The sequence below is a fragment of the Enterobacter sp. 04-C-12-SI-ECC genome (assembly GCF_047530715.1).
Classification (GTDB): Bacteria; Pseudomonadota; Gammaproteobacteria; order Enterobacterales; family Enterobacteriaceae; genus Enterobacter; species Enterobacter bugandensis.
The window spans coordinates 55,591-112,176 of sequence record NZ_JBLKDI010000014.1; the positions used below are offsets into that span (position 1 = coordinate 55,591).

General features: G+C 55.9%; 54 protein-coding genes and 1 other annotated feature (2 of these 55 cut by a window edge). Of the genes, 15 read left to right on the forward strand and 39 right to left on the reverse strand.

The genetic code is table 11. The annotated features are described in order from the left end of the window. On the reverse strand, positions 1 to 783 hold the 5' portion of the coding sequence (gene dsdC / locus ACMWL8_RS17105) for a DNA-binding transcriptional regulator DsdC (RefSeq protein WP_039024536.1). Its footprint begins 144 nt before the window's first position; the window shows 783 of its 927 coding nt (coding positions 1–783); it begins with the start codon at positions 781 to 783; the stop codon falls past the left edge of the window. A gap of 204 nt (positions 784 to 987) precedes the next feature. Here dsdC and dsdX point away from each other — a divergent pair, with 204 nt between their 5' ends. Both dsdX and dsdA read left to right on the forward strand, forming a co-directional pair. Continuing rightward, positions 988 to 2,325 carry a D-serine transporter DsdX gene (gene dsdX, locus ACMWL8_RS17110; RefSeq protein ID WP_045260838.1) on the forward strand — a complete coding sequence of 446 codons (1,338 nt, stop codon included), beginning with the start codon at positions 988 to 990 and terminating at the stop codon, positions 2,323 to 2,325. Positions 2,326 to 2,342: 17 nt separating this feature from the next. Continuing rightward, complete coding sequence (dsdA, locus tag ACMWL8_RS17115) at positions 2,343 to 3,629, forward strand: D-serine ammonia-lyase (protein ID WP_045260839.1); 1,287 nt, start codon at positions 2,343 to 2,345, stop codon at positions 3,627 to 3,629. Between the two features lie 17 nt (positions 3,630 to 3,646). On the opposite strand, the gene ACMWL8_RS17120 is transcribed toward dsdA, so the two are convergent. From ACMWL8_RS17120 to ACMWL8_RS17135, 4 genes are all read right to left on the reverse strand, one after another. Further along, positions 3,647 to 3,994, reverse strand: coding sequence for a DUF202 domain-containing protein (locus tag ACMWL8_RS17120; protein ID WP_023309822.1), 348 nt, complete (start codon positions 3,992 to 3,994; stop codon positions 3,647 to 3,649). Further along, positions 3,984 to 4,331: a YidH family protein gene (locus ACMWL8_RS17125; protein ID WP_028014948.1), complete on the reverse strand. Its 348-nt coding sequence runs from the start codon at positions 4,329 to 4,331 to the stop codon at positions 3,984 to 3,986. The genes ACMWL8_RS17120 and ACMWL8_RS17125 overlap by 11 nt, the downstream gene beginning before the upstream one ends. A 92-nt stretch (positions 4,332 to 4,423) precedes the next feature. Next, entirely contained in the window at positions 4,424 to 5,746 is a 1,323-nt protein-coding gene (locus ACMWL8_RS17130; RefSeq protein WP_045260840.1) for a 6-phospho-alpha-glucosidase, read from the reverse strand. Beyond that, entirely contained in the window at positions 5,743 to 7,365 is a 1,623-nt protein-coding gene (locus ACMWL8_RS17135) for an alpha-glucoside-specific PTS transporter subunit IIBC (protein ID WP_045260841.1), read from the reverse strand. The genes ACMWL8_RS17130 and ACMWL8_RS17135 overlap by 4 nt, the downstream gene beginning before the upstream one ends. A 221-nt stretch (positions 7,366 to 7,586) precedes the next feature. Here ACMWL8_RS17135 and ACMWL8_RS17140 point away from each other — a divergent pair, with 221 nt between their 5' ends. Continuing rightward, positions 7,587 to 8,333, forward strand: a complete 747-nt coding sequence (locus ACMWL8_RS17140; RefSeq protein WP_028014945.1) for a GntR family transcriptional regulator — start codon at positions 7,587 to 7,589, stop codon at positions 8,331 to 8,333. On the opposite strand, the gene ACMWL8_RS17145 is transcribed toward ACMWL8_RS17140, so the two are convergent. The 3 genes from ACMWL8_RS17145 to ibpA all read right to left on the reverse strand — a co-directional run bounded on the left by ACMWL8_RS17145 (position 8,301) and on the right by ibpA (position 11,069). Further along, a complete protein-coding gene (locus ACMWL8_RS17145; RefSeq protein WP_045260842.1) occupies positions 8,301 to 9,962 on the reverse strand; it encodes a putative transporter in 1,662 nt (553 codons plus the stop codon). The genes ACMWL8_RS17140 and ACMWL8_RS17145 overlap by 33 nt on opposite strands. 129 nt (positions 9,963 to 10,091) lie before the next feature. Beyond that, positions 10,092 to 10,520, reverse strand: coding sequence for a small heat shock chaperone IbpB (gene ibpB / locus ACMWL8_RS17150; RefSeq protein WP_028014943.1), 429 nt, complete (start codon positions 10,518 to 10,520; stop codon positions 10,092 to 10,094). Positions 10,521 to 10,658: 138 nt separating this feature from the next. Continuing rightward, the gene (gene ibpA, locus ACMWL8_RS17155) at positions 10,659 to 11,069 is read right to left on the reverse strand and encodes a small heat shock chaperone IbpA (protein WP_008500162.1); all 411 of its coding nucleotides are present in this window, start codon (positions 11,067 to 11,069) and stop codon (positions 10,659 to 10,661) included. Next, positions 11,063 to 11,134 (reverse strand) — a sequence feature (ROSE (Repression Of Heat Shock gene Expression) occurs in the 5'-region of heat shock genes and acts as an RNA thermometer to modulate expression.). It overlaps the preceding gene by 7 nt. Before the next feature lie 250 nt (positions 11,135 to 11,384). Here ibpA and ACMWL8_RS17160 point away from each other — a divergent pair. Further along, positions 11,385 to 11,717: a YceK/YidQ family lipoprotein gene (locus tag ACMWL8_RS17160; RefSeq protein ID WP_014881914.1), complete on the forward strand. Its 333-nt coding sequence runs from the start codon at positions 11,385 to 11,387 to the stop codon at positions 11,715 to 11,717. On the opposite strand, the gene ACMWL8_RS17165 is transcribed toward ACMWL8_RS17160, so the two are convergent. From ACMWL8_RS17165 to ACMWL8_RS17200, 8 genes are all read right to left on the reverse strand, one after another. After that, positions 11,714 to 12,943, reverse strand: coding sequence for a DUF3748 domain-containing protein (locus tag ACMWL8_RS17165; protein ID WP_182034536.1), 1,230 nt, complete (start codon positions 12,941 to 12,943; stop codon positions 11,714 to 11,716). The two genes, ACMWL8_RS17160 and ACMWL8_RS17165, sit on opposite strands and share 4 nt — an antisense overlap. Before the next feature lie 51 nt (positions 12,944 to 12,994). Then, positions 12,995 to 14,332, reverse strand: coding sequence for an MFS transporter (locus ACMWL8_RS17170; RefSeq protein ID WP_080351061.1), 1,338 nt, complete (start codon positions 14,330 to 14,332; stop codon positions 12,995 to 12,997). A gap of 78 nt (positions 14,333 to 14,410) precedes the next feature. Beyond that, a complete protein-coding gene (gene dgoD / locus ACMWL8_RS17175) occupies positions 14,411 to 15,559 on the reverse strand; it encodes a galactonate dehydratase (RefSeq protein ID WP_028014940.1) in 1,149 nt (382 codons plus the stop codon). Beyond that, positions 15,556 to 16,173 (reverse strand): 2-dehydro-3-deoxy-6-phosphogalactonate aldolase, encoded by a 618-nt coding sequence (locus tag ACMWL8_RS17180; RefSeq protein WP_045260844.1) that lies wholly within the window; start codon positions 16,171 to 16,173, stop codon positions 15,556 to 15,558. The genes dgoD and ACMWL8_RS17180 overlap by 4 nt, the downstream gene beginning before the upstream one ends. Then, positions 16,157 to 17,035, reverse strand: a complete 879-nt coding sequence (locus ACMWL8_RS17185; protein WP_045260845.1) for a 2-dehydro-3-deoxygalactonokinase — start codon at positions 17,033 to 17,035, stop codon at positions 16,157 to 16,159. Before ACMWL8_RS17185 ends, ACMWL8_RS17180 begins: the two co-directional genes overlap by 17 nt. Further along, positions 17,032 to 17,721, reverse strand: coding sequence for a D-galactonate utilization transcriptional regulator DgoR (gene dgoR, locus ACMWL8_RS17190; protein ID WP_003861109.1), 690 nt, complete (start codon positions 17,719 to 17,721; stop codon positions 17,032 to 17,034). Before dgoR ends, ACMWL8_RS17185 begins: the two co-directional genes overlap by 4 nt. 226 nt (positions 17,722 to 17,947) lie before the next feature. Continuing rightward, on the reverse strand, positions 17,948 to 18,760 hold the full coding sequence (gene yidA / locus ACMWL8_RS17195; protein ID WP_045260846.1) for a sugar-phosphatase: 813 nt from the start codon (positions 18,758 to 18,760) through the stop codon (positions 17,948 to 17,950). 115 nt (positions 18,761 to 18,875) lie between these two features. After that, entirely contained in the window at positions 18,876 to 19,901 is a 1,026-nt protein-coding gene (locus ACMWL8_RS17200) for a zinc-dependent alcohol dehydrogenase family protein (protein ID WP_045260847.1), read from the reverse strand. A 109-nt stretch (positions 19,902 to 20,010) separates the two neighbouring features. On the opposite strand from ACMWL8_RS17200, the gene ACMWL8_RS17205 reads away from it, so the two are divergent. After that, a complete protein-coding gene (locus tag ACMWL8_RS17205) occupies positions 20,011 to 20,946 on the forward strand; it encodes a LysR family transcriptional regulator (protein WP_045260848.1) in 936 nt (311 codons plus the stop codon). Positions 20,947 to 20,980: 34 nt separating this feature from the next. Here the strand turns inward: ACMWL8_RS17205 and gyrB are convergent, their stop codons facing one another. Genes gyrB through dnaA form a run of 4 tightly spaced genes read right to left on the reverse strand, consistent with a single transcriptional unit; the run spans position 20,981 to position 26,993 of the window. After that, complete coding sequence (gene gyrB / locus ACMWL8_RS17210; RefSeq protein ID WP_045260849.1) at positions 20,981 to 23,392, reverse strand: DNA topoisomerase (ATP-hydrolyzing) subunit B; 2,412 nt, start codon at positions 23,390 to 23,392, stop codon at positions 20,981 to 20,983. 28 nt (positions 23,393 to 23,420) lie between these two features. After that, positions 23,421 to 24,494: a DNA replication/repair protein RecF gene (gene recF / locus ACMWL8_RS17215; protein ID WP_045260850.1), complete on the reverse strand. Its 1,074-nt coding sequence runs from the start codon at positions 24,492 to 24,494 to the stop codon at positions 23,421 to 23,423. Then, on the reverse strand, positions 24,494 to 25,594 hold the full coding sequence (gene dnaN, locus ACMWL8_RS17220) for a DNA polymerase III subunit beta (protein ID WP_008500170.1): 1,101 nt from the start codon (positions 25,592 to 25,594) through the stop codon (positions 24,494 to 24,496). The genes recF and dnaN overlap by 1 nt, the downstream gene beginning before the upstream one ends. A gap of 4 nt (positions 25,595 to 25,598) precedes the next feature. Continuing rightward, positions 25,599 to 26,993, reverse strand: coding sequence for a chromosomal replication initiator protein DnaA (gene dnaA / locus ACMWL8_RS17225; protein WP_032644944.1), 1,395 nt, complete (start codon positions 26,991 to 26,993; stop codon positions 25,599 to 25,601). A gap of 599 nt (positions 26,994 to 27,592) precedes the next feature. Here dnaA and rpmH point away from each other — a divergent pair. The 9 genes from rpmH to ACMWL8_RS17270 all read left to right on the forward strand — a co-directional run bounded on the left by rpmH (position 27,593) and on the right by ACMWL8_RS17270 (position 35,112). Then, a complete protein-coding gene (gene rpmH / locus ACMWL8_RS17230) occupies positions 27,593 to 27,733 on the forward strand; it encodes a 50S ribosomal protein L34 (RefSeq protein WP_000831330.1) in 141 nt (46 codons plus the stop codon). A gap of 16 nt (positions 27,734 to 27,749) precedes the next feature. Then, complete coding sequence (rnpA, locus tag ACMWL8_RS17235; RefSeq protein ID WP_014072458.1) at positions 27,750 to 28,109, forward strand: ribonuclease P protein component; 360 nt, start codon at positions 27,750 to 27,752, stop codon at positions 28,107 to 28,109. Then, positions 28,073 to 28,330: a membrane protein insertion efficiency factor YidD gene (yidD, locus tag ACMWL8_RS17240; protein ID WP_001307474.1), complete on the forward strand. Its 258-nt coding sequence runs from the start codon at positions 28,073 to 28,075 to the stop codon at positions 28,328 to 28,330. Before rnpA ends, yidD begins: the two co-directional genes overlap by 37 nt. A 2-nt stretch (positions 28,331 to 28,332) precedes the next feature. Next, a complete protein-coding gene (yidC, locus tag ACMWL8_RS17245; RefSeq protein ID WP_028014931.1) occupies positions 28,333 to 29,976 on the forward strand; it encodes a membrane protein insertase YidC in 1,644 nt (547 codons plus the stop codon). A 72-nt stretch (positions 29,977 to 30,048) separates the two neighbouring features. Next, positions 30,049 to 31,413, forward strand: a complete 1,365-nt coding sequence (mnmE, locus tag ACMWL8_RS17250) for a tRNA uridine-5-carboxymethylaminomethyl(34) synthesis GTPase MnmE (protein WP_028014930.1) — start codon at positions 30,049 to 30,051, stop codon at positions 31,411 to 31,413. A gap of 111 nt (positions 31,414 to 31,524) precedes the next feature. Then, a complete protein-coding gene (locus ACMWL8_RS17255) occupies positions 31,525 to 32,700 on the forward strand; it encodes an MFS transporter (RefSeq protein ID WP_045260851.1) in 1,176 nt (391 codons plus the stop codon). Next, entirely contained in the window at positions 32,669 to 33,640 is a 972-nt protein-coding gene (gene yidZ, locus ACMWL8_RS17260; RefSeq protein WP_045260852.1) for an HTH-type transcriptional regulator YidZ, read from the forward strand. Before ACMWL8_RS17255 ends, yidZ begins: the two co-directional genes overlap by 32 nt. 122 nt (positions 33,641 to 33,762) lie before the next feature. Continuing rightward, positions 33,763 to 34,509 (forward strand): 4'-phosphopantetheinyl transferase family protein, encoded by a 747-nt coding sequence (locus tag ACMWL8_RS17265; RefSeq protein WP_045260853.1) that lies wholly within the window; start codon positions 33,763 to 33,765, stop codon positions 34,507 to 34,509. A 36-nt stretch (positions 34,510 to 34,545) separates the two neighbouring features. Further along, entirely contained in the window at positions 34,546 to 35,112 is a 567-nt protein-coding gene (locus ACMWL8_RS17270) for an NADPH-dependent FMN reductase (RefSeq protein ID WP_003861147.1), read from the forward strand. Between the two features lie 91 nt (positions 35,113 to 35,203). On the opposite strand, the gene adeP is transcribed toward ACMWL8_RS17270, so the two are convergent. Next, entirely contained in the window at positions 35,204 to 36,541 is a 1,338-nt protein-coding gene (gene adeP / locus ACMWL8_RS17275) for an adenine permease AdeP (protein ID WP_028014926.1), read from the reverse strand. 165 nt (positions 36,542 to 36,706) lie between these two features. Here adeP and yieH point away from each other — a divergent pair, with 165 nt between their 5' ends. Next, positions 36,707 to 37,372 (forward strand): 6-phosphogluconate phosphatase, encoded by a 666-nt coding sequence (gene yieH, locus ACMWL8_RS17280; RefSeq protein WP_045260854.1) that lies wholly within the window; start codon positions 36,707 to 36,709, stop codon positions 37,370 to 37,372. Between the two features lie 44 nt (positions 37,373 to 37,416). On the opposite strand, the gene phoU is transcribed toward yieH, so the two are convergent. From phoU to atpE, 18 genes are all read right to left on the reverse strand, one after another. Then, positions 37,417 to 38,142: a phosphate signaling complex protein PhoU gene (phoU, locus tag ACMWL8_RS17285; protein WP_003861153.1), complete on the reverse strand. Its 726-nt coding sequence runs from the start codon at positions 38,140 to 38,142 to the stop codon at positions 37,417 to 37,419. Positions 38,143 to 38,168: 26 nt separating this feature from the next. Continuing rightward, on the reverse strand, positions 38,169 to 38,942 hold the full coding sequence (gene pstB / locus ACMWL8_RS17290; RefSeq protein WP_010426574.1) for a phosphate ABC transporter ATP-binding protein PstB: 774 nt from the start codon (positions 38,940 to 38,942) through the stop codon (positions 38,169 to 38,171). A gap of 47 nt (positions 38,943 to 38,989) precedes the next feature. Then, positions 38,990 to 39,880 (reverse strand): phosphate ABC transporter permease PstA, encoded by an 891-nt coding sequence (gene pstA, locus ACMWL8_RS17295; protein WP_014881893.1) that lies wholly within the window; start codon positions 39,878 to 39,880, stop codon positions 38,990 to 38,992. Further along, complete coding sequence (gene pstC / locus ACMWL8_RS17300; RefSeq protein ID WP_028014924.1) at positions 39,880 to 40,839, reverse strand: phosphate ABC transporter permease PstC; 960 nt, start codon at positions 40,837 to 40,839, stop codon at positions 39,880 to 39,882. Before pstC ends, pstA begins: the two co-directional genes overlap by 1 nt. An 81-nt stretch (positions 40,840 to 40,920) precedes the next feature. Continuing rightward, positions 40,921 to 41,961: a phosphate ABC transporter substrate-binding protein PstS gene (gene pstS, locus ACMWL8_RS17305; protein ID WP_028014923.1), complete on the reverse strand. Its 1,041-nt coding sequence runs from the start codon at positions 41,959 to 41,961 to the stop codon at positions 40,921 to 40,923. A 245-nt stretch (positions 41,962 to 42,206) separates the two neighbouring features. Beyond that, on the reverse strand, positions 42,207 to 43,280 hold the full coding sequence (gene stgD, locus ACMWL8_RS17310) for a fimbrial protein StgD (RefSeq protein WP_052683012.1): 1,074 nt from the start codon (positions 43,278 to 43,280) through the stop codon (positions 42,207 to 42,209). Positions 43,281 to 43,289: 9 nt separating this feature from the next. Further along, positions 43,290 to 45,812, reverse strand: a complete 2,523-nt coding sequence (locus ACMWL8_RS17315; protein WP_045261182.1) for a fimbria/pilus outer membrane usher protein — start codon at positions 45,810 to 45,812, stop codon at positions 43,290 to 43,292. A gap of 17 nt (positions 45,813 to 45,829) precedes the next feature. Next, positions 45,830 to 46,516, reverse strand: coding sequence for a fimbrial chaperone (locus tag ACMWL8_RS17320; protein ID WP_045261180.1), 687 nt, complete (start codon positions 46,514 to 46,516; stop codon positions 45,830 to 45,832). A gap of 69 nt (positions 46,517 to 46,585) precedes the next feature. Next, entirely contained in the window at positions 46,586 to 47,167 is a 582-nt protein-coding gene (locus ACMWL8_RS17325) for a chaperone-usher fimbrial major subunit (protein WP_045261179.1), read from the reverse strand. Positions 47,168 to 47,610: 443 nt separating this feature from the next. Beyond that, positions 47,611 to 49,440 (reverse strand): glutamine--fructose-6-phosphate transaminase (isomerizing), encoded by a 1,830-nt coding sequence (gene glmS, locus ACMWL8_RS17330; RefSeq protein ID WP_028014918.1) that lies wholly within the window; start codon positions 49,438 to 49,440, stop codon positions 47,611 to 47,613. Positions 49,441 to 49,664: 224 nt separating this feature from the next. Further along, complete coding sequence (glmU, locus tag ACMWL8_RS17335; protein ID WP_045261178.1) at positions 49,665 to 51,035, reverse strand: bifunctional UDP-N-acetylglucosamine diphosphorylase/glucosamine-1-phosphate N-acetyltransferase GlmU; 1,371 nt, start codon at positions 51,033 to 51,035, stop codon at positions 49,665 to 49,667. Positions 51,036 to 51,173: 138 nt separating this feature from the next. Next, on the reverse strand, positions 51,174 to 51,593 hold the full coding sequence (locus ACMWL8_RS17340; protein ID WP_003862360.1) for a F0F1 ATP synthase subunit epsilon: 420 nt from the start codon (positions 51,591 to 51,593) through the stop codon (positions 51,174 to 51,176). 20 nt (positions 51,594 to 51,613) lie between these two features. Beyond that, positions 51,614 to 52,996 carry a F0F1 ATP synthase subunit beta gene (gene atpD, locus ACMWL8_RS17345; protein ID WP_003862362.1) on the reverse strand — a complete coding sequence of 461 codons (1,383 nt, stop codon included), beginning with the start codon at positions 52,994 to 52,996 and terminating at the stop codon, positions 51,614 to 51,616. Positions 52,997 to 53,027: 31 nt separating this feature from the next. Next, positions 53,028 to 53,891: a F0F1 ATP synthase subunit gamma gene (atpG, locus tag ACMWL8_RS17350; RefSeq protein ID WP_003862364.1), complete on the reverse strand. Its 864-nt coding sequence runs from the start codon at positions 53,889 to 53,891 to the stop codon at positions 53,028 to 53,030. A 51-nt stretch (positions 53,892 to 53,942) separates the two neighbouring features. Next, positions 53,943 to 55,484: a F0F1 ATP synthase subunit alpha gene (atpA, locus tag ACMWL8_RS17355; protein ID WP_003862367.1), complete on the reverse strand. Its 1,542-nt coding sequence runs from the start codon at positions 55,482 to 55,484 to the stop codon at positions 53,943 to 53,945. A gap of 12 nt (positions 55,485 to 55,496) precedes the next feature. Continuing rightward, entirely contained in the window at positions 55,497 to 56,030 is a 534-nt protein-coding gene (gene atpH / locus ACMWL8_RS17360; RefSeq protein ID WP_003862369.1) for a F0F1 ATP synthase subunit delta, read from the reverse strand. 14 nt (positions 56,031 to 56,044) lie between these two features. Continuing rightward, on the reverse strand, positions 56,045 to 56,515 hold the full coding sequence (gene atpF, locus ACMWL8_RS17365; RefSeq protein WP_003862370.1) for a F0F1 ATP synthase subunit B: 471 nt from the start codon (positions 56,513 to 56,515) through the stop codon (positions 56,045 to 56,047). 48 nt (positions 56,516 to 56,563) lie between these two features. Further along, positions 56,564 to 56,586, reverse strand: the 3' end of a protein-coding gene (atpE, locus tag ACMWL8_RS17370) for a F0F1 ATP synthase subunit C (RefSeq protein ID WP_000429386.1). 217 nt of this gene lie beyond the right edge of the window; only the last 23 of its 240 coding nucleotides appear in the window; its start codon lies off the right edge, out of view; its stop codon occupies positions 56,564 to 56,566.

Here is a 56,586-nt window from a genome sequence, read left to right on the forward strand (position 1 = left end):
TTTTTGCACCAGCCGCTTTCTCCCCATCGCGACGCCGACGTGGTTGATGGCCGCAATAATCGCTAAGTCGGAACGATCGAAACCAATACCCGACGATGGCGGCATATTCACCGCAAAGTGCTGCGCCCAGCTCAGCCACTCATCCGTACCGGAATCATTGCTCCAGGCCTGACGGTCGTGCAGCAGCGTGCAGTGGCTAAGGTTATCGGGGTTTTTCAACAGCTCATGCTCGCGGGCATACTGCGGCGAGCAGACGGGCAAAATCTCTTCGTCCATCAGGAAGTGATGAGACAGATGGTTTGGCGGCGTATCGTCGAAATAGAGCGCCAGATCGACCCCCGTTCGCTGCATATTGATGTAATCATTGCCGGTCAGGACGGTGAGCGAAATCGACGGATAGCGGCGGGTAAAGTCGCCCAGCATGGGTACCAGCCAGCACTGAGCGATCGACGGCCGGGAGTAGACCGTCAGCGTGCCGGACAGCGCCTGGTTTTTGATGTCCAGGATCTCCTGATTCAGGGTGTCGAGGGACGATTTTAGCGTCCAGTAAACGCGCTTTCCCTCCTGCGTCAGCTCGACTTTACGGTGCGAACGGACAAACAGCTGAATACCGAGCTCTTCTTCGAGCAGGTTGATGCGGTGGCTCACCGCGCTGGGGCTGAGCGACAGCTCCTCCGCCGCCAGCGCGAAGGATTCATGTCGAGCCGCCACTTCAAAGGTGTACATTTTCGACAGCTGCCAGCCGTTGAGCAGCCGGTTTCTGGCTTCATTTGCATCGGTCATCACAATTCTCACGCGTGGTTTCTGCGCTCAGCATACTGTTTAAGGGTGAATATATGTGAACCTAATGCGGTTTAAGTGCGTTTTTTAGAGCGCAGTCACTCAGTTGATTCAATCTGGCTCACCTGAACGCCAATTTATATCGTTTGTCAGCCCACGCCGCTTTTTCGTCCAATACCCCCAGATGACATAAGGGTGAGGTGAGATATGGGATCTCAGGTCTGGGTTGTGGCAACGCTGCTGGTCAGCATTGTGTTGATTGTTTTAACCATCGTTAAGCTAAAGTTTCACCCGTTCCTCGCGCTGCTGCTGGCGAGCTTTTTCGTCGGCGCAATGATGGGAATGAGCCCGCTGGATATGGTAAACGCCATTGAGAGTGGGATTGGCGGCACGCTGGGCTTCCTGGCGACCGTGATTGGTCTTGGGACCATTCTCGGCAAGATGATGGAGGTTTCCGGCGCGGCAGAGCGCATCGGGATTACGTTGCAGCGCTGCCGCTGGCTGTCAGCAGACGTGATTATGGTGCTGGTGGGCCTGATCTGCGGCATTACGCTGTTCGTGGAAGTGGGCGTGGTCCTGCTGATACCGCTGGCGTTTTCCATCGCCAAAAAGACCCACACGTCGCTGCTCAAGCTGGCCATTCCGCTCTGTACCGCGCTGATGGCGGTGCACTGCGTGGTGCCGCCGCATCCGGCCGCGCTGTTTGTGACCAATAAATTAGGGGCGGACGTTGGAACGGTCATTGTCTACGGTTTGATGGTCGGCCTGATGGCCTCTCTGGTCGGCGGCCCGCTGTTCCTGAAGCTGCTCGGCAATCGTCTGCCGTTTAAACCGGTTCCGGCGGAATTTTCAGACCTGAAGGTGCGGGAGGAGCATACCCTGCCGTCGCTGGGCGCCACGCTGTTTACGGTGCTGCTGCCGATTGCCCTGATGCTGGTGAAGACCATCGCTGAACTGAATATGGCAAAAGACGGCACGCTGTATACGCTGCTGGAGTTTATCGGCAACCCGATCACCGCCATGTTTATCGCCGTGTTTGTCGCCTACTACCTGCTGGGCATCCGCCAGCACATGGGCATGGGCGCGATGCTGACGCACACCGAGCACGGCTTTGGCTCTATCGCCAACATTTTGCTGATTATCGGCGCGGGCGGCGCGTTCAACGCCATCCTGAAAACCAGCGGACTGGCGGACTCGCTGGCGCAAATTCTCTCGAACCTGCACATGCACCCTATCCTGCTCGCCTGGCTGGTGGCGCTGGTGCTGCATGCCGCCGTAGGCTCCGCCACGGTCGCGATGATGGGCGCCACGGCCATCGTCGCGCCGATGCTACCGCTCTACCCGAACGTCAGCCCGGAGATCATCACCATTGCCATCGGTTCCGGCGCCATTGGCTGCACGATCGTGACCGATTCTCTCTTCTGGCTGGTGAAGCAATACTGCGGCGCGACCCTGAATGAGACCTTCAAATACTATACGACGGCGACGTTTATCGCCTCGGTGCTTGCACTTGGCGGCACATTCCTGCTTTCTTTCATTATCTGAGCGCGAAGAGACATATTATGGAAAACGCAACTATCACCACTTTAACCGCACAGTTTCCTCTGGTTGAGGATCTGATTGCCCTGAAAGAAACCACCTGGCTTAACCCGCGCACCACCACGCTGGCGGAAGGGTTATCCTATGTCGGGCTGACCAAAGCCGACGTGGACGACGCCCACGCGCGCCTCAACCGCTTCGCGCCGTATCTGGCGAAAGCCTTCCCGGAGACGGCGGCAACGGGCGGGATTATTGAATCTGAACTGGTCGCCATTCCGGCAATGCAGGCGCGGCTGGAGAAAGAATCTGGCAAATCCCTTCCCGGCACGCTGCTGCTGAAAAAAGACAGCCACCTGCCCATCTCCGGCTCGATTAAAGCGCGCGGCGGAATCTATGAAGTGCTGGCCCATGCGGAAAAACTGGCGCTGGAAGCCGGGTTGCTGACCACCGAAGACGACTACAGCATTCTGCTGGAGCCACGCTTTAAGGCCTTCTTCAGCCAGTACAGCATTGCCGTGGGCTCTACCGGCAACCTGGGGTTATCCATTGGCATAATGAGCGCACGCATCGGCTTTAAGGTGACGGTGCATATGTCCGCCGACGCCCGCGAGTGGAAGAAAGCCAGGCTGCGCAGCCACGGCGTCATCGTCGTGGAATATGAGCAGGATTACGGCGTGGCGGTGGAGCAAGGGCGCAAAGCGGCGGAAAGCGATCCGAACTGCTTCTTCATTGACGATGAGAATTCCCGCACCCTGTTCCTGGGCTATGCGGTGGCGGGCGAGCGCCTGAAAGCGCAGTTCACCGAACAGGGCCGCGTGGTGGATGCGGATCATCCCCTGTACGTCTATCTGCCGTGCGGCGTAGGCGGCGGGCCTGGCGGCGTGGCATTTGGCCTGAAGCTGGCCTTTGGTGACAACGTCCACTGCTTCTTCGCAGAGCCAACGCACTCGCCATGCATGCTGCTGGGCGTTTACACTGGCCTGCATGATGCGATTGCAGTGCAGGATCTGGGCATTGATAACGTGACGGCGGCGGACGGTCTGGCGGTTGGGCGCGCGTCCGGCTTCGTAGGCCGCGCGATGGAGCGCCTGCTCGACGGGTTCTATACGCTTTCCGATCGGAGCATGTACGACATGCTCGGCTGGCTGGCGCAGGAGGAAGGGATCCGCCTTGAGCCTTCAGCGCTGGCGGGGATGGCCGGGCCGGTGCGCGTTCATTCTCATACCAACGTTACCCACCTGGTGTGGGCAACCGGCGGCGGCATGGTGCCGGAAGACGAGATGGCGAAGTATCTGGCTAAAGGGAAGTAATTAAGCCGCCACCGGGCTTACAGGCTCAAAATTTGCTGAATATGGGTCACCGCAAACAGCAGCGACAGCGAGAGAACAGCCAGCGCAATCAGGAATTTATCCCGCACCGCTTTCGGCTGTACAAAATCGTTCTGCGCCACGTCCATCAGATTACGGCTGCGGGTATAGCGCCATAAAATGATGGCCACCAGCGCCAGCACAATAATAGAGATCCAGAATGGCACCCCGGTTCGGTGCCAGTTGTGCTTAATCGCCAGGGCAATCAGCGCGCCATACCCCAGCAGCGTGCGCAGCCAGGCCAACGACGTCCGCTCCGGCTGCAGGCCGGGGTCCGCTTCGCGCCGCGCTTTGCGGCTATCCGCCATAGAACACCAGCCCCATCACCACGCCCGCCACCGCCAGCAGAATTACGCTGATGATGAGTAACCCGCGCGTATAGGGCAGATCCTGCTTCAGGCGCATCGCCTTCTCATTGCGCAGCCATCGCAGGTAGCCGTAAATCGCCAGCACGCCCGCGAACAGGCACAGCAGCAGCGCCAGCACTTCACGAATCAGCGGCGTGGCAAAATCGGGGGCGAGCTGGTCAAGGCCGACACCTGCGGCCAGAAAGCCCAATGCGGTGCGGATCCACGCTAAAAACGTGCGTTCATTAGCCAGAGAGAAGCGGTAGTCCGGCGCTTCGCCGAGGCGGGAAATTTTCATGGAGATTCCTTGTCGTGCTACGGGCAGGCTTCAGCATAGCTTAAATCGACAAGGACAAGGAGACCGGCATCGGGCGATGCCGGTCAGGACGATTAATGCAGCTCTGGCCAGTACTCTTTGTTGGCCTCGATCAGGTCATCCAGAATCGCTTTCGCGACGGAGGCGCTCGGCACGGTTTTCGACAGGGTAATGGCCTGCCAGAGCTTCTGGTACGAGCGCTGCTCCCAGGCATCCACCACCAGTTTTTCCACCGCCACCTGTTGGCTCATCAGCCCTTTCTGGAAGTGCGGAATATCGCCCACCGTAAGCGGCTCCGGTCCGTTATGGCCCACCAGGCACGGGATCTCCACCATCGCGTCGGCGTCAAAGTTATGGATGGCACCGTTGTTTGGCACTATCAGCAGCATCCGCTCCTGGGTGTTAAAGGCAATCGCAGTCGCCAGATCGACGATGTACGACGCATGTTCGTCGATTTCCAGCTCACCGGCGGCGGAGTTGCCGGCTTCGATAATCGCCCGACAGGAACTGAACACATGCTTCTCACGGTGATCCATAACTTCATTGGCGCGGGTCCGTTCCGGGTTGGAATGCGCGACCACGTAGTCCGGGAACAGGTAATACTTCAGGTAGGTGTTAGGCATGGTGTCCGGATCCAGCGCCTGCACGTCTTTAGCTTTGGCAAAGGTATCGTTCCAGCTCGCTTCGGTATGCGCATCTTCCGAAGGCGGAACATAGCCGTTTTTCGCCACGTATTCGCGCAGCTTCGGCATCAGATCGTTGCCGTTCAGGTCTTCAATCGACGTCCACCAGCCGAAGTGGTTCAGGCCGTAGTAGCGCACGCGCATCTCTTTGCGGTCTTTCAGGCCGACAATCTGCGCCATGCGCCCTTCAATGCCGATCGGCATATCGCAGATGTTGAGTATTTTAGCGTTCGGACGCAGGCGGCGCGTGGCTTCTGCGACAATCGCCGCCGGGTTGGAGTAGTTCAGCATCCACGCGTTCGGGGAGTACTGCTCCATATAATCCACCAGCTCCAGCACGCCGCCGATAGAGCGCATGCCGTAAGAGATACCGCCCGGTCCGCAGGTTTCCTGGCCCAGCACGCCGTGGCGCAGCGGGATTTTTTCATCTTTTTCGCGCATCGGGTATTTGCCCACGCGGATGTGCGCCATCACGAAATCGACATCGGTAAACGCCGCTTTTGGATCGGTGGTGTAGCTGAATTCAATCTCCGGGGCCTGCTCCTTAAGGATGATTCTGCACGCTTCGGCGATGGTCTCCTGACGCGCGCCATCGTTGTCATAGAACTTCAGGGCGCGCAGCGGGAAGCGGTCACGGTTGGCTAACAGCATCAGGACGATACCAGGCGTAAAGGTGCTGCCGCCGCCTGCAATGACAACTGAGAATTTTTTCATGATATAGCCTCTGTCAGGGTGGTTTGTTCATTTGTTAAAGGGGTTTTCATCAGCGATTCCAGCTGGTCGCGCACCTGAGGAACGTGCAGGCCGACAATCACCTGAATGCCGTTGCCGCGTCGCACTACGCCGTGTGCGCCCAGGGCTTTGAAGACGTCGTCGCTTTGGGTTTTCGCCATATCCACCAGCGCGATACGCAGGCGGGTGGCGCAGTTGTTGATGCTTTCGATATTTGTTGCACCGCCGAGCGCCTGCAGGAATCCGGCGGCTTGCCCAACCTGCTGGCTGGCCGCCGCCGGGGCGGTGGTTTGCCCGCGCGCCGCCTTATAGTCGGCCTTGCTGTAGAGTTTGATTTCGCTCTCTTCCCGGCCCGGCGTTTTCAGGTTCAGACGCTCAATCAGCGTTTTGAAGATCACGAAGTAGATGCCGGTGAAGCAGACGCCAATGCCGATCTGGGTGAACACCGTCGAGGCGTGGTTATGGAACATCGGGATCCAGTTTTGCGGCAGGAACTGGTCCAGCAGGCCGCCACCCATATTCCCCACGACGCCGAAGGCGTACATCACCGTCGCCATGGTCGCCGCCAGCACCGCATGCACGGCGAACAGCAGCGGCGAGATAAACAGGAAGGTGAACTCAAGCGGTTCGGTAATGCCCACCAGCACGGCAGTGAGCGTGGCCGGAACCAGCAGGCCCGCCACCTTGACGCGATTTTCTGGCGACGCGGTGTACCAGATAGCGAAGGCAATCCCGACCGAGCCAAACACTTTTGAGTTGCCGTGCAGCGCGAAGCCACCTTCCGGGAAGAGGGTCTTCAGCGGCAGGATGCTCTGGCTGAATTCCTGCAGATGCTGCGCCCAGTAGACCTGAATACCGCCCTCCACCGCCGCCGGGCCGAAGATGAACGGACCGTAGACGAAGTGGTGCAGCCCCGTTGGGATCAGAATGCGTTCCAGGAAGGTATACACCCACACGCCCAGCGCACCGGCAGAGCGCAGGAACGCCTGCAGGGATTCGATGCCCATCTGCACTTTCGGCCAGCCCAGCAGCGTCAGCCAGGCGCAGGGGATCATCACGAAGAACGCGAGGATAACGACAAACGAGCTGCCCTGGAAAATCCCCAGAAAGACCGGCAGTGGCTTGTCGAAATAGCGGTTGTGGATGGCGGTGACGATGCCTGAGATCACGATGGCGCCGATGATGCTGGTATCGAGTGTTTTGATCCCGGCAATCATCGCCAGCCCGCTTCCCGCCGTCGGTTCGGCGGAGAAGTCGACGCCAAAGAAGTGGCCCCAGGTCATGCCCATCGCGTTAATGAAGTAGTTCCAGGTCAGGAAGCTAATCAGCACGGCCAGACAGGCGCGGCCCTGCGCCTGCTTCGCCAGCCCAATCGGCAGGCCGACGGCAAAAATCAGCGGCATATTGCGAAACACCGCCCAGCCGCCCTCTTCAATGATGTGAACGATCTGCGCGAAAAGATGATCGGGGGCGGTTAAGGCTTCGCCGACAAACAGCGGGTTGCGAAGCATGATGGCGATTCCCACCACGATCCCGGCAAACGGAAACAGCAACACCGGGGTAAACATGGCACCGCCAAAACGTTGTATTTGACTGAGCATTTTTAAATCCTCACGTAACAACCTGTAGGGGTAGAGGCCTTTATGGTTTTGTGCTGGCCTGAGGTGAGCATAAGAACTTACTGATGCGCGAACATGGCGTGCCGCTGCGATTCGTGATCGCATTCATGGTTTTATTTTGACCAGTCAGGTCTACTTTTTGAGTTAAATATGGACATGTCAGGACGCATTCCACGCCCTAATAAGGGCAGAGAGGTCTACTGGTGATCTACAAATCAATTGCTGACAGGTTGCGGCTGCGGCTGAATTCATCGGACTACAACATCGGCAGCCCGCTGCCTGGTGAAAAAGCGCTGGCGCAGGAGTTTGGCGTGGCGCGCATGACCATCCGCAAGGCGCTGGATCTGCTGGTGAGCTGGGGGCTGGTTGAGCGCCGACACGGCAGCGGAACGTTTGTCTCGCGCAAAGACGTTCACCACGAAACCACTAACCTGACCGGGCTGGTGGAGGTGCTGCGTCAGCAGGGAAAAGAGGTGCAGAGCAAGGTGCTGCAGTTCGAAGTGATGCCCGCCCCGCCCGCCATCGCCAGCCAGCTGCGGATCCAGGTGGATGAGCGGATCTACTTTTCACGGCGGGTGCGCTACGTGGACGGAAAGCCGCTGATGCTGGAAGACAGCTTTATGCCGGTGAAGCTGTTCCGCAACCTGTCACTGGCGCATCTTGAGGGGTCTAAGTTTGATTACATTGAGAAGGAGTGCGGGATCACCATCAGCGGCAACTACGAGAGCCTGACGCCGGTGCTGGCAGATAAACAGCTGGCCGGTTATATGAATCTGCCGGAACAGACGCCGCTGCTGCGAATTACCTCTCTCTCCTACAGCGACAGCGGCGAGTTCCTCAATTATTCCGTGATGTTCCGAAATACCAGCGATTACCAGGTGGACTACCATCTGCGGCGCATCCACCCGGAAGAGCTGTTAGCCCATCCCCCAGAACAGCACCGCCAGTAGCTGCGGGGTGATGATGCGCAGGAACATCACCAGCGGGTAGACGGTGGCATAGGAGAGCGCGGCCGCGCCGCTGGTGGCGTGCAGGTTGTTGGCAAAAGCGAGCGCTGGCGGGTCGGTCATGGAGCCCGCCAGCATACCGCACAGCGTCAGGTAGTTCATTTTGGCGAACATCCGCGCCAGGATTGCCACCGTCAGCAGCGGGATCGCCGTGATAAAGATGCCGTAGCCGACCCAGCTCATCCCTTCGCCCTTGACCAGGGTATCGACAAAATCCCCGCCGGACTTCAGCCCGACAACCGCCAGGAACAGCACGATGCCCAGCTCGCGCAGCGCCAGGTTAGCGCTCGGCGGCATAAACCAGTAGAGCTTCCCGATACAGCCGATACGCCCGAGGATCAGCGCCATAATCAGCGGCCCGCCCGCCAGGCCGAGCTTGAGCGCCACCGGGAAGCCCGGCACGTACAGCGGAATAGAGCCGAGCAGCACGCCAAGCCCGATGCCGATAAACACCGGCAGCATCTGCACCTGCTGCAGTTTTTGCTGGGCGTTGCCCACCATATCCGCCACGGCGTCGATGGACGACGGGCGTCCGACCAGGTTGAGGATATCCCCGAACTGCAGGCTGGCCTCCGGGCTGGCGACCAGTTCGACGCCCGCACGGTTGAGGCGGGAGATGACCACGTCGTAGCGCTCTTTTACCTGCAGATCGCGTATTTTCTTGCCCAGAACGTGCTCGTTAGTCACTACAACACGCTCCACGCGCATATCGGTGCCGCGAGTCGAAAGCGAGGTATCCACTTCCTGACCAATCACCAGCCGCGCATTGTTCAAATCCCCCGGCTGGCCGACCAGGTGCAGCAGGTCGCCCTGCTGGATCATCGTGCCGGGCGCAGGCACCATCAGCACGTCGTCGCGCTTAAGGCGGGAGCAGATAATATTGGCGCTGTTCAGGATCGGTACGTCCTGAATCGCCATATTGTTCAGGTTGGGGTTATCGACGCGAATGTTGATGGTTTTGATCGGCATATGGCCATTGGTGAGCGTGGTTTCGTGATCCTTCGCCTCTTTGTCGACGTTAACGCGAAACAGGACGCGGACCAGCCACATGGAGAGCAGAATGCCGCAAATCCCAAACGGATAGGCCATGGCGTAGCTCATCCCCATCTGGTCGACAATGCCGGGTTCAATGCCCAAATCGCGCAGGATTTGCTGCCCGGCTCCGAGCGCCGGCGTGTTGGTAACCGCCCCGGAAAAAATGCCCATCACCACGGGAAGCGGGATAGCAAAGATTTTGTGCAGGATCGCGGTGACCAGCCCGCCCATCACCACAATGCCGAGGGCAAACAGATTGAGCCGTAGCCCGGAGACGCGCAGGGAAGCGAAAAAGCCCGGCCCTACCTGAATCCCGATGGTGTAGACAAAGAGGATCAGGCCGAACTCCTGAATAAAGTGGAGCATATCGGCGCTGAGAACCAGCCCGAGCTTGTCAGCAAAATGCCCGACAAAAATGCCGCCAAACAGCACCCCGCCAATCCCAAACCCGACGCCACGGATTTTGATATTGCCAATCCATAGCCCTACAACCGCGGCCAGGGCCAACACGCTTACGGTTAACGCGATATCACTCATGATCCACATCCTTGGCATAACCTTAGTTATAACAAGGATTTTCTCAGAGCCGGATGCGGTTGTATGGGCGATGGCGCACAAAAAAGCCCTGCCGGGGCAGGGCTTTGTGCAGTCTGTGAGTAAAGCGGATTAGCTGTTCAACGCCGGCCGCTCGCTAATGGCGATACGCTGCGGCGCGATGGCTTCCGGCACGTTACGGATAAGATCGATATGCAGCAGCCCGTTGGTAAACGTCGCACCGGACACTTCCATATGGTCTGCCAGGGTAAAGCTCAGGCTAAACGGCTGATTAACCAGACCCTGATGCAGCCACCGGGTTTCGGTCTCTTGTTTTTCCGGCGTACCCTTCACGGTCAGGCGCGCGCCTTCGAGCTGGATATCCAGATCTTCCTGGCGGAACCCGGCCAGCGCAAGGGTGATGCGATAGTGGTTATCGTCGCTTTTTTCGATGTTGTACGGCGGAAATGTCTGTTGCTCGGTGGTGCTTTGCAGGGCATTAGCCAGTTTGTCAAAACCAATCCACTGACGCAGCAGGGGGGATAAATCGTAGTTACGCATACTAAATCTCCTTCTGAGAAGCGAGTTCGGCACAGTTTAATTTTGTGCACAGTTGTTCCTGCAAATCCTGATGGATTCGCATATGCTCCCGTTACGGCAAGCAAGTCCGGGTGGGCCGCTCGCGCGCGACCCGCGTAATTAGTTAATTTCGATACGGCGCGGTTTTTTCTCTTCCGGAATCACGCGTTCCAGTTCGATAAACAGCAGGCCGTTAACCAGGTTCGCGCCTTTAACGTGAATGTTCTCGGCTAACTGGAACTTGCGTTCAAAGTTGCGCTCGGCGATGCCCTGGTAAAGGTAGGTACGTTCTTTCTGCTCGGCCGTATGAGAACCTTTCACCACCAGCAGGTTGTCCTGCGCGGTGATTTCCAGCTCGTTTTCTGCAAAACCGGCGACGGCAATGGCGATGCGGTAGTGGTTTTCGTCAACCAGCTCAACATTGTATGGAGGGTAGCCGTTGCTCTGGCTTTGGTTATTTTCTAAATGGTTAAACAGGCGGTCAAAACCAATTGCAGAACGGTATAGCGGAGAAAGATCGAAGTTACGCATAGATAATACTCCTGAAATCAGCGAGAAATTGTAGCCTTCCACCATGGACAGGCCTTTGCGCCCCCGAGCACCCATCAGGCGTGTTCGTTATCGGGTCACATTCTTAAAATGGGTCTGGAATCGGGCTTTTCAAGACTATTTAGGCGAGATTTTTTTGCACTTTGCTGGTTGTCGCATAGACTCTGGGACAACAGCACAAAGGGTTAAATTGCGATGGCTGCCACAGTGCGGGGTTATCGGGCTATTCATTTCGGATAAGGCTCGCTATAACCCTGAGTTGCAGGTCTATGCAGTGCCATTAACGATGACTGAGTGATGATGAAAAATGTTCTGATAAAGCTGACGACGTTCAGCGGGGTGGTTTTACTTTGCGGGTGTTCGAGCGTGATGTCTCACACCGGCGGTAAAGAAGGAACATATCCGGGGACGCGCGCCAGCGCGGCGATGATCTCCGATGACGATACGAACTGGGGCACCAAATCCCTGGTTATCCTGGATATGCCCTTTACAGCAGTGGCGGATACGCTTCTGCTGCCGTGGGATGTATTCCGTAAGGACGATTCCGTGCGCTCACGGGTAGAGAAAAGCGAGCAGGAAAATCTGGCGACAAACGCCGTTATCCCGCCCGCCGAGATGCCGCCGCGCTAGTCCTTCGCGGTTTCCGTTACCCAAAGCTGACGGAAACCGCCCGTCTCTTGCATCCACGCAATAAAGCGCCCGTCCGGGGAAAACACGACCGCATCAGCAGACGGCGGATTGCCGTGATCGGACGTCAAAAACGTCACTTCTCCAGTCTTCGCGTCACAGCAGGCGATTCGGTTTTCAAGCACAAATCCCAGCATGTTCCCGGAAGGGTGCCAGTTAAACGCAGACTGAATACCGCTCCCGGTGCGCGTCAACTGGCGCGGTTCGCCGCCCTCAGGAGAGATCAGCCACAGCTGCACAATGCCGTTATCATCCCGCATCAGAAACGCGATTTGCGTCCCCTGGGGGTTACTGCGCACCCAGTGACGCGGCACGTTCACCAGACCCGGGTAGGCCCTCTGGTGGGTAAAGGTCAGACGACGCTGCTTCACCCCGGCAGGCGGCGCTGGCAGGGTGTCTGGGGTGCCCTGCAGCGGCGCATCGCCCGCTCGTTTCCAGCCCTGCTCGTCTTCTGGCAGGTTAACAATAAACAGTTCAGGCACTTTTTCGCCCTGCGCGGAGAGGGTGTCGCCGATAAATGCCAGCCTGTTGTTGCCCACCCAGCCCTCTTCGTAGGCGCGGTTAATTTCATCGCTGCCCGGCTGCGGGTTGGGTGTTGTGCGGCTGACCAGCACGCTCCAGAACGTGCCTGAATATTCACGTGGATGATTCCCCTGCGGGTTCACCGGGCCAAACGGTGCCGCCACGCCGACGTTGCGTAAATCGAGCTTCGGATCGCGCTCATGTAAAACATGGTCGTTATAGGTAAAGCTGACGAACTGCCCGTTCGGGCTAAAGACGTGCACGTGGCTGCCGCCGCGCAGCGCGCCTGCGGTATAAGGCGCGGTGATATCCATCGCGTCCAGGTTGCTCACCTGACCGTGATGCACAATCACACCCTGACGATGATGAAAATCGTAGTGCCAGTCAGCATCCGGGTTTTTCGGACCGTGGATAAAGACGTATGTGTCCTGTGCCGGATGAACGGTCACCACGCCGACATGCGCGCCGTCAGTAGCGCGATAAACCACCTCCACCTCGCCCGTAACGACGTTGACCTGCTCAACGGTTTCGCCGGTAAATGACGCGCCTGACGGGCGCACGTCGTAGACCAGCCACTGGCTGTCCGGCGTCCAGGTATTGATGTTGGTCAGCTGGTGGTTGCGGGAGGTGAAGGTGATTTGTTTCATGAGGATACCCTGATGCACGGTGAGTGCATCAGGGTAAAACATCCGCAGGGATTAGCCTACTCGTTTCACATCGCCCACCAGCAGGATGTAGGAGAGTGCCCCGATCAGCGCCACGGCAGAGATGTAGACCAGCGCCGGGCCGAAGCCGTAGTCCTGCGCCAGGTAGCCGATGACCAGCGGTACGGTGATCCCGCCCAGTCCGCCGACAAAGTTGAACACACCGCCGGTCAGGCCAATCAGCCGCATCGGCGCAAGGGACGACACCAGCGACCAGGTGATAGAGGCGAAACCGTTACCAAAGAACGCCACCGCCATCAGGGCCATAATCCACACCGGATCGTTGGTGTAGTTGGCACCCATGATGCAGGTTGAGATCAGCAAGCCGCAGATAATCGGCGTTTTACGCGCCACGCCCAGCGAGTATCCTTTTTTCACCAGCTTATCGGCCAGCCAGCCGGAGAGCAGCACGCCGAAAAATGCGGCGAGGAACGGCACGGTGGTCATAAAGCCCGCCTTTAGCGCCGCGATCCCCTTTTCCTGGGTCAGGTAGTTCGGGAACCAGGTGAGGAAGAACCACAGCGTAGAAGTAACCGCGAACTGACCCAGATAAACGCCCACCAGCTTACGGTGGAAGACCAGCTTCCAGTCCGCTTTGGTCAGCGGCTGGCGCGCCTCTTTTTTCACCGGCGCATCACCATCCACCAGACCGCCACCGTCGCGGATGTAGTCCAGCTCGGCCCTGGTGATACTTTTGGTCAGACGCGGCGGCTGGTAGACCTTGAACCAGATTAGCGACCAGATAATGCCAATCCCGCCGGTGACGATGAACACCCAGTGCCAGCTCAGCAGCTCCTGGATCCAGATCAGCAGCGGCGTCAGGAACGCCAGTCCGACAAACTGGCCAGAGGTGTAAAAACCAACGGCGGACGCGCGCTCGTGTTCCGGGAACCAGCTGGTCACCATACGGTTGTTGGTCGGAAACGCGGGCGCTTCGAAAACCCCGGTGATGGCACGCAGGCCAATCAGCGAAATCAGCCCGGTGGCGAAGCCCTGGAATAGGGTCGCCACGGACCAGCCTAATATGGCGATAAAGTAGGTCAGACGTGAACCCACGCGGTCAAGAAACCAGCCGCCGGGGATCTGGCATAAGGTATACAACCAGGCAAACGCCGAGAAGACGTAGCCCATTTCCGCTTTGGTGATGCCAAACTCTTCCTGAATATGGGCCGATGCCACGGCAAGGTTGGCGCGGTCGACATAGCAAATGACCACGGTAATAAAGATCATCATCAGCGTCAGGTAGCGGCGACGCCCGATTTTTGTAGCGGTAACTGGAATATCCATCGCAATCTGTCTCCAGATTTTGGGCATAGCGAAGCCGCTCACCATGCCCTGTAATTTACAGAGGGTTATATTTTTGTATGTATGATTTTTGCCCAGAGGCTTACCGGGTCTACGGGATGGCGATTACCATTCCGCTACGCTGCCGTCCTCATGACGCCACAGCGGGTTTCGCCAGTCCGGCGCATTCTTACTCAGCTCAATGACTTTAGCTTCGTCAATTTCCACGCCAAGGCCCGGCTTCGTAAGCGGTTTAAAGAAACCGCCTTCCATGCAGAAGTCTTCTTTATTTTTCACAAAATCGAGCAGTTCCGCGCCCTTGTTATAGTGAATCCCCATGCTCTGTTCCTGGAACACCGCATTGCGGGAGACGAAGTCGACGTGCAGGCAGGCCGCCAGCGCGATTGGGCCGAGCGGGCAGTGCGGCGCCAGCGCCACATCGTAAGCTTCTGCCATCCCGGCAATTTTGTAGCATTCGGTGATGCCGCCCGCATGAGAAAGGTCCGGCTGTAGGATCGCTATGCCGCCCGCTTCAAGTACGCGTTTAAACTCGAAGCGCGAGAACATACGTTCACCCGCCGCGATAGGAATGTGGGTCTGTTCAGCCAGCTTCGGATAGTACTCCGCCTGCTCGGCCAGCACCGGCTCTTCGATAAACAGCGGGCGATACGGCTCCAGCTCTTTAATCAGCACTTTGGCCATCGGAGCGCTGACGCGGCCGTGGAAATCCAGGCCAAACTCAATCTCGTTGCCGAAGGCTTCACGAATTTGCGCCACGGTATTGACCGCCCGGTCTACCGCACGCGAATTGTCGATAACACCCATCTCTTCGCAGCCGTTGAGCTTGAAGGTGTCAAAGCCGATATTGCGCAACTGCGTGATGCCGTCGATCACTTCCGCAGGACGGTCGCCGCCTACCCAGCTGTAGGCTTTGATTTTGTCGCGCACCAGGCCGCCCATAAGCTGCCAGACCGGTGCGTTAAGCACTTTACCTTTGATATCCCACAGCGCCTGGTCTATACCGGCGATGGCGCTCATCAGGATCGGACCACCGCGGTAGAAGCCCGCGCGGTACATCACCTGCCACAGGTCGTTAATGCGCGCCGGATCCTGACCAATCAGGTATTCGCCCAGCTCGTGTACTGCCGCTTCAACGGTGCGCGCGCGCCCTTCAATCACCGGTTCGCCCCAGCCTACAACCCCTTCATCGGTTTCGATTTTCAGGAACATCCAGCGGGGGGGTAAACGGTACGTGGTGAGTTTGGTTATTTTCATTTCACTGCCTCTCGATACGCTTTCACAAATGCTGCCGCCTGCTGTGCGGTACGTTCCACGGACTGTCCGGCACGATAAAGATCGCTACCCAACCCTGCGCCCACACAGCCAGCGCTCATCCACTGGCCCAGGTTTTCTGGCGTTACGCCGCCCACGGCAAAGACCGGCACGCTGGCGGGCAATACCGCTTTCAACGCCTTGATGTAGTCCGGTCCAAAAGCCGATGACGGGAAAATTTTGAGCGACTGCGCGCCCGCATCAAGGGCAGTAAAGGCTTCCGTGGCGGTGGCGCAGCCCGGGCAGACCGTCATGCCGTAACCCACCGCGCGGCGGATCACCTCAGGCTGAATATTGGGCGTGACGATAAGCCTGCAGCCCATCTTTGCCAGCCGATCGACCTGCTCAGGCTGTAACACGGTGCCTGCGCCAATCAGCGCCTTATCGCCGTAAACCTCCACCACGGTCGGAATGCTTTTTTCCCAGTCGGGCGAGTTGAGCGGGATTTCTACCGCGTCGAATCCGGCGTCGATAACCGCGCCGACGTGGTCTAACGCCTCATTGGGCGTGATGCCGCGCAAAATCGCGATAAGGGGAAGATCAGTTTGCCACTGCATGAGCGATGCTCCTTATTCCTGCCTGAAATGCCGTGTCGCCAGATACCGTCGAAACATCACGCCCAACGGCGCGAAATGCCTGTTCGTAGCGCGACGTTAGCGATGCGCCTGCGACAATCGTAATGGCCTGTTCGTGCGCGATGAACTCACGCATGCTGGCGACCTCTGCGCCAATCAGCAGGCCGGAGAGAAACTCGCTGACCTGCTCGCGCGGGAGAAGTCCCAGCACGTGCGAGGCGCGAACCTCAAAAAGCTGCGGCAACACATCAGGGGAGGCGATCCCACGTTCAAGCCCGGCGGCAAACGCCTCTGACGAGGATTCCTGCTCAGGTAAACCGGCCCCGACCAGCGAATGGTTGAGCAGCAAATGGTGCAGCTCGCCGGTCATTACGGTGCGAAAATCGTGGATTTGCTCAGCGTCAGCCTGGACCCACTTACAGTGCGTGCCGGGCATGACGTAGACAGAAGAAGGAGAGAGAGCGCGCGCGCCAAGCAGCTGTGTCTCTTCGCCGCGCATCACGTTGTGGTTATCGTCGCGAGAGACGCTCAAACCGGGAATAATCCAGATATTGTCGCCAACAGACGTTAACTGCTCGCCAATAGCGGAGAAATGGACGGGAACCGGCAGATAAGGTGCAATTTTCCAGCCTACGTTACTGCCCACCATTCCCGCCATTACCACCGGCATGGCGCTGTCGCGCCAGTTTTGTGTGACCTCTGCTAACACCGCCTCGGGGGATTTACCGTTCAGGCGCGTCACGCCTGCTTCTGATTGCCTGCTCTCCAGGCACTGCTCGCCCTGATAGAGCCAGGCGCGCAGATTGGTCGATCCCCAGTCAATTGCGATGTAGCGAGATGTCATGTGATTTCCTTCAGCCTTCGTGTCGAGCTGGCAATCATGGTAAGCGCCGCCTGCTCTGCCGCATCGCCGTCCTGATGCCGTATCGCATCGAACAGCGCTTTATGTTCCTGGAGCGTTTTTGGCATATTGGCCTCATCACCCATCCAGGTACGTTCAAATACCGCTCGCTGTAGCGAGCTGATCGCCACGCTAAGCTGCTGTAATACCGGGTTATGCACCGACTGCAGCACCGCTTCGTGGTAGCGAATGTCCGCCTCGTTGAACGCCTCCCGGTTCTGGTTATTGGCGATCATGTCGTTTAAAGCCGATTCAATCTGGGCCAAATCACCGGAGGTCGCGCGTTCCGCCGCCCAGCGCGCAATTGCTGGCTCCACCAGGTTTCGAACTTCACTCATCGCGCCGATAAGCCGCGGGTCGTAGTCGTTTTCCAGCACCCACTGCAGCACGTCGGTATCGAGGTAGTTCCACTGGTTGCGCGGAGCAACAAACGCGCCGCGATAGCGCTTCATTTCAATCAGCCGCTTCGCCATCAGCGAGCGGAACACTTCCCGGATGATGTTGCGCGAGGTTTCAAACTCCTCGCACAGTTCAGCCTCTGCGGGGAGCGGCGAACCGGGAACGTATTTACCGCCCACAATCTGGGTGCCCAGCGTAATAACGATGCGATCGGTTTTATTGAGAGTCATGGAGAGTCCTTGTGCTCTGTATGTCCATCACTACTTTACCGCGACCGCTGAATTTCGCCTCACTTTTGCAGTACAAACGTGAGGCCATTCGTCTTTTCCGTGGTGACAATGTAGTACAATCAGTTAATGTTGTACTACAATCAAGATCACAAAAAGAACAATTCGATAAATACAGGGCAAAAAAAAGCCCCGGTTGATAACCGGGGCTGATGATTAAAAATAAGCGTTACTGCAGCACAAACTTCTCGATCGCGTAGGCAACGCCGTCTTCGAGGTTGGATTTGGTGACGAAATTAGCCACCTCTTTCACCGACGGAATGGCGTTATCCATTGCCACGCCAACGCCCGCGAATTCAATCATCGCGATGTCGTTTTCCTGGTCGCCGAGCGCCATGATTTCTTCCTGCTTAATCCCTAACGCATCAGCAAGCGATTTCACGCCGGTGCCCTTATTGACGCGTTTATCGAGGATTTCGAGGAAGTACGGCGCACTTTTCAGCACGGTGTACTTCTCTTTTACCTCCGCCGGAATGCGCGCGATGGCTTTATCCAGGATCTCCGGCTCGTCGATCATCATCACCTTCAGGAACTGCGTCGCCGGATCCATTTTCTCGGCTTCACAGAACACCAGCGGAATGGTCGCAACGTAGGATTCATGCACCGTGTAGTAGCTGATATCGCGGTTGGCGGTGTAGAGCGTATTGCGATCGAGCGCGTGGAAGTGGGAGCCCACTTCACGGGACAGTTTTTCGAGGAACAGGTAGTCATCATAGCTCAGCGCAGTTTGCGCAACCGTGCTGCCGTCTGTGGCATTCTGCACCAGCGCGCCGTTATAGGTGATGCAGTAATCGCCCGGCTGATTCATGTGCAGCTCTTTCAGGTAGCTGTGTACGCCCGCATACGGACGCCCCGTGGTCAGAACCACATTCACGCCCTTCGCTCGTGCGGCGGCGATCGCGTTTTTAACGGCAGGAGAGATAGTGTGGTCTGGCAGCAGCAGCGTGCCGTCCATATCGATTGCAATGAGTTTGATAGCCATGAGTTCCCCGGGATAAATGAGTGCTGCCTCATGCTAACGCGATTAAGCACACAAAAATAGAGCTACATTGCGCAACAGAAACACCCCTTTTACGCTTAACCCGGGGAACGACGACTTACTCGCGGGTGAGAACGATTTTACCGAATGCGCCGCGATCCAGATGTTCAAGGGCCTGTTCAAGCTCGTTAAAACGGTAGCGATGCTCAATCACCGGCTTCAGTCCCGTGACGTCAACAGCGCGGACCAAATCCTCCAGCGCCCGGCGGTGCCCCACGCCAATCCCCTGGATGACGGGGGATTTCAGCAGCAGCTCGCCAGCAGGCAGCGAAATGTCAGTCCCGGCCAGCACGCCAATGACGGAGATACGCCCGTGAACGGCAACGGCACGCAGGGAATGCTTCAGGTTTTCCCCTCCTACGGTTTCGATAATATGGTCGATGCCGCGATCCTGAGTCAGCGCCAATGCTTCTTCAGCCCAGTCACTTTTCAGGCGGTTAACGCCCTGGCTGGCACCCAGTTTTTTGGCGAGCGCCAGCTTTTCATCGCTCCCGGACGTGACAATAACCTCTGCGCCGTGCGCTTTTGCAATTTGCAGGGCGAAAATCGCCACACCGCCCGTCCCCTGTACCAGCACCGATTGCCCGGCGCGTAGCTGACCCCGCTCCACCAGCGCGAACCAGGCGGTAAGCCCTGCGCAGGGTAACGTGCTGGCCTCTGCGTCATTCAGAGTTTCCGGAAAGGCCACCAGCGCGTTTTCACTCACAATCACATATTCAGCCAGCATGCCCTGGAAGTATCCACCGGACGTTTTGTAGGGCAAATCACGCGCGTCTGCCTGCGGCTTGCCTTCAATCCACTCCGGGAAGAAGGTTGAAATGACGCGAGCGCCAGGTTTGAAACGCGCGACACCTTCACCTACGCTGTCCACCACACCCGCCATGTCAGACGCCGGGGTGAACGGGAAGGAAAGCGGAATCGGCATCGTGCCTTCGATAACCATTTTATCGCGATAGTTGAGCGCAACGGCATTTACCCGTACGCGAACCTCACCCGGGCCTGGCTGTGGAACCGATTCGTGAATGAGTTTGAGATTCTCGCGCCCGAGGGCGTTCATTGACCAGCGCTGCATTGTCTCTGTCATTTTTTTCTCCTGCCATCAGATAAGCTTCAGTAATGACAGTCTACCGTTGACTCCTCGTCACCAGTGGCGATAAGTTTTCTCTTCATTGACGCATGAATGGATACAAACCGTGACCGATACGCTGAAAGATATTCCTGTTTTTGTCGCTGCCGTGGAGGCAGGAAGCTTTGCGCAGGCCGCAGTTCGCCTGCACCTGTCGCGCTCTGCGGTGGGTAAAAGCATTGCTCGACTTGAGGAACGTCTGGGAGTGCGGCTGTTTCAGCGCACCACCCGCAGCCAGCGGCTCACCGATAACGGCGCCCTATTCTACGAGCGCTGCCTGCGCGCGCTGGAGGAGATCAGGAGCGCGGAATCCCTGCTGGAAACGGGGAAACATCAGATCAACGGTCGGCTTCGTGTTGCCATGCCGGTGCTGTTTGGACGCCAGTGCGTCGCGCCGCTGCTGATTGAACTGGCACAGGAACACCCTGGGCTTGAGCTTGAAATGTCGTTCAGCGACCGCGTGGTGGATCTGGTCGAGGAAGGCTTCGATATGGCGGTACGTAACGGCACGCTGCAGGACAGCAGCGTGCTGGTGGCCAGAAAGCTGGGAGAACACCGCATGGTCCTGTGCGCCTCGCCCGACTATCTGCAAAAAAGAGGTCATCCAGACGCTGTGGATGATTTATCCCTGCACGCCGCCATTAACTATCTGCGCGCAGGCCGCGTGCTATCCTGGCAGCTTATGGACAGCGACGGAACGCCGCGCACGTTTACGCCGCGGTCATCACTCAATATGGATGATTTGCAGGCCATCTGCGACGCGGCGGTGACCGGGCACGGCATTGCCTGGCTCCCCTGCTGGATGGCCATCAAAGAAATTCATCAGGGAAAGCTCGTCCCGCTCTTTAAGCAGGCGCCGGATGTCCATTTTGACGTCCATGCCGTCTGGCAACAGACGCCGTACCTGCCCCTGAGGGTAAGAATGGCCATAGATGCGCTGGCGAGCCGTTTACCGGCGGTGATGTCGCTGGACATTCCTGCGCCCATAAAAAAGCCGCGCTAAAAGCGCGGCCAGTTTTCATGCGGGATAGCGACTGTTAAATATCGATATTCGCCGCTTTCAGCGCGTTCTCTTCAATGAACGCACGACGTGGTTCTACCGCATCGCCCATCAGGGTGGTGAACAGCTGATCCGCAGCAATCGCGTCTTTAACGGTGACGCGCAGCATGCGACGGCTTTCCGGATCCATGGTGGTTTCCCACAGCTGATCCGGGTTCATTTCGCCCAGACCTTTATAACGCTGGATAGACAGACCGCGACGGGATTCTTTCACCAGCCAGTCCAGCGCCTGCTCGAAGCTTGCTACCGGCTGACGACGCTCGCCACGTTCGATGAAGGCATCGTCTTCGATCAGGCCGCGCAGCTTCTCGCCGAGGGTGCAGATACGGCGGTATTCCGGGCCGGTCACGAATTCGTGCTCCAGCGGGTAGTCGGTGTCGACGCCGTGAGTACGCACGCGAACAATCGGCTCAAACTGCTGTGCCGCATTCTGTTGAACGTCGAACTTCCACTGGCTGCCGTGCTGCTCTTTCTCGTTCAGCTCGCTCACCAGGGTATTCACCCAGCGGGTCACGGCCTGCTCGTTGTTCAGATCGGCTTCGGTCAGGGTTGGCTGATAGACCAGCTCCTTCAGCAGCGCTTTTGGATAGCGGCGTTCCATACGGCCAATCATTTTCTGCGTGGCGTTGAACTCGGAGACCAGACGCTCCAGCGGCTCGCCTGCCAGTGCCGGCGCGCTGGAATTCGCGTGCAGGGTCGCGCCATCAAGGGCGATCGCGATTTGGTACTGATCCATCGCATCGTCATCTTTAATGTACTGTTCCTGCTTGCCTTTCTTCACCTTGTACAGCGGCGGCTGCGCAATGTAGACGTGGCCACGCTCAACGATTTCAGGCATCTGACGATAGAAGAAGGTCAACAGCAGCGTACGGATGTGCGAGCCGTCGACGTCCGCATCGGTCATGATGATGATGCTGTGATAGCGCAGCTTGTCCGGGTTGTACTCGTCGCGGCCAATGCCGCAGCCGAGCGCGGTGATGAGCGTCGCCACTTCCTGAGAAGAGAGCATCTTGTCGAAGCGCGCTTTCTCAACGTTGAGGATTTTACCCTTCAGCGGCAGGATCGCCTGGTTCTTGCGGTTACGGCCCTGCTTCGCAGAACCGCCCGCGGAGTCCCCTTCCACGAGGTACAGTTCAGACAGTGCCGGGTCGCGTTCCTGACAGTCAGCCAGCTTGCCCGGCAGGCCTGCCAGGTCCAGCGCGCCTTTACGACGGGTCATTTCACGGGCTTTACGCGCTGCTTCACGAGCACGTGCCGCATCGATAATTTTGCCCACCACGATTTTCGCATCGTTCGGGTTTTCCAGCAGGTATTCGCTCAGCAGTTCGTTCATCTGCTGCTCAACCGCCGATTTCACCTCAGAAGAAACCAGCTTGTCTTTGGTCTGTGAGGAGAACTTCGGATCCGGCACCTTCACGGAAACCACGGCAATCAGGCCTTCACGGGCGTCGTCACCGGTGGCGCTGACTTTCGCTTTTTTGCTGTAGCCTTCTTTGTCCATGTAGGCGTTCAGGGTACGGGTCATCGCCGCGCGGAAGCCCGCTAGGTGAGTACCGCCGTCGCGCTGCGGAATGTTGTTGGTAAAGCAGTAGATGTTTTCCTGGAAACCGTCGTTCCACTGCAGCGCCACTTCCACGCCAATACCGTCTTTTTCGGTGGAGAAATAGAAGATATTCGGGTGAATTGGCGTTTTGTTCTTGTTCAGATACTCAACAAACGCCTTGATACCGCCTTCGTAGTGGAAGTGGTCTTCTTTGTTGTCACGCTTGTCGCGCAGGCGAATAGAGACGCCGGAGTTCAGGAACGACAGTTCACGCAGGCGCTTCGCCAGGATGTCGTACTCGAATTCAGTGACGTTGGTGAAGGTTTCAAGACTCGGCCAGAAACGCACCATGGTACCGGTTTTATCGGTATCACCGGTAACGGCCAGCGGGGCTTCAGGCACACCGTGCTGATAGATCTGACGGTGAATTTTGCCTTCGCGCTGAATAACCAGCTCCAGCTTTTGCGACAGGGCGTTTACTACGGAAACGCCTACGCCGTGCAGGCCGCCGGAAACCTTATAGGAGTTATCATCGAACTTACCGCCTGCGTGCAGTACGGTCATGATCACTTCCGCAGCCGATACGCCCTCTTCCGGGTGAATACCGGTCGGGATGCCACGGCCGTCATCGGTAACGGAGACGGAGTTGTCCGCATGGATGGTGACCACGATGTCTTTACAGTGACCCGCGAGCGCTTCGTCGATAGCGTTATCTACCACCTCGAATACCATGTGGTGCAGACCGGTGCCGTCATCCGTGTCGCCGATATACATACCCGGGCGCTTACGCACCGCATCCAGCCCTTTCAGGACTTTGATACTGGAGGAGTCATAAGAATTCGACATCAACGTTTCTCGCTCATTTCAACTTGGGTTAATCCGTTATTTTACCCTTTTCCACGGTAAACATCTTCGAATTTTCGTCCGACATGTCCATAACGTGTTCAGCGCTAATGGCGCTGACGAAAACCTGCGACTGCGTGGCTTTTAAGCGGCTGGCAAGCAGCCCGCGCCGCGCGTCGTCAAGTTCCGAGGCAAAATCATCTATCAGATACAGGCAGCGTCGTCCGCTCTCGCGGGTGAGGAACTCCCCCTGCGCCAGGCGTAGCGCGCACATCAGGAGCTTGAGCTGCCCGCGCGACAGCGTGTCTTCCACCGGCGCACCGTCGGCACGAATGCGGAAATCCGCCTTGTGCGGGCCGTGCGCGGTGTAGGTCAACATCCGATCGCGCTCGAAGCTTCTCTCTAACACCTCGGCATAATCCGTCTCTTTCTCCCAGCCACGCTGGAAGGAGAAGGTGAGAGAGAACTCGGGTAAAAACTGTTTGCAGGTGTCGGCCATATCTTCGGCGATACCCGCGCTGTATTCGGCACGCCAGCGGCTGATCTGTTCCGCAAGAGGGATGAGTTCCATGTCCCACGGACGCAGCTGGGCGTAGCGCGTGACCTGGCGCAACGCGGCGTTACGCTGTTTAAGCAGACGCTTCAGGTTGCTCCAGGCGTTAAAGAAACCGGCTTCATTGTGAAAGCATCCCCAGTCGAGGAACGCTCTTCTGTATTTGGGGCCGCCGTTGAGTAAAGTAAACCCCTCGGGCGTAATCAGCTGCATTGGCATCAGCAGCGCCAGCTCCGCCACCTTATGGCCGTCAGTGCCGTCGATGCGCACCTTGCTATCGCCCTGCTTGTCTTTGGTCAGGCCGATGGCGGTTTCCCGCTCTGCGCCCTGCAAACGCCCGTGCAGAACAAAGGATTCTTGCTCGTGGCGAATGACGCGACCAATCTGCAAACTGCGAAACGCCCGGCCATGGCCGAGCGTATAGATGGCTTCCAGCACGCTGGTTTTGCCGCTGCCGTTCGCGCCAACCAGGAAGTTAAAGCCGGGGGATAAAGCGAGATCCGCGCTTTCAATATTGCGAAAGTCGCGGATCAACAGACGGGTGAGCGACATTACAGTCTCATTGGCATGACAACATAAGCCGCGCTTTGGCTGGCCGCATCTTCAATCTGTACGCTCGAAACGGAGTCGGTCAGCAGAATGCGCACATTCTCGCATTTCAGTGCATTGAGCACATCCAGCACGTAGCTGACGTTGAAGCCGATTTCCATCTCAGCCCCGGCGTAGGTGACGTCCAGAATCTCTTCTGCCTCTTCCTGCTCCGGGTTGTTGGCGGTGATTTTGATCTGGTTTTCACTCACGTACAGGCGCACGCCGCGGAATTTCTCGTTCGAGAGAATGGCCGCGCGGGCAAACGCCTGCTTGAGGCTATCGCAGCCCGCTTCCAGGGTTTTGTCCGGGTTCTTCGGCAATACGCGGCGATAATCCGGGAAACGGCCATCAACCAGCTTCGAAGTGAAGACAAAATCGCCCACGTGGGCACGGATGTTATTGCTGCCAATCTGCACCCGCAGCGGCGTGTCACCGCCGTCGAGCATACGCATCAGTTCAATCACGCCTTTACGCGGCACGATCACCGAATGGTTCGGCAGCGAGTCGCCAATCGGCATGGAACAGACCGCCAGACGGTGACCGTCGGTGGCGACGGTACGCAGCTCTTCACCTTCGGTTTCGAACAGCATGCCGTTTAAGTAGTAACGAACGTCCTGATGCGCCATGGAGAACTGCGTGGCTTCAATCAGACGCTTCATCGTCGCCTGCGGAAGAGTGAATTCAACTTCACTCTGCCAGTCGTCCAGGTTCGGGAAGTCCGCAGCGGGCAGCGTGGAGAGCGAGAAACGGCTGCGGCCAGAGCGCACCAGCATGCGGTCGCCCTCCAGCTGCACGGCGATTTCAGCGCCTTCCGGCAACCCGCGGCAAATATCAAAGAATTTACGTGCCGGAACCGTGGTCGCGCCCGCGTCGTGCGGCTGCGTCAACGTAACGCGCGCGATCATTTCCATTTCCAGATCTGTACCGGTCAGCGACAGCGTACCGTCCGCGACCTGAAGCAGCAGGTTTCCGAGAATAGGCAGCGTTGGGCGGCCGCCTAATGGGCCACTCACCTGTTGCAGCGGTTTTAATAAATGTTCACGTTCAACGGTAAATTTCATAGCGTCACGATGATAATGTTCTGATTAGATTGGAAAAATCTTCTTTTATGTCGTGGCTTTCTTCGCGTAACTGCTCAATCTTGCGACAGGCGTGCAGCACGGTCGTATGGTCACGGCCACCAAACGCATCGCCGATTTCCGGCAGACTGTGGTTGGTTAACTCCTTTGCCAGCGCCATCGCCATCTGACGCGGACGCGCCACCGAGCGGGAACGACGTTTAGACAGTAAATCTGCCACTTTGATCTTGTAGTACTCAGCCACCGTCTTTTGAATATTGTCGATGGTGACCAGTTTTTCCTGCAATGCCAACAAATCGCGCAGTGCTTCACGCACAAAATCGATGGTGATCGCACGACCGGTGAAGTTGGCATTGGCGATAACGCGGTTCAGCGCCCCTTCCAGCTCACGCACGTTGGAGCGCAGGCGCTTGGCGATGAAGAACGCCACTTCACCCGGCAGGCGGATGTCGTTCTCATCGGCTTTCTTCATCAGGATCGCGACGCGGGTTTCCAGCTCAGGTGGCTCGATCGCCACGGTGAGGCCCCAGCCGAAGCGGGATTTCAGACGATCTTCAACGCCGTTGATCTCTTTAGGATAACGATCCGAGGTCAAAATGATCTGCTGATTACCTTCCAGCAGGGCGTTGAAGGTGTGGAAAAATTCTTCCTGCGATCGTTCTTTATTGGCAAAGAACTGGATGTCATCGATCAGCAGCGCGTCAACGGAACGGTAGTAGCGTTTAAACTCTTCGATCGCATTGTTTTGCAGGGCTTTTACCATGTCCTGAACGAAGCGCTCGGAGTGCATATACACCACTTTCGCGTTGGGCTTGCGCGCCATAATGCCGTTACCTACCGCATGCAGCAGGTGGGTTTTACCGAGACCCGTGCCGCCATACAGGAACAGCGGGTTGTAAGCACCGCCGGGGTTATCGGCAACCTGACGGGCTGCCGCGCGCGCCAGCTGGTTCGACTTACCTTCAACGAAGTTATCGAACGTGTGTTTCACGTTAACGTTAGAGCGGTAGGTTGGCTCTGCGGGGGCAGGGACGTTATCCCAGCCCTGACGAGCAGGTGCAACGCGAGGCGCCGGAGCCGGAACAGCCTGAGCGGGCGCGGCTACATTTACGGTTTCACGAACGGTTTGGGTGACCGGCTTTGTGCCCACTTCAAAACGCAGCTGTGGGACATCTGACCCGCAAAAATCGTTCAGCAGGCCATTGATGTTATTGAGGTACTTGTCTCTTACCCAATCGAGCACAAAACGGTTTGGCGCATACAAAGCCAGCGTGTTATCGCTCAGCTCCGCCTGCAACGGGCGGATCCACATACTGAATTCTGTGGCTGGTAACTCATCCTGCAATCGGGCAAGACACTGCTGCCAAAGCGAAAGTGACACGGCGGACTCCACTCGAACAATAAAAGAAAACTATTGAATATTCATGATTGTTGGCGCACATCGACATGACCCTGTGTAAAGGGGGACGTGCGAATTGCTATCTGCAATTTATCCTGACCAGGATCCTGGGATCCCGATCGGGACCGCGGATCATAGCGTAAACTGAGCCAGAGATCTTCTGTTTCTCACAGATTCTTCCCGATTTATCCACAGGAAGATCCGAAACCGGGTAAGTGTAAACGATCCTGGCGCGAGTGCCCCGCGATTTAGCCCGCATATTGGAAAATTTAATGAGCAGCGACAATTTATTGCTTAAATGATCTAACGAAGATCCGGGACGATCCTTGCGCTTTGTTGGCGAGGCCGTATAATCCTCGACCCGGCGCGTGATGCTCATCTTCCTGCGTCGTCCGTTGCTCATTTTCCACGCGAAATCGTGCGGAAATACGCGGGAAATAAGGAAAGAGAATTGACTCCGGAGTGTACAATTATTACAATCCGGCCTCTTTAATCACCCACGGCTTCGGCGTCCGTCATTCGAAACTCGGTCGGGCATCCGCAAAAGTCATGAATTTTTTCAAGTTTAGGTAGAAATCGCCATGAAACGCACTTTTCAACCGTCTGTACTGAAGCGCAACCGTTCTCACGGCTTCCGTGCTCGTATGGCTACTAAAAATGGTCGTCAGGTTCTGGCACGTCGTCGTGCTAAAGGCCGCGCTCGTCTGACCGTTTCCAAGTAATAAAGCTAACCCCTGAGTGGTTAAGCTAGCATTTCCCAGGGAGTTACGTTTGTTAACTCCCACTCATTTCACTTTCGTCTTCCAGCAGCCACAACGGGCTGGCACGCCGCAAATCACCATCCTCGGCCGCCAAAATTCGCTGGGGCATCCCCGCATCGGTCTCACAGTCGCTAAGAAAAACGTTAAGCGTGCGCATGAACGCAACCGGATTAAACGTCTGACGCGTGAAAGCTTCCGTTTACGTCAGCACGAACTGCCTTCTATGGATTTCGTGGTGGTGGCTAAAAAGGGGGTTGCCGACCTCGATAACCGTGCTCTCTCGGAAGCGTTGGAAAAATTATGGCGCCGCCACTGTCGCCTGGCTCACGGGTCCTGATAGCCCTCATTCGGGTCTATCAACGCCTGATTAGTCCGCTACTCGGGCCGCACTGCCGTTTCACACCAACATGCTCAAGCTACGGAATTGAGGCATTGCGCAGGTTTGGAGTGATAAAAGGCAGTTGGTTGACGGTGAAACGCGTATTAAAATGCCACCCTTTACACCCCGGTGGAGACGACCCCGTCCCCCCAGGACCTTTTGATACCAGAGAACACTAACGATGGATTCGCAACGCAATCTTCTTATCATCGCTTTGTTGTTCGTGTCTTTCATGATCTGGCAGGCATGGGAGCAGGATAAAAATCCTCAACCCCAGCAGCAGACCACGCAGACCACGACCACCGCAGCGGGTAGCGCCGCCGACCAGGGCGTACCGGCCAGTGGCCAGGGGAAACAGATTACGGTTAAGACCGATGTGCTTGAGCTGACTATCAACACCCGTGGTGGTGATGTTGAGCAGGCGCTGCTGTTGACCTACCCGAAAGAGCTGAAGTCTAACGAACCGTTCCAGTTACTGGAAACCACACCGGAGTTCCTGTATCAGGCGCAGAGCGGCCTGACCGGTCGTGATGGCCCGGACAACCCGGCTAACGGTGCGCGTCCACTGTATAACGTCGAGAACGACACCTTTGTACTGGCCGATGGCCAGAACGAACTCGTTATCCCGATGACCTACACCGACGCGGCAGGCAACACCTTCACCAAAACCTTCACCCTGAAACGCGGTGAGTATGCGGTGAACGTGGGCTACAGCGTACAGAACGCCGGTGCGAAACCGCTGGAACTGTCTACCTTCGGTCAGCTGAAGCAGTCCATCAATCTGCCGTCACACCGTGACACCGGAAGCAGCAACTTTGCGCTGCATACCTTCCGTGGCGCGGCGTACTCCACGCCTGATGCGAAGTACGAGAAATACAAATTCGACACCATTGCCGATAACGAAAACCTGAACGTCAGCTCCAAAGGCGGTTGGGTCGCAATGCTGCAGCAGTATTTCGCGACCGCGTGGATCCCGAATAACGACGGTACGAATAACTTCTACACCGCGAACCTGGGCAACGGTATTGCAGCCATCGGCTACAAATCACAGCCTGTTCTGGTTCAGCCGGGTCAAACCGGTAAGCTGGCAAGCACCCTGTGGGTCGGCCCGGAAATTCAGGACAAAATGGCCGCTGTTGCGCCGCACCTGGATCTGACCGTGGATTACGGTTGGTTGTGGTTCATCTCTCAGCCGCTGTTTAAGCTGCTGAAGTTCATCCACAGCTTCCTGGGTAACTGGGGCTTCTCCATCATCGTTATCACCTTCATCGTGCGTGGCATCATGTACCCGCTGACCAAAGCGCAGTACACCTCCATGGCGAAGATGCGCATGCTGCAGCCGAAGATTCAGGCGATGCGTGAGCGTCTGGGCGATGATAAACAGCGTCAGAGCCAGGAGATGATGGCCCTGTATAAGGCAGAGAAAGTGAACCCACTGGGTGGTTGCTTCCCGCTGCTGATTCAGATGCCAATCTTCCTTGCGCTGTACTACATGCTGATGGGTTCCGTTGAGCTGCGCCACGCGCCGTTCGCTCTGTGGATCCATGACCTGTCCGCACAGGACCCGTACTACATCCTGCCGATCCTGATGGGCGTGACGATGTTCTTCATCCAGAAGATGTCGCCAACCACCGTGACCGACCCGATGCAGCAGAAGATCATGACCTTTATGCCGGTTATCTTCACCGTGTTCTTCCTGTGGTTCCCGTCAGGTCTGGTGCTGTACTATATCGTCAGCAACCTGGTGACCATCATCCAGCAGCAGCTGATTTACCGTGGTCTGGAAAAACGTGGCCTGCATAGCCGCGAAAAGAAAAAGTCCTGATTCGGTAAGATAACGCTAAAATAAGGGCGGTCGATTGACCGCCTTTTTTATTTGTATTGAACGAGAGCAACCATGAGCCATAACGACACTATCGTCGCCCAGGCAACCCCACCGGGACGCGGTGGTGTAGGCATTCTGCGCATCTCCGGCCTGAAGGCGCGCGAGGTGGCTGAAGCGGTGCTGGGTAAATTGCCAAAGCCGCGCTACGCTGATTACCTGCCGTTTAAAGATGCCGACGGCACGCCGCTGGACCAGGGCATTGCGCTGTGGTTCCCCGGCCCGAACTCCTTTACCGGCGAAGACGTGCTGGAACTTCAGGGCCACGGCGGCCCGGTTATCCTCGACCTGCTGTTAAAACGTATCCTGACCCTGCCGGGCCTGCGCATTGCGAAGCCGGGCGAATTCTCCGAGCGTGCCTTCCTGAACGACAAGCTCGACCTGGCGCAGGCCGAGGCGATTGCAGACCTGATCGACGCCAGCTCTGAACAGGCGGCCCGCTCCGCCCTGAACTCGCTGCAGGGCGCGTTTTCCGCACGTGTGAATCACCTTGTGGAAGCACTTACTCACCTGCGAATCTATGTCGAAGCGGCTATCGACTTCCCGGACGAGGAAATCGACTTCCTCTCTGACGGCAAAATCGAAGCCCAGCTGAACCAGGTGATGAGCGATCTGGATGCCGTCCGCGCCGAAGCGCGTCAGGGCAGCCTGCTGCGTGAAGGGATGAAGGTCGTCATTGCTGGTCGCCCTAACGCCGGGAAATCGAGCCTGCTGAACGCCCTGGCGGGCCGTGAAGCGGCGATCGTCACCGACATAGCCGGGACCACCCGCGACGTGCTGCGCGAGCACATCCATATCGACGGGATGCCGCTGCACATTATCGACACCGCGGGCCTGCGCGATGCGAGCGATGAAGTCGAGCGTATCGGTATCGAGCGCGCCTGGCAGGAGATTGAGCAGGCCGACCGCGTGCTGTTTATGGTGGACGGCACAACGACCGACGCCGTTGACCCGGCGGAGATCTGGCCGGACTTTATCGCCCGTCTGCCGGCCAAACTGCCGATCACCGTAGTGCGCAACAAGGCGGACGTGACCGGCGAAACGCTGGGCATCAGCGATGTGAATGGTCACTCACTTATTCGCCTTTCGGCACGTACAGGGGAAGGCGTGGAAGCCCTGCGTAACCATCTCAAGCAGAGCATGGGCTTTGATACCAGCATGGAAGGCGGCTTCCTGGCGCGTCGCCGTCACCTGCAGGCGCTGGAAGAGGCGGCACGCCATCTTGACCAGGGCAAAGCGCAGCTGATTGGTGCGTGGGCGGGTGAACTGCTGGCGGAAGAGTTGCGTCTGGCGCAGCAGAATCTGAGCGAGATCACCGGGGAGTTTACGTCGGACGATCTGTTGGGCAGGATTTTCTCGAGCTTCTGTATTGGTAAATAGTTTCCGCTAATTGATGGTGATTTCCTCTCAGGAAATCACCATTGTCCAAATGGCAACTCGCTTTAACCCTTTTCACCCCCTATTCTGCATGCCTGCATTTATGGGGGGTTTATGGCGCGTTTTCTGTTTTGTAGTTTCGCATTAGTTCTGCTTTATCCGTCGGGTATTGATATGTATCTGGTGGGATTACCGCACATCGCCCGCGATCTGGGTGCCAGCGAAGCGCAGCTGCATATCGCGTTTTCGGCCTACCTCGCAGGAATGGCGTCGTCGATGGTCTTTGCCGGGAAGATCGCGGATAAGGCTGGCCGTCAACCCGTCGCAATAACCGGAGCCATCATCTTTGCCCTGGCCTCTCTTCTCTGCTCACAGGCACAGAACAGCACCTTGTTCCTGGCAGGACGGTTCATCCAGGGCATTGGTGCCGGCGGCTGTTACGTGGTGGCGTTTGCTATTTTGCGCGACACCTTAAGCGCCCAGCGCCGTGCTAAGGTGCTCTCCATGCTGAACGGGATAACCTGCATCATTCCGGTGCTGGCACCGGTTGTAGGCTATCTGATCATGCTGAAATTCCCGTGGCAGAGCCTGTTCTGGACCATGGCTGCAATGGGCGCCCTGGTCTTTGTGCTGTCGATCGCCGTACTGAAAGAGACCCACCCGGGCTCGCAGAATCCCAGCCATACCGCGACCATTCATCCGGCAGAGAAACTTCTCAATCGCTTTTTCCTCAGCCGTCTGGCCGTAACCACGTTAAGCGTGGCGGTGATCCTGACGTATGTAAACGTTTCCCCGGTTTTGCTGATGGAGACTATGGGTTTCGATCGCGGTGAGTATTCCACGGTAATGGCATTAACCGCTATGGTCAGTATGGCCGTCTCATTTTCTACCCCCTTCGCGCTGAATATCTTCCGCCAGCGCACGCTGATGCTGACCTCTCAAGTACTGTTTCTCGCCGCAGGTGTGGTTCTGGCAACCACCAGCTCGCATGCGCTGATGCTGGTGGGCATTACGCTCATCTGTGCCGGGTTCTCGGTTGGCTTTGGCGTGGCGATGAGTCAGGCGCTTGGCCCGTTCTCGCTGCGGGCAGGCGTGGCAAGCTCGGTGTTGGGGATCGCGCAGGTCTGCGGCTCGTCTCTGTGGATATGGCTGGCGGCGGTCATCGGACTTAACGCGCTCAATATGCTGATCGGGATTCTGATTGGCTGTAGCATAGTCTGCATCACCTTACTTATGGTCATCCAGCCCGCGGCACAGTATGAAGAAGCCCATCAGCAGTCTCGATCTTAACCTGTTGCTTTGCCTGCAGCTTTTGCTGCAGGAGCGCAGCGTCACCAAAGCCGCAAAGCGGATGAACGTGACGCCGTCGGCGGTGAGTAAATCGCTGGCCAGGCTGCGCGACTGGTTTGACGACCCGCTGTTTGTCAAAACGCCGTTAGGGCTGCTGCCCACGCCGCTGACGGTCAGCCTGGAGCAGGATTTGGCCGACTGGATGCAGATCGGCAACCAGATCCTCGATAAATCTCACCATGATTCGCCTGGCGGGCTGACGTTTGTGCTGGCCGCCGAAACGCCGCTGATGCTCATCCGCTTTAACGCCCTGCTTGAGCAGGTGAACCAGCGTTATCCGCAGGCGACGATGAAGATGCGTCACTGGGATTACGACTCGCTGGACGCCATTACGCGCGGGGAAGTGGACGTTGGCTTCACCGGCCGCGAAACCCACCCGCGCTCGCGTGAACTGCTGAAGCTGATGCCGTGGTTTATCGACTACGAAATCCTGTTTAGCGACCGTCCATACGTCTATTTGCGTGAGGACCACCCCGCTCTGCAGGAGGAGTGGAATCTGGAGACCTTCCTGCGCTATCCCCATATCAGTATCTTCTGGGAACGGAGCGACACCTGGGCGCTGGATGAGGTGCTAAAAGAGATGGGGCGGGAGAGAAACATTGCTATGTGTTTGCCGGGCTTTGAGCAGTCGATGTTTATGGCGGCGCAGCCCGGCCATAACTATATCGCCACGGCTCCCCACTACTGCCGCCACTACAATGAACTCCACCAGCGGAAGCTGATCGCGCTTCCTATTCCCATTGACGAAGCGCAGGCTGAAAAGCTGACCGTTCCCTTCACGCTGATCTGGCATAAACGGAACAGCCATAATCCGAAAATCCTCTGGCTGCGGGAGACCATCAAGGCGTTGTACGGTGGCAGCGATCCAATTTTTGCCTAAGAAAATGTAAAGTTCGGCCTTCAGGCTTCTCTTACTCCGATTTACTGATTAAAACAGGAGTCAAGTTAAGCGATAATCATGTAACCGTTTAACCGATTACGACCATTATCAAGGAGCGAAAAATGGCAACGCACTTTGCAAGAGGGATACTTACAGAAGGACGTCTCGTATCGGCCAGACTCTCTTCAGCCTGTCACAGTGAGGCGCTCAAACTCCCCGAACACCGCAGGACGCGGTTTTTAGCCTCGAGAGCACTTCTCGCAGAACTGCTGTTTATGCTGTACGGCACCGGCGAACTCCCGGAGATCGTCACGCAACCAGAAGGCCGCCCGGTCTTTGCTGACCCGGAACTCCCCCGTTTTTCCATTGCCTATACGGGCAATATCATTGGGGTCGCGCTGACCACCGAAGGGGATTGCGGGCTCGACATGGAACTTCAGCGCGCGACGCGCAGCTTCCATGGCGCTAATGCGCATGAAGACTATCCGCTCTCCAGCAATGAGAAGCTGTGGGTACGCAACCAGAACGATCCTGTCGAAGCCAGAGCCCAGCTCATTACCCTGCGCCAGAGCATTCGCAAGCTCTGCGGATGCGCCTCAGACGACGCCAGCCTGCTGCAGCTGTTGCCTGGCTCCGGACGTTTGCGCGCCACCCAGGCCACGCTGGTAGAAGCGCTCTGCGACGCAGAGGATGTGCTGATTTGGTCCATCGCGGTGACCCCCGCCATCGAACGCATGAAAATCTGGGAATTTGACAGTCAACAGGGATGGCGTAGCCTTCCTGATGTGCCCGAGCGCGCCAACGAGCCCGCCGCACGCCTGATGCGTTTAACCAGTTTACCGGCAGAAAAAGCATTTACCCATAGCTGATCCAATCAGGGTCATCATGATGAAACAGGAGTAATCATGTCTGATACGTTGAAAGTAGTTACGTTACTGGGAAGCCTGCGCAAAGGTTCATTTAACGGAATGGTTGCCCGCACGCTGCCTCAGCTCGCCCCGGCAGGTATGGAAATTAGCGCCCTGCCATCTATTGGCGATATCCCGCTGTATGATGCAGATGTCCAGCAGGAAGAGGGGTTCCCGCAGAGCGTGGAGGCGATAGCCGAGCAGATCCGCCAGGCCGACGGTGTGGTCATTGTTACGCCGGAGTATAACTACTCGGTTCCGGGTGGCCTGAAGAACGCGATTGACTGGTTATCCCGTCTACCGGAGCAGCCGCTGTCTGGCAAACCGGTGCTGATCCAGACCAGCTCAATGGGCGCGATTGGTGGCGCCCGCTGCCAGTATCACCTGCGTCAGATCCTGGTGTTCCTGGATGCGATGGTGATGAACAAGCCGGAATTTATGGGCGGTGTGATTCAAAACAAGGTCGACCCGCAGACGGGTGAAGTGGTGGATCAGAGCACGCGTGACCATCTCTCTGGCCAGCTGACCGCGTTCGGGGATTATATTAAGCGGGTTAAAGCCTGATAAAAAAGCCCGGTGGCGCTAGCGCTTACCGGGCCTACACTCGTCTGTAGGTCAGGTAAGCGAAGCGCCACCTGACAACACAAACCGCACCTTAGTGCGCGTCAATAAACACAATCTTCAACACAAACAGCAGCGCAACGATAATCACGCACGGGCTGAGTTCGCGGAAGCGGCCGGTACCGATCTTCATCACGCAGTAAGAGATAAAGCCCAGCGCGATACCTTCGGTGATCGAGAAGCTGAACGGCATCATCACGGCAGTAATAAAGGCTGGCACCGCTTCGGTTAAATCTTCCCACTTCACGCGCGCCAGGCTCGACGTCATCAGCACGCCCACGTAAATCAGCGCGCCGGCAGCCGCATACGGTGGAACCATACCCGCCAGCGGAGAGAGGAAGATCACCAGCAGGAACAGGATACCCACCACCACCGCCGTCAGGCCGGTACGGCCACCCACGGACACGCCGGAAGAGGATTCAATGTAAGCGGTAACAGATGAGGTGCCAATGAAAGAACCCGCCACGGAAGAGATGCTGTCCACATACAGCGCCTGCTTCATGCGCGGGAATTTGCCTTTCTCGTCAGCCAGACCCGCTTTGTCCGTCACGCCAATCAGCGTACCGGAGGAGTCAAACAGGTTGACCAGCATGAAGGAGAAGATCACGCCCGCCAGGCCCAGATTCAGGGAACCCGCCAGGTCAACGTGACCAATCACGGTAGAGACGCTCGGCGGCGCAGAGACAATACCGCTGTAATGCACGTCACCCAGCATCCAGCCCAGCAGCGTGGTCACGATGATAGAGACCAGCACCGCAGCGTGGATGTTGCGCGACGCCAGGATCGCGATGATGAAGAAGCCCAGCACGCCCAGCAGCACGCTGTGCGAGGTCAGGTTACCGATGCTCACCAGCGTTTCCGGGTTCGCCACGATCACACCGGCGTTTTTCAGCCCCATCATGCCGATGAACAGACCGATACCGCTGGTGATACCCACGCGCAGGCTCACCGGGATATTGGCAATCATCCAGTAGCGGACGCGGAAGATGGTCAGCAGCAGCAGGCCGACCGCACCCCAGAAGATAGCGCCCATACCAACCTGCCACGGCAGGCCCATCGCCTGAACCACCACGAACGCGAAGAACGCATTCAGGCCCATAGCGGGTGCCAGCGCCACAGGCAGGTTAGCGAAAACGCCCATCAGGATGCTGCCAAGCGCCGCGATCAGACAGGTGGTAACAAAGACGGCGCTGGTATCCATGCCAGCGACGCCCAGAATTTGCGGGTTCACAAAAACGATATAGACCATCGTCAGGAAGGTGGTGAAACCGGCGATCACTTCGGTGCGTGCCGTTGTGCCGTGCTCGCGCAGTTTGAATACACGCTCAAGCAGACCCTGACCAGATGTCTGGGTTGTGTGTTGTTGACTCATCATCAATTTCCGAACAAGGAGGGAAAATTCGTCGCTATCCTATACCAAAATGCGACAATAGTGGCGGTTACGGGATACTTTTTTCATTGATTATGCTTATACGGCAACGATTGCGTCTCGTAAATCTGTCGTACGTAAACGTTAAACTTGTTAAAAGGGAAGGGCATGTCCGGAATTGAAGCGGTATTTTTCGACTGTGACGGTACGCTGGTCGACAGTGAGGTCATTTGTTCCCGCGCGTATGTCGCCATGTTCCAGGAATTTGGCATTACGCTCGATCTCGAAGAGGTGTTCAAACGCTTTAAGGGCGTGAAGCTGTACGAGATCATCGACATCATTAACAATGAACACGGTGTCAATCTGGCAAAAGCGGATCTGGAGCCTGTGTACCGCGCCGAGGTCGCACGCCTCTTCGACTCAGAACTGGACGTTATTGCCGGGGCTAACGCGCTGCTGGATGCGATGACGGTGCCAATCTGCGTAGTTTCCAACGGTCCGGTCAGCAAAATGCAGCATTCACTGGGCAAGCTTGAAATGCTGCACCACTTTCCGGAAAAACTGTTCAGCGGCTACGATATACAGCGCTGGAAGCCCGATCCGGCCCTGATGTTCCACGCGGCGAAAGCGATGAACGTCAACGTGGAGAACTGCATTCTGGTGGATGACTCGCCTGCGGGCGCCCAGTCGGGGATTGATGCGGGGATGGAGGTGTTTTACTTCTGTGCCGATCCGCACAACAAGCCGATCGATCATCCAAAAGTGACGACCTTTACCGATCTGGCGCAATTGCCAGAGTTGTGGAAGGCACGCGGGTGGGATATTACGCGTTAAGCTAACGTAGGGCGGGTAAGCGCCAGCGCCACCCGCCACAAACATCACTCTTTCGGATCTTTACCCGCCAGCAGCTTGTCCAGCTCGTCGCCGCCCACGTGACGGAAGTCCTGACCCTTCACGAAGTAGAAAATATATTCGCAAATGTTCTGGCAGCGGTCGCCGATACGCTCGATAGAGCGCGCGCAGAACAGGGCCGTCAGCACGCTTGGGATCGTACGGGAATCTTCCATCATGTAGGTCATCAGCTGACGCACAATGCCTTCATACTCCTGGTCGACTTTCTTGTCTTCACGGTAGATACGCACCGCTTCGTCCAGATCCATACGCGCAAAGGCATCCAGCACGTCGTGCAGCATCTGCACAGTGTGGCGGCCCAGCGACTCCAGGCTCACCAGCAGCGGCTGATGCTGCTGGGAAAACTTCTCCAGCGCGGTGCGGCAGATTTTATCCGCCACGTCACCAATACGTTCCAGCTCGGCGATGGTTTTAATGATCGCCATTACCAGACGCAGGTCGCTCGCGGTCGGCTGACGCTTGGCGATAATACGCACGCAGGCTTCGTCGATCGCCACTTCCATCATGTTGACGTTATGGTCGCCTTCGATGACGCGCTTCGCCAGCTCGCTGTCCTGGTTATGCATTGCCGTAATCGCATCAGAAAGCTGCTGCTCGACCATGCCACCCATGGTCATCACCTGGGTGCGAATACTTTCCAGCTCTGCGTTGAACTGGCCTGAAATGTGTTTATTAAGATTGAGGTTGTCCATGGTTTCTCCACATGCACTAAGGCAAATCAACCGTAGCGGCCAGTAATATAATCTTCGGTTTGTTTCTTCGCGGGCCGGGTGAACAGCGCGTCCGTATCGCTGAACTCAATCAACTCGCCCAGGTACATAAACGCCGTGTGATCTGAGCAACGCGCAGCCTGCTGCATGTTGTGGGTCACGATAACCACGGTGTAATCCTGCTTCAGCTCGGTGATCAGCTCTTCAATACGACCGGTTGAAATCGGGTCCAGCGCTGAGCACGGCTCATCCAGCAGCAAGACTTCCGGGCGAATGGCGATACCGCGCGCAATGCACAGACGCTGCTGTTGACCACCGGAGAGAGAGTACCCGCTCTGATGAAGTTTATCTTTGGTTTCGTTCCATAATGCGGCCTTGGTCAATGCCCACTGCACGCGCTCGTCCATGTCCGCACGGGAGAGCTTCTCAAACAGGCGAACGCCAAACGCGATGTTGTCATAGATGGACATCGGGAACGGCGTCGGTTTCTGGAACACCATGCCCACTTTGGCACGCAGCAGGGCGATATCCTGGGCCTGGGTCAGAATGTTTTCGCCATCCAGGATAATTTCACCTTCAGCGCGCTGCTCCGGATAGAGCGAATACATTTTGTTAAAGGTACGCAGCAGCGTGGACTTGCCACAGCCAGACGGACCGATGAATGCCGTGACCTGGTTCTTCGCGATATCCAGGTTGATGTTCTTCAGGGCATGGAATTTGCCGTAGTAGAAGTTCAAATCACGAACCTGAATCTTACCCGGGGCAGTATCAACCATACTCATTGACTCATTTCCTCATTCGACGCCGCGAGCTGCCGCGCCGTAAAAAATTAACCGTGTTTCTTCTTCGCGAAAATGACGCGCGCCAGAATGTTCAGCAACAGTACGCAAAGGGTGATGATCAGCACCCCGGCCCAGGCCAGCTGCTGCCATTCCGCGAATGGGCTCATCGCAAATTTAAAGATCGTCACCGGCAGGTTGGCGATCGGCTGCATCATGTCCGTGCTCCAGAACTGGTTGGAGAGGGCAGTAAACAGCAGCGGTGCCGTTTCACCGGCAATACGGGCGATAGCCAGCAGGATACCGGTCATGATCCCGGAGACCGACGCTTTGAGGGTGATCGCAGAAATCATTTTCCATTTCGGCGTACCCAGCGCGTAAGCGGCTTCACGCAGGCTATCCGGCACCAGTTTCAGCATGTTTTCGGTGGTACGAATGACGATAGGCACCTGCAGCAGCGCCAGCGCAATCACACCCGCCCAGCCGGAGAAGTGTTCCATTTGCGCAACTACGATGGTGTAAACAAACAGGCCCACGACAATCGACGGAGCGGAAAGCAGGATGTCGTTAATGAAGCGAATCACCTCTGCCAGCCAGGATTTACGCCCGTACTCGGCCAGGTAGATGCCGGCCATGATGCCCAGCGGCGTACCGAAAACGGTCGCCCACAGGATCAGCAGGCCGCTGCCCGCCAGGGCGTTCGCCAGACCACCACCCGCCGTATTTGGCGGCGGCGTCATCTCGGTGAACAGCGCCAGAGACATTCCATCAATACCACGGGTGATGGTGGACATCAGGATCCAGATCAGCCAGAACAGGCCGAATGCCATCGTTGCCATGGAAAGCGTCAGCGCAATGCGGTTTTTAAAACGACGCTTCGCCTGCATTTTGCGGCGGGATTCGGCAAGCTGAGCGGTGCTTTGCATTTCGAGAGTTGCCATCAGCGTGCCCCCTCATTTTTCGCGAGACGCAGGATCATCAGCTTGGAAATCGCCAGAACAATGAAGGTGATAACGAACAGAATCAGACCTAGTTCCATCAGCGCTGCGACGTGAAGCCCGGATTCCGCTTCGGCAAATTCGTTTGCCAGCGCGGAGGTAATACTGTTACCCGGCATATAAAGTGAAGCGCTGTCGAGCTGGTAGGTGTTACCGATGATAAAGGTGACCGCCATAGTTTCACCCAGCGCACGACCTAAGCCCAGCATTACGCCGCCGATCACCCCATTTTTGGTGAACGGAAGGACAATGCGCCAGATAACTTCCCAGGTGGTACAGCCGATGCCGTAGGCCGACTCTTTCATCATCACCGGGGTTTGTTCGAAGACATCGCGCATTACCGCCGCAATGTACGGAATAATCATGATGGCGAGGATCACACCTGCCGCCAGAATACCGATACCGAATGCCGGGCCAGAGAACAGGGCTCCCACAAACGGAACGGCGGAGAGAACATTACCTACCGGCTCCTGGAAGTACGTGGCAAACAGCGGCGCAAAGATAAACAGGCCCCACATTCCGTATACGATACTTGGGATGGCCGCCAGCAGTTCGATGGCAATACCCAGCGGGCGACGCAGCCAGCCCGGCGCCAGTTCCGTCAGGAACAGCGCAATACCGAAGCTTACCGGAACCGCAATCAGCAGGGCGATGAACGAGGTCACCAGCGTACCGTAAATCGGCACCAGCGCACCGTAGATATCGTTCGGCGCGTCCCACTCTTTGGTCCACAGGAAGGAGAAACCGAATTTCTGAATGCTCGGCCAGGAGGAGAAAATCAGAGACACGATAATGCCGCCCAGCAGCAATAGCACAATCAGCGCAGCCAGTTTGACCAGCGCGCCGAAAATCATGTCACCTTTTTTACCCGGAGGGTTAAATGCAGGCTTGGTTGCAGCCATAAATCACTCTTCTGTTAAACGCGTTTACGAAATCGGCGGGTAAGCGCAAGCGCCACCCGCCATTTTCGTCATAATGCTAAATTAATACAATGCTTTACCGCTGCTGTCTTTCACGTTGGTTTTCCATGCAGCACGAATCTGCTCAACCACGCTGTCTGGCAGGCTGGCGTAATCCAGGTCGTTAGCCTGTTTGCCGCCGTTTTTGTATGCCCAGTCAAAGAACTTCAGCACTTCAGTACCTTGCTCTGGTTTCTTCTGATCTTTGTGAATCAGAATGAACGTTGTAGAAGTGATTGGCCACGCGTTGTCGCCTTTCTGGTTAGTCAGATCCTGTGCGAAGGATTTGCTCCAGTCAGCGCCTTTCGCTGCGTTAGCGAAGTTCTCTTCAGTTGGGCTAACCGGTTTGCCGTCAGCAGAAACCAGTTTGGTGTAAGCCAGGTTGTTCTGCTTAGCGTAAGCGTATTCTACGTAACCGATAGAGCCAGGCAGACGCTGTACGAAGGCAGCGATGCCGTCGTTACCTTTACCGCCCAGACCGGTTGGCCAGTTAACGGTAGAGCCGGAACCGACTTTCGATTTCCACTCTTCGTTCACTTTTGCCAGGTAGCTGGTGAACACGAAGGAGGTACCAGAGCCGTCAGCGCGGCGAACCACGGCGATGTTCTGCGAAGGCAGCTTAACGCCAGGGTTCAGCTTAGTGATGGCTTCGTCATCCCATTTTTTGATTTTGCCCAGGTAGATGTCGCCCAGGGTTTTGCCGTCCAGCACCAGCTCGCCTGATTTCAGGCCAGGGATGTTAACGGCCAGCACAACGCCGCCGATCACGGTCGGGAACTGGAACAGGCCTTCCTGATTCAGTTTTTCATCAGACAGCGGAGCGTCGGATGCGCCGAAATCAACGGTATTCGCGGTAATTTGTTTTACGCCACCGGAGGAGCCGATACCCTGATAGTTAACCTTGTTACCGGTTTCTTTCTGGTAGGTATCCGCCCATTTGGCATACACCGGCGCAGGGAAGGTTGCACCAGCGCCAGTCAGGCTTGCTGCTGCAAAAGCAGAGAAAGCGCTCAGAGATAAGGTCGCGGCGACAACAGTTGCGACAGTGGTACGCATAACTTTCATAATGTCTCCTGCAAGGATTTCGTAAATCATTGTTTAAGTGGCTACGATGAGCAAAATAGGACAAACAGGTGACAGATAAATGTACGAAATATGACAGTTTTATGACAATCAACGTGTTTGAGTTAAGGCAATGATTTTAATACAAATAAAATCATATCCCTGTCATGATAATGTCACACTGAGATGCGTTAAGCCTGGTTCAAAGATGTGAATATGACAACGGCTGTCATAAACAGCCGTTGTCATTAATTTTGAATTTCGAGGGTCAGGGTTGCCCAGGCTTCAAAGGCGCCGGGCTTCGGAATACTCCCCGTCGCGCTGGCCGGAGCGGCAGAGAAGGTGAGTGAGTTAACTTCGGCGCCCCCCTGGTTGGCTCCCATATCCATCTCCATGCTCCCCCCATTGACGTTGACGACGCGGTCCCATTTATCATAAATAACGATCCCTACGTCATCATTACCGTTCACTTTCATCATCGTGCCGTCAGCGTCAACGGGATCGGCATGGAAAGCGGATCGGACGATGTTCTCATCCAGCATGCCGGTACATTTCACCTGTATCATCTTGCGAATTTTGCGGCTACCGACCGCCTCGCCTTTGGTGGCGGAAAACGCGCTGGCGGGAATTTTTCCAAAATCAATTTCCAGCGACTGACCCGGCGCAATCTCGCAGTTTTGCGGTACCACGATGTCACCGGCAATTTTGATTTCAGCGAGCTTCTCGGTGCTTGCCACAGAGGACGCTTCATCGATACCGCCATAGAGCGTGGCAATCGTCGTACCCGGAACGGTAACTTTTCCAATAAAGGGCTTGTCGATTAAAAACGATAATTTTACCTGAGAGCCGGTATCAAGCGTTGCCTCTGAGCCTTCTTCACCGGAGGCATAGCAGTAAATACCGGATGTCACCCGGTTGGGCTCGGCCTCAAAGGGAACGGGGAGATAGTCACGTCCCAGCACGTGAATGGAGGACGCAATGCTGAGCTGGTCGTTCAACCTGTAGTAGGTATACCCGTTTTTTACGGTATCAACGCTTAAGGGCGAACGCGCGGTGAAGTAGACGCTACGAAACGAGGTGGTGAAATGGCTCAGGCAGTTACATCCCAGTTTATACTGGGAAGGCGATTGCAGGGTCGTTAGATCGCGCACCTCGGTTCCCGCCTGGTTTTTATCTGCCGGTATTTCTGCCCCGTTAAGATTCAGATTGAAAATATAGGTGCCGCCGATGGCGAAACACACCCCGCCTTCTGTCGTCGCAGCGTGGGAAAAAGGGGTAAAAAGCAGCATGGCAACTGCTATAAAAGTGATACGTCGTTTCATCTCATTTCCCTATTGGCACACGACCGCTGTTTGAACCAGTTCAACACCCGTTGGTTTGGGGAACTGATAATGGACCTTGCAAGGTTTTGTCTTTTCACTCCCCCACTTCAGCGTGAACGTTCCCTCTTCCGGCATGCCCGAAAGATAGAGTTCGCCATTCTCGCCGGTAATGCCCGACACGCTGCCCGTCGCCAGTTCGGCAGACGCCACTGCGCCAAAGGGAACCGGTTTGCCGTTGGCCTGTGTGACCTCAAAGAGCACGCGATAGCCAACGTGGGTGATAAATTCCGCCCGCACCACCGCACCTCGCGTGGGGATGACGTTAAGCACGCTGTTCTCCAGCTCGACGTTTGCTTTTTCAAAATAGCCGCTCTCAATTTCCACACGGTTTTCATCGTAAGCGTTAAGCTGTGTTTGAACGGTGTAGCCTCGCCAGTCGGTTGCCGTACCAGTGCCGTTTTCCATTGCCAGACCGGCTGCACCGGGTGCTTTAATCAGCGCCACGGTTTCGCCCATCTCCTGCGAGAACGTCACTCCATCGCCATGCAGCAGGATCCCGCCGCGCGCGCCGTAGTTGAGCCGCTGGCTGTCCTGGTTGTAGTCATAGCTGCCGTTAACCGAACCATAAGTTCCGTCATATCCCACCCCCGCGCTGCTGCTGTACACACTGTCATCCGCATCCCAGGACTGCTGGAGGTTCCAGGAGAGATTATGGTTATCAAGCGCCGTACCGTTCAGACCAAGCTGGTGCATTCCTTTTCCGCTGTTGTTCTGCGTGAGGCCGTAGCTCACATAGCTATCCGGCAGCAATGCTGACAGCGGCACGGAGAACGACAGCATAAAAACCTGTTCGCTTTCTCGATCGTCGCTATCTGAATACTCCGCGCTCTGCGCCGTGGTGATGGAATCGCTGTAGTTCCAGGAGAGGTTCCAGGAAATCGACCGCCAGACATTGCTGTAGCCAAGCTGAACCAGTCGTTCAACTTCGTCGGTTTTCCAGTACTGCTGGCGGCTCAGCGTGAGATAAATGTTCCCCATGCCATCGCCGAAATTCTGCGTCCAGGTCCCTTCAAGCCGGCTGCGTCGGTTGCCCGTTACCCAGAAATCGCGCTGACTGTTCTGGCGTGACGCCCATTCATTGAGGGTGTAGTAGCCCTGTGTTGAGTAGCGATATCCCACCAGCCTCAGCGTGGTATCCGTCTCATCAAACCGTTTCGAATAGAGAAAACGCCAGGACTGGCCGGACTCCTCTGAGTCCTCGTCCGTAAACTGCGCGCGTGCCTGGGTGATATCGACGGAAAACGCGCCAACTGCCCCCATATCTTTGCCGACCCCCACCGCTGCCGAGCGATACGCTTCCGCGGCCTGCACGCCACCGTATACCGTAATCCCGGCAGGAAAGCCGTGCAGAACCTGCGCCTGAAAAACGTTGGGCTGGAATTCACTTTGATCGCGCAGTTCACCCGCGCTGATATCAACGTCGGTCTGATCTTCACGCTTGAGGATGGCCAGCGAGGCGTAGGGCTGCGTGAAGTGTTGCTCACTGCCGTCTTCTTCTTTTATGGTCACGTCCAGGTCGCCGCCGGAGCTGGTGGTGTTTAAATCTTTAAGCGCAAATGGCCCCTGCGGCACGGCAGATTGATAAATGACGTAGCCGTTCTGCCGAATAATCACCGTCGCATTGCTTTTCGCTACGCCCCGGACGACCGGCGCAAAGCCCGTCAGGCTGGAAGGAAGCATTTCATCATCGGTATACAGGCGCACGCCGCGCACCTGGGTACTGTCAAAGACATCGCTTGCGGTCCAGGTATCACCCAGCATGATCTGGCTGCGTAACGTCGCGAGGTTTCGCTGCACATAGGTGCTGATGGAATGGTAATCCGAATGACCGTCGATGATGTTTAGCGTGCTGTAATTGCGTAAACGCCACGCGCCAATGTTCGCCCCGTTTCGCAGGTTCAGGTAGTAGAAATCGCTGTTGTCGTCATCATCAGACTGCAATGTGCTGGAGCCGGAAAAGTCATAGTTCATCATTAGCGCATTAATACCTTCATCCCAGCGGGCAGGATTGATGGTGCCGCGGGCGGTGGTATCAATGTAAATCTGCGGCAGCGTGACGTTGAGCAGCAGCTTATCGGTATCGAACGTCCATGTGGCGCCAGGGATCAGCGGTGTAGGGTCCACACAGGCGTTTTCGTCCAGGCGGTCCAGCGAACCGATCGCGGCCACCTTAGCCCCGAGCTCCGCAAGCACCGTCCTGACGTGCTTAAAACAGGGATGCAGCCTATCGCCAGCCTTATCTTCAATAAAGGTGACCTCCCGGCTACCGATAAACTCATCGTTAACATGAATATCAACCTTATAAGAGCCCGCAGGTAACGTATTGGCGCGGTTAAACTGGTGGATATCAACATCCACCGGATGGTCAATTTCAAGAAGCGCAGGGTTAAAGATATCTTTTGCCAGCGTCACGCCTGAAAAGCCGAGAGATACCCCCGAGGCCAGCGCAATGAAAAAACGAAAACACCCCATATCAAACATCCCTATGTTTACAGCGTGACGTGAATTTCCTGACTGATTGCCCCAAAATCGTTAACGAAGCGCCAAACCAGCGCGTGGCCGTTAATCCCATCCGGAAGCGGCAAACGCACGGTGTCAAAAGGGGGAATAATATTTAACGTAACGTCTTTACCATCGACGGTAACATTCATAACGTTAATATGTAGCGGGCTCGGATTTTCAATCACGAGCTGCCGGTTTTGAACACGCCATTTAACCTTCGCCGCAGCCCGTTCAGGCGTGATATTCAGGGTCGCCGGACGCCAAAAAAGTTTTATCCGCGTCTTAATCGCAATTTCGAGCGAATTGGGGTTTGAACTGGACGGCGGAATATTTTTGATGTTGAGCCAGAACAGCGATTCCCGATCGTGAGGCAGTTCGCCCTTCACTTTCATGATGCGCAATACTTTCTCCTGCCCGGCCTCCAGCCTTGAAACCGGCGGAATAACGGTAAAAGGAGGTTTATTCGACGCTGTATCGCCTTTAAAAGGATCGACCCACGTCTGTATGAGATAAGGCGTGGTCGCTTCGTTGTTTTTTATGCTAATTGTCGCATCGGATTTATCGCTACTATAAACAACGCGGGTTCCGCCAATAATGACGCCAGCCGTCGACAAGGGTGTTAAAAATGAAAAAGAAAGCATGATGAACAGAGTCAACAAACGCCGTAAATACATCAGTTATCCTCACATCCTGTGGAGGAGCCTGCAAAAGGATAAAACAGGCTCCTGGCGAACAGCTGAAGATTATTTCAGGTATTCAATGGTGAACTGGGAATCCGCGTTCGCTGTACCCGGCGTAACCGTAGCCAGCGTCTGTACAAACTTCGCTTTGAAGCCCATGTCAGCTTTACCGTCGGTGATAGCAACATAATTTGAATTGTTGTACAGCGGGATCGCCGTATCATCGTTCAGGTTGAAGAGCTTGATTGCAACGCCGGTAGCGGTAACGGCTTCACCTTCGCCGGTGTAAATACCGTCAGTACCCGCTTCACCGTTAACAGGCGTGCCAATAGACAAATACCCTTTGCCGATGGTGTCTTTATCTTCTGTTCCGTCAAAACGAACCGCCGCCTGAGTATAGGTTGCAGGGCATTTATCCAGTTTAATATGGAAATCTTTTACTGAGGCCGTTGAGTCAATGCCGGAAAACGTCGTTTTGGCAACGCGACCGATATTCACCGTCTGATCGGCGGTATCAGGCGTCACTTCACACGTTGAATCAATAACCTCTCCGCGGAAATGAACCGTACCATCCGCAGCGAATGATTGTCCTGCCATTAACGCCGATGCGAGTGCAATCGCCACCGTAATTCCATTATTTTTCATGATAACTCCATTAATTAAATCACTATTGCGTTTATCATAAAGACAACGCCATCCCAAATGCGATGAAATAATATTCTTCGGGAAGAATGATCTTCAAGGGGGGGATTTAAATTAATGGAATAATGACGAACCATAGCTGGAATAATAATAGAGAAAAACAAATATAATATTATTTTTGCTTTATCATTAATATTCCTTTTCAGTATACACATAAAAATGACACATCTTTTATAAACAAACCATTTTTAGGATTCCGTTAATAAAAACTGATCGTTTAGTGATCAAAATAGAGAATACTAATGCTTAGACGTAATTTCGGTCATTATTCACACAATAAAGTAACGAAATACGTCAGAATAAGAGAATTAATAGCAACGCGAAAGATGATGAGAAAAAAGTAAGGAAAAAATGGCTACACGTCGTGTAGCCATTAACAGAAGGGATTATTCTACGGTGACCGATTTCGCCAGGTTACGCGGCTGGTCAACGTCGGTGCCTTTGATAAGCGCCACGTGGTAAGCCAGCAGCTGCAGCGGAACGGTGTAGAAGATCGGTGCAATCACCTCTTCCACATGCGGCATCTCGATGATGTGCATGTTGTCGCTGCTGGCGAAACCGGCATCTTTATCAGCGAAGACGTACAGCACGCCGCCGCGGGCGCGGACTTCTTCGATGTTGGACTTCAGTTTTTCCAGCAGTTCGTTGTTCGGTGCGACAACAATGACCGGCATATCCGCGTCAATCAGCGCCAGCGGGCCATGCTTAAGCTCGCCTGCCGCGTAGGCTTCCGCGTGGATGTAGGAGATCTCTTTCAGCTTCAGTGCGCCTTCCAGCGCAATAGGGTACTGATCGCCACGGCCCAGGAACAGGGCGTGATGTTTGTCAGAGAAATCTTCCGCCAGCGCCTCAATGCGTTTGTCCTGAGACAGCATCTGCTCGATACGGCTCGGCAGCGCCTGGAGACCGTGAACGATGTCGTGCTCAACGGAAGCATCTTCGCCTTTCAGACGCGCCAGCTTCGCCACCAGCATCAGCAGAACGGTCAGCTGAGTGGTAAACGCTTTGGTGGAGGCCACGCCGATTTCGGTACCCGCTTTGGTCATCAGCGCCAGATCGGACTCACGCACCAGGGATGAGCCCGGGACGTTACAGATGGCCAGCGAGCCCAGATAACCCAATTCCTTAGACAGACGCAGCGCTGCCAGCGTATCCGCCGTTTCGCCGGACTGGGAAAGGGTGATCATCAGGCTGTTACGACGCACCGCAGACTTGCGATAGCGGAACTCAGACGCGATTTCCACGTCGCACGGCACGCCCGCCAGGGATTCAAACCAGTAGCGAGAGACCATACCGGAGTTATAAGAAGTACCGCAGGCTACGATCTGAATATGTTCAACCTTGCCGAGCAGTTCGTTGGCGTTTGCCCCCAGCTCGCTCAGATCCACCTCGCCGTGGCTGATGCGCCCGGTCAGGGTATTTTTGATGGCGTTTGGCTGCTCGTAGATCTCTTTCTGCATGTAGTGACGGTAAGCGCCTTTATCGCCCGCGTCGTACTGCAGGTTAGATTCGATCTCCTGACGCTTCACCTGCTCGCCTTTTGTATCGAAGACGGTCACGCTGCGGCGCGTCACTTCGGCGATATCGCCCTCTTCCAGGAAGATAAAGCGACGGGTGACCGGCAGGAGCGCCAGCTGATCGGAGGCGATAAAGTTTTCACCCATCCCCAGACCGATAACCATCGGGCTACCGGAACGCGCGGCCAGCAGGGTAGATGGATCGCGGGAGTCCATGATCACCGTACCATACGCACCGCGCAGCTGAGGGATAGCGCGCAGCACCGCATCACGCAGCGTACCGCCCTGTGCCAGCTCCCAGTGCACCAGATGAGCAATCACTTCGGTGTCGGTTTCAGAGACGAAGGTATAGCCGCGCGCTTTCAGTTCTTCGCGCAGCGGTTCGTGGTTTTCGATAATGCCGTTATGCACCACCACGATGTGTTCAGACACATGCGGGTGCGCGTTACCTTCAGACGGTTCGCCGTGCGTCGCCCAGCGGGTGTGCGCAATACCGGTACCCCCGTGCAGCGGGTGTTCTTCCGCAGCCTGGGCCAGCATCTGCACTTTACCGAGACGACGCAGACGGGTCATATGCCCTTCTGCATCCACGACAGCCAGACCGGCAGAGTCGTAACCACGGTATTCCAGACGACGTAAACCTTCGAGAAGGATTTCAGCAATATCACGCTGCGCAACTGCGCCAACAATTCCACACATATTTTAGATTCCGAATTTAGGCATTATGCCTGCGTTGTCGCTGACCTGTATTTACCCTTTCCGGGCGCCCCGAGCCTTGTAGAGAGTGGGGTTATTTTTATGGGTACTGCTTGTGGGGGGAGATATATCTTTATCTCCTCTCCCGGGTTTGCCTGATGACGGCTACGCCTTATCAGGCCTACTCAATCGTAGGGCGGGTAAGCGTAGCGCCACCCGCCTTGTTGTTACTTTTTCTTCACCGGGCGTTTCCAGCCCTGCTTGTGTACCTGCGGCACGCGGCTTAACACCAGCTCGTTATCCGCTACGTCGCGCGTGACGGTCGTGCCGGCGGCAATGGTCACGCCGTTACCCACGGTAACCGGTGCCACCAGCTGCGTGTCAGAGCCCACGAACACGTCATTGCCGATGATGGTTTTAAACTTATTGGCGCCGTCATAGTTACAAGTAATGGTTCCTGCACCAATATTCACGTTATCGCCAATCTCCGCGTCGCCCAGATAGGTCAAATGACCGGCTTTCGAGCCTTTACCCAGACGCGCTTTTTTCATTTCCACGAAGTTGCCTACGTGCGCGCCTTCCAGCAGCTCAGCGCCCGGGCGCAGACGCGCAAACGGGCCGATGGTACACGCTGCTTCAAGGTGAGCATCTTCCACCACGCTGTACGGGCTGATTTCGCAGTCGTCGCCGATAACGCTGTTTTTAATCACGCAGCCGGCGCCAATTTTGACACGGTTGCCCAGCGTGACGTTGCCTTCAAGAATAACGTTAGTATCGATCTCAACGTCGCGCCCGTGAGACACGGTGCCGCGCAAATCGAAACGCGCCGGATCGCGCAGCATGACGCCAGCAAGCAGCAGCTTCTCTGCCTGCTCGGACTGATAAATACGCTCAAGACGGGAAAGCTGCAGGCGGTTATTCACGCCGTCCGTTTCGCTGATGCGCGCCGGATGAACGGCGGCGATCTCACGCCCTTCGTGATACGCCATCGCAATGATGTCAGTGATGTAGTACTCACCCTGCGCGTTGTTGTTGTCGAGCTGAGAGAGCCAGCGCTTCATGTCCGCACCATTGGCAATCAGGATGCCGGTGTTGATCTCCTGAATCTTGCGCTGTTCATCACTGGCATCTTTATGTTCAACGATACCCGTTACGTTGCCGTTTTCACGCGTGATACGGCCATAGCCCGTTGGATCGTCCAGCACAACGGTCAATAAACCGATGCCGCCCTGCGGCTTGGCTGCACGCAGGCGAGTCAGCGTTTCAACGGAAATCAGCGGAACGTCGCCGTAAAGCATCAGAATATCTTCGTCATCGGCAAAGAACGACGCAGCCTGCTGCATCGCATGACCGGTACCCAGCTGTTCAGCCTGAAGCACCCAGTTGAGCGCGTCATCGCTCAGCGTCTTTTTAAGCAGATCGCCGCCGTGGCCGTAGACCAGGTGAACCTGACGGGCACCTAGTTCATTCGCTGCATCAATGACATGCTGCACCATTGGCTTTCCTGCCAGCGTGTGGAGCACTTTAGGCAGATCGGAATACATGCGGGTACCTTTGCCAGCGGCAAGGATCACCACGCTCATCGCACTGTTTGACATACGCATCCTGACGGTAGTTTGAGTGAGAAGTAAAAACGTTTGATGCCTAAAATTCTACATCTTTTTCATCATGAATTAAGGCCGAAAAAAAAAGCCAGCCTGGTATCCAGACTGGCTTTTGTGCTTTTCAAGCCGGTGTTACATCGCTTTTTTGGTCAACTCGATAACGCGCAGTTTCGCGATCGCTTTGGCCAGCTCCGCAGACGCCTGAGCGTAATCCACATCGCCATGAGAGCTGTTAATGTGCTCTTCAGCCTTACGCTTCGACTCCAGGGCTCGCGCTTCGTCGAGATCCTGGCCACGAATAGCGGTATCGGCCAGAACGGTCACACTGCCAGGCTGCACTTCAAGAATGCCGCCGGACAGATAGATAAACTCTTCGTGACCGAACTGTTTAACGATGCGGATCATACCAGGCTTAATGGCGGTGAGCAGCGGTGCGTGACCCGGGAAAATACCCAGTTCACCTTCACTGCCCGTTACCTGGATTTTCTCGACCAGACCAGAGAACATTTGTTGCTCTGCGCTGACGACGTCCAGGTGGTAAGTCATTGCCATATCACCCTCCGATTAAGGCGTTAAAGTTTTTTGGCTTTTTCCACGGCTTCTTCGATGGAACCAACCATGTAGAACGCCTGCTCTGGCAGGTGATCGTATTCGCCTTCCATGATGCCTTTAAAGCCACGGATGGTGTCTTTCAGGGAAACGTATTTACCCGGAGAACCGGTGAATACTTCCGCAACGAAGAACGGCTGGGACAGGAAGCGCTGGATCTTACGCGCACGTGCTACCACCAGTTTGTCTTCTTCAGACAGCTCATCCATACCGAGGATGGCGATGATGTCTTTCAGTTCCTGGTAACGCTGCAGCAGGGACTGTACGCCACGCGCGGTGTCGTAGTGTTCCTGACCAACAACCAGTGGATCCAGCTGACGGCTGGTGGAGTCCAGCGGGTCAACGGCCGGGTAGATACCCAGAGACGCGATCTGACGGCTCAGTACCACAGTTGCGTCTAAGTGCGCAAAGGTGGTTGCTGGAGATGGGTCAGTCAAGTCATCCGCAGGTACGTATACCGCCTGAACGGAGGTGATAGAACCGGTTTTGGTAGAGGTGATACGTTCCTGAAGAACACCCATCTCTTCCGCAAGCGTAGGCTGATAACCTACCGCTGAAGGCATACGACCCAGCAGTGCAGATACTTCGGTACCGGCCAGGGTGTAACGATAGATGTTATCAACGAACAGCAGAACGTCACGGCCTTCGTCACGGAATTTCTCAGCCATCGTCAGACCAGTCAGCGCAACGCGCAGACGGTTTCCTGGTGGCTCGTTCATCTGGCCGTAAACCAGGGATACTTTGTCCAGAACGTTTGAGTCGGTCATTTCGTGGTAGAAGTCGTTACCCTCACGAGTACGTTCACCTACGCCCGCAAACACGGAGTAACCGGAGTGCTCGATCGCGATGTTACGGATCAGCTCCATCATGTTTACGGTTTTACCTACACCCGCACCACCGAACAGACCAACTTTACCGCCCTTCGCAAACGGACACATCAGGTCGATAACTTTGATGCCGGTTTCCAGCAGTTCCTGAGAGCTGGACAGCTCTTCGTAGGAAGGTGCCGCGCGGTGGATAGCCCAACGCTCTTCTTCGCCGATGTCGCCTTTCATGTCGATTGGCTGACCCAATACGTTCATGATACGACCCAGCGTTGCTTTACCTACCGGGACTTCGATCGGGTGCTCAAGGTCTTTAACTTCCAGACCACGACGCAGACCGTCGGAAGAACCCATGGCGATGGTACGCACGATACCGCCGCCGAGCTGCTGCTGAACTTCCAGCACCAGGCTCTCGTTACCATTCTGTACCTCAAGCGCGTCGTACACGCGTGGTACGGCGTCCTGAGGGAACTCGACGTCCACCACGGCGCCGATTACCTGGACAATCTTTCCAGTAGCCATCTTGAATCCTCTACGTAATTCGTAAACCTGGTTAAACCGCGGCGGCCCCCGAGACGATCTCGGTGAGTTCCTGAGTAATGCTGGCCTGACGAGCTTTGTTGTAAACCAACTGCAGCTCTTTAATCAGGCTGCCGCCATTATCGGTCGCGGCTTTCATCGCCACCATTCGTGCGGCCTGCTCGCTGGCCAGGTTTTCTACAACGCCCTGATAAACCTGAGATTCAACGTAACGACGCAGCAGGGTATCCAGCAGCGGTTTCGGATCGGGTTCATACAGGTAATCCCAGGCTTTCTGCTTCAGCTCGTCATCTTCTGATGCCGGTAACGGCAGCATCTGAGTGAGCGTTGGAACCTGAGACATGGTGTTAATGAATTTGTTGCTGACAACGTACAGTCTGTCCAGACGGCCTTCATCGTAGGCCTGCAACATCACTTTAACCGGGCCGATCAGTTCGGACAGGGACGGGTTATCACCCATACCGGTCACCTGAGCGACAATGTTGCCACCAACGGAGTTAAAGAAAGAGACGCCTTTAGAGCCAATCAGTGCCAGATCGCACTGAACGCCTTTATCAGACCAGCCTTTCATATCCGCCAGCAGTTTTTTGAACAGGTTAATGTTCAAGCCGCCACACAGACCACGGTCAGTCGACACCACCAGGTAGCCCACGCGCTTAACGTCGCGTTCTTCCAGGTAAGGGTGCTTATATTCCAGATTACCGTTTGCAAGGTGACCAATCACTTTGCGCATGGTCTCTGCATAAGGACGGCTGGCCGCCATGCGATCCTGCGATTTACGCATTTTGGAAGCGGCGACCATCTCCATCGCTTTAGTGATCTTTTGCGTGTTCTGGACGCTTGCGATCTTACTACGTATCTCTTTTGCGCCGGCCATGAGCTTCTCCTCAATGCCAGGCGGCTTGCCCTGAGACAAGCCGCCGGACGATTACCAGGATTGGGTTGCTTTGAAGGAATCGAGGATAGCTTTCAGCTTGCCTTCGATTTCGTCGTTATAGCCACCGGTCTGGTTGATCTCTTGCATCAGCGGAGCGTGATCACGGTCGACGTAAGCCAGCAGAGCGGCTTCAAAGCTACCGATTTTCGCCAGTTCCACATCTTCGAGGTAACCGCGTTCAGCCGCGAACAGTACCAGGCCCTGCTGAGCAACAGACATTGGAGCGTACTGTTTCTGCTTCAGCAGCTCGGTCACTTTCTGACCGTGGCTCAGCTGTTTACGGGTTGCTTCGTCCAGATCGGATGCGAACTGAGAGAACGCAGCCAGTTCACGATACTGTGCCAGCGCGGTACGGATACCACCGGACAGTTTCTTGATGATCTTGGTCTGAGCAGCACCACCCACACGGGATACGGAGATACCCGGGTTAACCGCCGGACGAATACCGGAGTTAAACAGGTTGGTTTCCAGGAAGATCTGACCATCGGTAATGGAGATTACGTTGGTCGGAACGAACGCAGAAACGTCACCCGCCTGGGTTTCAATGATCGGCAGCGCGGTCAGAGAACCTGTTTTGCCCTTCACTTCACCTTTGGTGAAGTTCTCGACGTATTCCGCGTTAACGCGGGAAGCACGCTCCAGCAGACGAGAGTGGAGGTAGAATACGTCGCCCGGGAATGCTTCACGTCCTGGTGGACGACGGAGCAGCAGGGAAACCTGACGATAAGCAACAGCCTGTTTAGACAGGTCATCGTATACGATCAGCGCATCTTCACCGCGGTCACGGAAGTATTCGCCCATTGCGCAACCGGCGTATGGCGCCAGGTATTGCAGTGCAGCAGATTCAGACGCGGTTGCTACCACAACGATGGTGTTAGACAGTGCGCCGTGCTCTTCCAGTTTACGAACCACGTTAGAAATGGTGGACGCTTTCTGGCCGATAGCCACGTACACACATTTGATGCCGGAGTCACGCTGGTTGATGATGGCGTCGATTGCCATCGCGGTTTTACCGGTCTGACGGTCACCGATGATCAGTTCACGCTGACCACGACCGATTGGGATCATGGCGTCAACGGACTTATAACCAGTCTGCACTGGCTGATCAACGGACTGACGGTCGATAACGCCTGGTGCGATAACTTCGATTGGGGAGAAGCCATCGTGCTCAACCGGACCTTTACCGTCGATTGGCGCACCCAGGGTGTTAACAACGCGACCCAGCAGGCCACGGCCAACCGGCACTTCCAGAATACGGCCAGTACACTTAACCTTCATGCCTTCGGCGAGGTCAGCGTATGGACCCATCACAACTGCACCTACGGAGTCGCGCTCCAGGTTCAGTGCGATAGCGTAACGGTTACCCGGCAGGGAAATCATCTCACCCTGCATACAATCGGCCAGGCCGTGGATGCGGATAACACCGTCACTTACAGAAACAATAGTACCTTCGTTGTGAGCTTCACTCACAACATTGAACTGAGCAATGCGCTGCTTGATCAGTTCGCTGATTTCGGTGGAATTCAGTTGCATGCTCCAGTCCCCTTAAGACTGCAAGACGTCTGCAAGGCGCTCAAGACGGCCGCGTACGCTGCCATCAATGACCATATCACCCGAGCGGATGATTACGCCTGCCATTACAGACTTATCGATTTTGCAATTCAGCTTAACTTTGCGTGACAGACGTTTTTCCATCGCGGCGGTGATTTTCGCAAGCTGTTCGTCACTCAGTTCAGTCGCGGAAGTCACTTCGACTTCTGCAGTTGCTTCACTAAGGGCACGTAAGTGCTCAAACTGCTCGAGAACATCCGGGAGCACACGGAGACGACCATTTTCTGCCATCACCTTAATCAGGTTCTGGCCGTTGGCATCCAGTTGCTCTCCGCACACGGCGATAAACGACGCGGCGAGGGTTTCAGGCGCTAACGCACCGGAAAGCAACTCGGCCATTTGTTCGTTTTTCGTCACCTCAGCGGCAAACGCCAGCATATTCTGCCAGCGATCGACATTTTGGTGTTCGACAGCAAAGTCAAAAGCTGCTTTGGCGTAGGGGCGAGCTACCGTAACAAATTCAGACATCAGCCCCTCCCTCCTTACAGTTCAGCGACAAGTTTGTCCACGATGTCGCTGTTAGCAGCTTCATCCACGGAACGTTCGATGATCTTCTCGGCGCCAGCAACAGCCAGAATCGCAACCTGCTTACGCAGTTCTTCACGAGCACGTTTACGCTCAGCTTCAATTTCAGCCTGAGCCTGTGTCACGATCTTAGTACGTTCCTGTTCTGCTTCAGCTTTGGCTTCGTCCAGGATCTGAGAACGGCGCTTGTTAGCCTGTTCAATGATTACCTGAGCTTCAGCTTTCGCTTTTTTCAGCTGGTCTGTCGCGTTGGCCTGTGCAAGGTCCAAATCTTTCTTAGCGCGTTCTGCGGAAGCCAGACCGTCAGCAATTTCTTTCTGACGTTTTTCGATGGCAGCCATTAAAGGCGGCCATACATACTTCATGCAGAACCAGACAAAGAGAATAAACGCGATGGCCTGGCCGAGGATTGTTGCGTTCATGTTCACAGCACAATACCTCTTAAATTTCTGTGGCTTGGGGTTTTAAAACAACTACTACGCGACAGCAAACATCACGT

Excerpts from the sequence above, each read along its gene's own strand:
- dsdX (WP_045260838.1), top strand. The coding sequence starts at position 988 with ATGGGATCTCAGGTCTGGGTTGTGGCAACGCTGCTGGTCAGCATTGTG.
- dsdA (WP_045260839.1), top strand. The coding sequence starts at position 2,343 with ATGGAAAACGCAACTATCACCACTTTAACCGCACAGTTTCCTCTGGTT.
- ACMWL8_RS17120 (WP_023309822.1), bottom strand. The coding sequence starts at position 3,994 with ATGGCGGATAGCCGCAAAGCGCGGCGCGAAGCGGACCCCGGCCTGCAG.
- ACMWL8_RS17125 (WP_028014948.1), bottom strand. The coding sequence starts at position 4,331 with ATGAAAATTTCCCGCCTCGGCGAAGCGCCGGACTACCGCTTCTCTCTG.
- ACMWL8_RS17130 (WP_045260840.1), bottom strand. The coding sequence starts at position 5,746 with ATGAAAAAATTCTCAGTTGTCATTGCAGGCGGCGGCAGCACCTTTACG.
- ACMWL8_RS17135 (WP_045260841.1), bottom strand. The coding sequence starts at position 7,365 with ATGCTCAGTCAAATACAACGTTTTGGCGGTGCCATGTTTACCCCGGTG.
- ACMWL8_RS17145 (WP_045260842.1), bottom strand. The coding sequence starts at position 9,962 with ATGAGTGATATCGCGTTAACCGTAAGCGTGTTGGCCCTGGCCGCGGTT.
- ibpB (WP_028014943.1), bottom strand. The coding sequence starts at position 10,520 with ATGCGTAACTACGATTTATCCCCCCTGCTGCGTCAGTGGATTGGTTTT.
- ibpA (WP_008500162.1), bottom strand. The coding sequence starts at position 11,069 with ATGCGTAACTTCGATCTTTCTCCGCTATACCGTTCTGCAATTGGTTTT.
- ACMWL8_RS17160 (WP_014881914.1), top strand. The coding sequence starts at position 11,385 with ATGATGAAAAATGTTCTGATAAAGCTGACGACGTTCAGCGGGGTGGTT.
- ACMWL8_RS17165 (WP_182034536.1), bottom strand. The coding sequence starts at position 12,943 with ATGAAACAAATCACCTTCACCTCCCGCAACCACCAGCTGACCAACATC.
- ACMWL8_RS17170 (WP_080351061.1), bottom strand. The coding sequence starts at position 14,332 with ATGGTGAGCGGCTTCGCTATGCCCAAAATCTGGAGACAGATTGCGATG.
- dgoD (WP_028014940.1), bottom strand. The coding sequence starts at position 15,559 with ATGAAAATAACCAAACTCACCACGTACCGTTTACCCCCCCGCTGGATG.
- ACMWL8_RS17180 (WP_045260844.1), bottom strand. The coding sequence starts at position 16,173 with ATGCAGTGGCAAACTGATCTTCCCCTTATCGCGATTTTGCGCGGCATC.
- ACMWL8_RS17185 (WP_045260845.1), bottom strand. The coding sequence starts at position 17,035 with ATGACATCTCGCTACATCGCAATTGACTGGGGATCGACCAATCTGCGC.
- dgoR (WP_003861109.1), bottom strand. The coding sequence starts at position 17,721 with ATGACTCTCAATAAAACCGATCGCATCGTTATTACGCTGGGCACCCAG.
- yidA (WP_045260846.1), bottom strand. The coding sequence starts at position 18,760 with ATGGCTATCAAACTCATTGCAATCGATATGGACGGCACGCTGCTGCTG.
- ACMWL8_RS17200 (WP_045260847.1), bottom strand. The coding sequence starts at position 19,901 with ATGACAGAGACAATGCAGCGCTGGTCAATGAACGCCCTCGGGCGCGAG.
- gyrB (WP_045260849.1), bottom strand. The coding sequence starts at position 23,392 with ATGTCGAATTCTTATGACTCCTCCAGTATCAAAGTCCTGAAAGGGCTG.
- recF (WP_045260850.1), bottom strand. The coding sequence starts at position 24,494 with ATGTCGCTCACCCGTCTGTTGATCCGCGACTTTCGCAATATTGAAAGC.
- dnaN (WP_008500170.1), bottom strand. The coding sequence starts at position 25,594 with ATGAAATTTACCGTTGAACGTGAACATTTATTAAAACCGCTGCAACAG.
- rpmH (WP_000831330.1), top strand. The coding sequence starts at position 27,593 with ATGAAACGCACTTTTCAACCGTCTGTACTGAAGCGCAACCGTTCTCAC.
- yidD (WP_001307474.1), top strand. The coding sequence starts at position 28,073 with ATGGCGCCGCCACTGTCGCCTGGCTCACGGGTCCTGATAGCCCTCATT.
- yidC (WP_028014931.1), top strand. The coding sequence starts at position 28,333 with ATGGATTCGCAACGCAATCTTCTTATCATCGCTTTGTTGTTCGTGTCT.
- mnmE (WP_028014930.1), top strand. The coding sequence starts at position 30,049 with ATGAGCCATAACGACACTATCGTCGCCCAGGCAACCCCACCGGGACGC.
- ACMWL8_RS17255 (WP_045260851.1), top strand. The coding sequence starts at position 31,525 with ATGGCGCGTTTTCTGTTTTGTAGTTTCGCATTAGTTCTGCTTTATCCG.
- yidZ (WP_045260852.1), top strand. The coding sequence starts at position 32,669 with ATGAAGAAGCCCATCAGCAGTCTCGATCTTAACCTGTTGCTTTGCCTG.
- ACMWL8_RS17265 (WP_045260853.1), top strand. The coding sequence starts at position 33,763 with ATGGCAACGCACTTTGCAAGAGGGATACTTACAGAAGGACGTCTCGTA.
- ACMWL8_RS17270 (WP_003861147.1), top strand. The coding sequence starts at position 34,546 with ATGTCTGATACGTTGAAAGTAGTTACGTTACTGGGAAGCCTGCGCAAA.
- adeP (WP_028014926.1), bottom strand. The coding sequence starts at position 36,541 with ATGAGTCAACAACACACAACCCAGACATCTGGTCAGGGTCTGCTTGAG.
- yieH (WP_045260854.1), top strand. The coding sequence starts at position 36,707 with ATGTCCGGAATTGAAGCGGTATTTTTCGACTGTGACGGTACGCTGGTC.
- phoU (WP_003861153.1), bottom strand. The coding sequence starts at position 38,142 with ATGGACAACCTCAATCTTAATAAACACATTTCAGGCCAGTTCAACGCA.
- pstB (WP_010426574.1), bottom strand. The coding sequence starts at position 38,942 with ATGAGTATGGTTGATACTGCCCCGGGTAAGATTCAGGTTCGTGATTTG.
- pstA (WP_014881893.1), bottom strand. The coding sequence starts at position 39,880 with ATGGCAACTCTCGAAATGCAAAGCACCGCTCAGCTTGCCGAATCCCGC.
- pstC (WP_028014924.1), bottom strand. The coding sequence starts at position 40,839 with ATGGCTGCAACCAAGCCTGCATTTAACCCTCCGGGTAAAAAAGGTGAC.
- pstS (WP_028014923.1), bottom strand. The coding sequence starts at position 41,961 with ATGAAAGTTATGCGTACCACTGTCGCAACTGTTGTCGCCGCGACCTTA.
- stgD (WP_052683012.1), bottom strand. The coding sequence starts at position 43,280 with ATGAAACGACGTATCACTTTTATAGCAGTTGCCATGCTGCTTTTTACC.
- ACMWL8_RS17315 (WP_045261182.1), bottom strand. The coding sequence starts at position 45,812 with ATGGGGTGTTTTCGTTTTTTCATTGCGCTGGCCTCGGGGGTATCTCTC.
- ACMWL8_RS17320 (WP_045261180.1), bottom strand. The coding sequence starts at position 46,516 with ATGTATTTACGGCGTTTGTTGACTCTGTTCATCATGCTTTCTTTTTCA.
- ACMWL8_RS17325 (WP_045261179.1), bottom strand. The coding sequence starts at position 47,167 with ATGAAAAATAATGGAATTACGGTGGCGATTGCACTCGCATCGGCGTTA.
- glmS (WP_028014918.1), bottom strand. The coding sequence starts at position 49,440 with ATGTGTGGAATTGTTGGCGCAGTTGCGCAGCGTGATATTGCTGAAATC.
- glmU (WP_045261178.1), bottom strand. The coding sequence starts at position 51,035 with ATGTCAAACAGTGCGATGAGCGTGGTGATCCTTGCCGCTGGCAAAGGT.
- ACMWL8_RS17340 (WP_003862360.1), bottom strand. The coding sequence starts at position 51,593 with ATGGCAATGACTTACCACCTGGACGTCGTCAGCGCAGAGCAACAAATG.
- atpD (WP_003862362.1), bottom strand. The coding sequence starts at position 52,996 with ATGGCTACTGGAAAGATTGTCCAGGTAATCGGCGCCGTGGTGGACGTC.
- atpG (WP_003862364.1), bottom strand. The coding sequence starts at position 53,891 with ATGGCCGGCGCAAAAGAGATACGTAGTAAGATCGCAAGCGTCCAGAAC.
- atpA (WP_003862367.1), bottom strand. The coding sequence starts at position 55,484 with ATGCAACTGAATTCCACCGAAATCAGCGAACTGATCAAGCAGCGCATT.
- atpH (WP_003862369.1), bottom strand. The coding sequence starts at position 56,030 with ATGTCTGAATTTGTTACGGTAGCTCGCCCCTACGCCAAAGCAGCTTTT.